Source organism: Parabacteroides sp. AM58-2XD (genome assembly GCF_003463685.1).
In the GTDB taxonomy this organism is placed as follows: domain Bacteria; phylum Bacteroidota; class Bacteroidia; order Bacteroidales; family Tannerellaceae; genus Parabacteroides; species Parabacteroides segnis.
The window spans coordinates 1-57671 of the sequence record NZ_QSDP01000014.1 but is presented as its reverse complement, the minus strand read 5'-3'; the positions used below and the strand labels follow the sequence as shown (position 1 = coordinate 57671).

The following is a 57671-nucleotide window of genomic DNA, read 5'->3' as shown; positions in this document are numbered from 1 at the left end:
TGATTTCTTTATCATTGTCAATATCAATAATGGCGGAGAGACCGGCATAAGGAAGCCCGAAGAAATACAGGAACGTGGAATCCTGGCGGAAGTGATAGGTGTTGTCTGCATAATTCATTCCCGACTCATCGTTTCCGAGGAAAAGCAACAGGCCTGAACCTATTGTCTGTTTTAGTTTGGCCCGGCGGCCCATATAGGTTTCTTTACTAAACATAAGAATAGAATTTTATTTATTGCTACCAAAGATAATGCAAGCCGAGAACAGAATAAAATGAACGAGTTCATTTTTTATGTCGAGGCGCAGCTTATCTTCGTTTTGGAACAAAGATAGTAATTAATATAGACTAACAGACATCTATTAAAAAATATTTCTTACATTGGCATCACGAAATTAAACCTTGCATGCGATTATGAAGATTCAGCAAATACAAGAACTTACCGATGCGACCGTGGCGTGTGGAAACGATAAGCTGGGCCATGAAGTACAATGTGCTTTTGCCAGCGACCTGATGAGCGACGTTCTGACATTGTGCTGTGATGAAATGATTCTCATTACCGGACTTTGCAATCTGCAAACGATCCGTACAGCTGAAATGGCCGATGTCGATTGTATCCTTTTCGTCCGTGGCAAGAAAGCTACGCCGGAGATGTTGCAACTTGCGTCCGAGAACAATATGATCTTGCTTGAAACCTGTCATTCCATGTATCATGTGGCTGGCGAGTTGTATTGCAGCGGTCTTGTGCCGGTCTATTAAAGAAAGGAGAGGATATGCAGCTAACGTTTGAATTGGAAGGAGGAAACTTCTCGAAGGCCGGATATGCTTCCAGCCAGATAAAGAAGATACTGAAACAGTTATCGATCGATTCCCGTGTCATCAAGAGAGTGGTCGTGGCGCTCTATGAAGCGGAAGTGAACGTTGTTGCCCATGCCTGGCGCGGGAAAGTGGCGGCAGAACTGGATGCGGATAAGATTACGCTGACATTGAAAGATGAAGGTCCCGGTATTCCGGATATTCCGCAAGCCATGCAGGAAGGCTTTTCCACGGCTTCGCCGGCTGTGCGTGAAATGGGGTTTGGGGCAGGAATGGGATTGCCCAATATGAAAAAGAATGTAGACGAATTAACTATAGAGAGCGAGGTAGGCGTAGGAACAATCGTACGCATGGTTACCTGGTTCAGAAAGAAGGAGTAGAAGACCATGGAAGATACTAAATTTTATCATGCCCTGAAAATCGACAAGGAGCGCTGCATCGGTTGTACACATTGTATGACGAAATGCCCGACTCGTGCTGTCCGTATCCGGGATGGGAAAGCCGTGATTCGCAAAGACTGGTGCGTCGATTGCGGGGAATGTCTGAAAGCATGTCCGACAGAAGCCATTTATGTGGAGCAGGACGACTTCCAGAAGATATTCGACTACGAATGCCGCGTGGCGCTTGTTCCCACCGTTTTCATCGGACAGTTTTCCAAATATACGACGGAAGAAGAAATATTCAGCGCCTTGTATGAGTTGGGATTCACCCATGTCTACCAGGTTGAGTTTACGGCCGATATGATTCATCGCGAGATGCTCCGGCAGATGGAACAGGCCGAAGAAAAGCCGGTGATCAGTTCTTTTTGTCCGGCTATTGTGCGACTGATACAAATTCGCTTCCCTGCTTTGGTCGATAATATCCTGCTGGTGAAAAGTCCGGTGAATGCAACTGCTACCTATTACCATCAGGTATTGACGGAGGAAGGTCATTCCCCGGATCAGATCGGCCTCTTTTATGTCACTCCCTGTGCCGCCAAGATTGCGGCCTTGAAGAGTGCTGACGGATATTCGTCCACCATTAACGGCGTGATCAATATGGATACCCTATATAATAAGGTATACCATATCCTGCAAAACCGACCGAAAGGGTATAAGCCGGATTGCGTGCTTCCGCCCGCCTTGACAAAGAAAGAAATGCGATGGAGCCAGACGGGAGGGGAGGCCAAACACTTCTCCGGCCGTTGCCTGGCCATCGACGAAATACATAATGTGATCGATTTCCTGGAACGTATGGAAACGACAACGGAGGTCCGTAATGTGGACTTCCTGGAACTCCGTGCCTGTGACCGCAGTTGTGCCGGAGGCGTATTGGCCGTTGCGAACCGCTTCCTTACGGCCGAACGGATCATGAAGCGTTCGATGAAACGTGACAAGGCGCCGCTCATTTATGCCTCCGAACGATTGGGAGCATTGGCTTATTTGAAGCAGCACATCACGATCCGTCCGCTCCAGCCTAACCCGAAGCTGCTCTATGACGGTTCTATCGAAGAAGTCCTGAAAAAGATGGAACAGGTGCGCCGTCTGATGTGTTATCTGCCGGGAATCGACTGTGGCGCTTGCGGAAACCCTAATTGCCAAAGTCTGGCAGAAGATATCGTCCGTCACGAAGCACAGTTCAGCGACTGCATTTTCATGCAGCGTAATATGGAGAAGCATGGCAAACTGGATCAGGAACATGCCTTCCGCCTCGTCGAAAAGACCTGGGGAAAAGATCGTTTAAATAAAGACTGTTATAAGAAAGGAGCTAAATATGAAGGTCAGTGATCTTGTAAAAGAATTGAATCTTACCGTTTTTTGCGGAGAAGAGAATCTGGATACGGTAATCAAAGGTGGCTATACCAGCGACTTGTTGAGTGATGTAATGGGACATATGGAAGAGGGTATGTTGTGGATCACCATGCAAACCCATCAGAACATTGTTGCCGTTTCAACCCTGAAGGATGCTGCCGCCGTCTTGATTGTCAATGGTGCTTCGCCGGATGAAGAAACATTGCAAAAGGGGAAGGACGAGGATATTCCTTTGTTGGGAACATCTCTTTCTGCTTTTGTTATCAGTGGAAAAGTGTATCAACTGTTACAGAACGGATGAACCTCTACCGGGCCGATCTGCATATTCATACCTGTCTTTCGCCTTGTGGAAGTCTGGATATGAGTCCCACGGTCATTGTCGAAACGGCACTTGCCCGCGGATTGGATATCATTGCCATAACCGATCATAACACGACCCTGCAATGTCCTGAAATACAATCGTTGGGAGCCGAAGCCGGATTGACTGTCCTTGCCGGAGCCGAAGTCTGTACCCGTGAGGAAGCACATTGCATTGCCCTTTTCGGAAGTGATGAAGCCCGTGCCGCTTTCCAGCAATATCTGGAGAAACATCTACCGCCTGTTCCCAATGATCCCGACCGTTTCGGCGACCAGGTCTGGGTAAACCGTAAAGATGAGATAATGGGAGAGGCCCCGTACTTGTTGCTTTCCGCACTCGATCAGAACGTCAATCAGGTGGCTGCATTTGTAAAGGAACTGGGCGGCCTTTTTGTTGCTGCACATGTGGAACGGCCTTCTTTCAGCCTGATCAGCCAGTTGGGATTTATTGATCCGTCATTATCGCTGGATGCAATAGAATATACGGATGCTTCCCGTTTCGCCCGGCTTTTGGCGGAGCAGAAGTATTTATCGAACTACACATCCTATCCGGCTTCCGATGCCCATTATCCGGAACAAATCGGGACTAAGCCCTGTTTGATACGGGCTGCTGCACCTTTATTCGAAAACATCAGGATGGCTTACGCCAAAAGTCAGGAACATTTAGTCTTTTCCTCCGCATAATTAAAATAGGAAGATATACTATACATAAATGTAAGGTATATTCTACATATAAGTAAGGCTATACTTGCCAATATGTAAGGCATACCTTCCTTTTATAAAATAAAGGAGAAAAAAGTTTAATATTCAGCATATCAGGAAATAAATATCAGGATGAATACACTTACATTTCATATTACGGATATAGCATCAAACAGTGTTCGTGCCGGTGCGACTCGTATCTTATTGGATATTGCTATAAATGAGGAGAATACAATCATCCGTATTGCAGACAACGGTTGTGGAATGGATGCAGAGACGATTGCCCGGGTAACGGATCCGTTCTATACGACCCGTACGACCCGAAAGGTAGGCCTGGGAATCCCTTTCCTGATACAAAATGCGGAACAGACCGGAGGTTTTGTCAAGATAAGTTCCCAACCGGGAGCGGGGACGGAGGTTACAGCTTGTTTTATAACCGCTAATATTGATTGTCCTCCCTGGGGAGACCTTCCCGGAACAGTCGCCATGTTGATAAGCGGCAATCCGGAAATCAATGTCTGTTTTTCATATAAAAAGGGAGAACAGCTTTTTGAAGTGAGTACGGAAGAGTTGCTGGCTGTCTTTGAAGACATACCGCTAAGTCATCCGAAGGTAATACTTGCCATAAAGGAGATGATTGCAGAGAATCTGGCGTGATTCAACTATGCTTAGTCTTGCTCTTGTAGTAATTGTAACGCTCCATCACTTCACGCACATAATTGAATGTCTCCGAACCGCGGAGATATCCATGTTTGCAGACAGGGTCGTTATAATATTCGGGATCGCTTTTCAGGCGGATATACTCGGCAACGTTATCTTCCCAGACGTTCGGGTTCTTTCCATACTTCTCGGCCAGGCGTTGAGCGTCATAGACATGTCCGATGCCGGCATTGTAAGAGGCTAATGTAAACTTTATCTTTTCCAGCGGGTCGGTAATCTCGGAAAAGCCCTGGCGGAATTTACGCAGGCAATCTACACCTGTACGGATCCCGATATCCGGGTCTTTCAGTTCGTGGGGAGTAACACCAAGCGCTTTTGCCGTGTTCGGCATAATGCCCATCAGACCTTCGGCTCCTGCCCAGGATACGACAGAAGGGTTGAAATGGGATTCCTGATAGGAAATGGAGGCTAGCAGTTGCCAATCCCATCCGATGTTTTTGGCATGCGACGGAACAAATCGTCATAAGGAGAGATATGTCCGTTCTTTACCGGGGGAAGATCTGCTGTTAACGGTTGCTTGCCTAGTTCGAAATAACGTTTCACTACTGCTCGATAGACGTGCGAGCCTGATTTATCCGATGCCCATGCATTAATAGCTTCGGCCAGCTTCGGACTGCTCTTACGCACCAACCAGGAAGAACGCTGCATGAAGCTGATTTTCAGTGAGACATTGATATTCCAGAAATAGGTCTTGTTCAGACGGGCAATATTATCGTCACTGATGGTATAGGGGATTTCACCTTGCGAGACCATCGCTATCAGGTCTTCGGTTGTTACCGTATCTTTCTTTATATCTTTTATATGGATGCCGCCGCCTAATTCTTTATCCAGGTTTTTAAGGCGTTCGTAATACTTAGTATCGGGTTTCACATATACGTCTTTCCCGATTAGTTGGGTGACATCTTTAAGAATCGTATCGCCTTTGTTGGCACGCTGAACCAATACCTGGCTGGTAAGCTCTTCCCGCCCGCAGTAGAGATAATTTTCTTTCAGGTTATTGCTTACCTGGATGGGATAGGCAATAACGTCGGCTTCTCCGGCTTCGAGCATTTCAATCAGGCGGGTGGCATTTTCGGCCACTTTGATATTCAGCTTCAGTCCTTCGGAACGGGCAAAGTCTTTTATCAGGTCGTATTCGTAACCCATCGGCTCCATCTTATACTGGAAATAAGACGTGGAACTGTAGAGTGTGACAGCTGTGATTTCGCCCTGTGCCTTCAACTGGGGGAGGTCCATAGACACAAAATCGTCTTCCTTCTGCTCTTGCTTCTTGCCGGAACAGCTACTCAAAAGCAAAGTGATACACAAAAGGGAGACGATTTTCCTATACATTATTATATATATTACTTTTTCTTCTCTAATAAAACGACATTCTCCACATGATGTGTATGTGGGAACATATCGACCGGACGAACCTTCTTCACGTCGTACTTCACGCTAAGCAGGCTCAAATCGCGGGCCTGTGTTGCCGGATTACAACTTACATAAACGATACGCTCCGGTTCGGCGAAAAGGATGGTGTTGATTACATCATCGTGCATGCCGGCACGTGGAGGATCAGTAATAATAACATCCGGACGGCCATGTTGGTTTATGAAATCTGCTGTCAGGATATCTTTCATGTCTCCGGCGTAGAACAACGTATTGTCAATCTTATTCAAAGCCGAATTAACTTTAGCATCTTCGATTGCTTCCGGTACATATTCGATGCCGATTACTTTCTTAGCCTGGCGGGAAACGAAGTTGGCAATCGTTCCGGTACCGGTATAAAGGTCGTAAACCATTTCATTACCGGTCAGTCCGGCAAACTCGCGGGCAATCTTATATAAGTTATAAGCCTGTTCGCTGTTCGTCTGATAGAACGATTTCGGACCAACCTTGAACTGAAGGCCTTCCATCTCTTCAATGATATGATCTTTACCACGGAACACCAGGACTTCCTGGTCGGTGATCGTGTCGTTGCACTTTTCGTTTATGACATATAATAAGGAAGTGATTTCCGGGAATTGTTCTGCCACATGAGACAGCAGGGCTTCGCGGCGTTCCTTATCTTCATGGTAGAATACGACAACCACCATCAGGTCGCCCGTCGATGCCGTACGTATCATTAATGTACGGATAAAACCTTCCTGATTCCGCAGGTCGAAGAAAGGATATCCTTCGTGTGACAGGCAATATTCCTTGATGCAAAGGCGGATGCGGTTGGAAAGATTATTCTGCAACCAACATTTGTGTATATCCAGCACTTTGTCGAACATACCGGGAATATGGAAACCGACCCCGTTCATGCAATCGAAAGTAGCTCCGGATTTTACTTCTTCTTCCGTCAGCCATTTCTTGTTGGAGAATGTGAATTCGAGTTTATTCCGGTAGAAGGAGGTGCGTTCGGAACCCAATATAGGCAAAATCTCTTCCATTTCTATCTTTCCGATACGGGTGAGATTGTCTATGACCTGCTTGTGCTTGTATTTCAACTGCGCTTCGTAGGGCAGATGTTGCCATTTACAACCGCCGCAAACACCGAAATGTTCGCAAAAAGGAACGGCACGTTCCGGAGAATATTCGTGGAAGTACACTGCTTTACCTTCGGCATAACTGTTCTTTTTACGGGTGAGCTGGATGTCTACTACGTCGCCGGGAGCAACAAAAGGAACAAACACTACTTTCTCATTTACTCGTGCAATCGCTTTACCTTCAGCGGCTACGTCTGTAATTGTTACCTTTTCCAACAAGGGTAACTGCTTCTTATTTCTTGCCAATTTTATCTGAGTTTTAAATTTTTCCCACGCAAATGTACATATTTAGGTAATACGAATAATAAGGAATAGCTATAAAACACATAAAATTATTTAACTTTCCATATCCTTCATACTCTGAAATAGCATATATTTGCAGCATTGCAAAGTAGAGATAGCAAAACTGAAATCTAATAAACATAATACTGTCTGACATATGGAAAGAAAAAGAGTCTACACATTCGGAAATGGAAAAGCCGAAGGAAAAGCAGATATGAGAAATCTGCTGGGTGGTAAAGGTGCAAACCTTGCCGAAATGAATTTGATTGGAGTTCCGGTTCCTCCGGGATTCACTATCACAACAGAAGTTTGCTCGGAATATTATGAACTGGGCCAGGACAAAGTCGTAGAACTACTGAAGTCGGACGTTGAAAAAGCTATTGCTAATGTAGAAACGTTGATGAACTCCAAGTTCGGAGATGTAGAAAACCCGTTGTTGGTTTCTGTCCGTTCCGGAGCACGCGCTTCTATGCCGGGTATGATGGATACTATCCTGAACCTGGGATTGAACGACGAAGTAGTAGAAGGGTTGACACGTAAAACCGGTAACGCTCGTTTTGCATGGGACTCTTATCGCCGTTTTGTACAAATGTACGGTGATGTGGTTTTGGGTATGAAACCGACCAGCAAGGAAGACATCGACCCGTTCGAAGCAATCATCGAAGAGGTGAAAGAAGCCAAAGGGGTGAAGCTGGACAACGAACTGACTGTCGACGACTTGAAGACATTGGTTACAAAGTTCAAAGCCGCAGTAAAGAAACAAACAGGAAGCGACTTTCCGACTTGTGCTTACGAACAGTTGTGGGGTGCTGTCTGTGCCGTATTTAACTCATGGATGAACGAACGTGCTATCCTGTACCGCCAGATGGAAGGTATTCCGGCAGAGTGGGGAACAGCCGTAACTGTTCAGGCTATGGTATTCGGTAATATGGGTGAAACTTCCGCTACCGGTGTATGTTTCTCTCGTGACGCCGGTAACGGTGAAGACTTGTTCAACGGTGAATACCTGATTAATGCACAGGGTGAAGACGTTGTGGCCGGTATCCGTACTCCGCAGCAGATTACTAAAATCGGTTCACAACGCTGGCTGAACGCGCCGGTATTCCTGAAGAAGAAAGAGCTGCCAACTATCCTTCAATGGAAGAGGCTATGCCTGAGATCTATAAGGAACTGGATGCTTTGCAGACGAAACTGGAAAATCATTACCGCGACATGCAGGATATGGAATTTACCGTACAGGAAGGTAAACTGTGGTTCCTTCAGACTCGTAACGGTAAACGTACTGGTGCTGCTATGGTAAAGATTGCCATGGATCTGTTGCATCAGGGAATGATTGACGAAAAGACTGCTCTGGCACGTATCGAACCGAATAAACTGGATGAACTGCTTCACCCGGTATTCGATAAAGCTGCGTTGAAGAAAGCAAAAGTATTGGTAAAAGGTCTGCCTGCATCTCCGGGTGCTGCTACCGGCCAGATCGTATTCTTTGCTGACGATGCTGCCGAATGGCACGCTGCCGGTAAGCGGATCGTTTTGGTTCGTATCGAAACATCTCCGGAAGACTTGGCCGGTATGGCTGTTGCTGAAGGTATCCTGACAGCTCGTGGAGGTATGACTTCTCATGCTGCCGTTGTTGCCCGTGGTATGGGTAAATGCTGTGTATCGGGAGCCGGTGGTTTGAATATCGATTACAAGAAAAAAACAATCGAAGTAGGAGGTATCACGCTGAAAGAAGGTGACTTCCTGTCTATCAATGGTTCTACCGGAGAAATCTTTGAAGGACAAATCGAAACGCAGGCTGCTGAATTGTCAGATGATTTCGCTGAATTAATGAAGCTGGCCGATAAATATACCAAACTTCAGGTTCGCACAAATGCAGATACTCCTCATGATGCGGAGATTGCCCGTGCATTCGGAGCAAGCGGTATCGGATTATGCCGTACGGAACACATGTTCTTCGAAGGCGAAAAGATCAAAGCAATGCGTGAAATGATTCTGGCGGAAGATGCCGAAGGACGCAAGAATGCATTGAAGAAGATTCTGCCTTATCAGCAAGCAGACTTCAAGGGTATCTTCAAGGCTATGCATGATCTGCCTGTTACCGTTCGTCTGCTCGATCCTCCTTTGCACGAATTTGTTCCTCACGATCAGAAAGGTCAGGAAGAAATGGCTGAAGCAATGGGTATCTCCGTAAAAGAAATTCAGCAGCGTGTTGAATCGCTTTGCGAACATAACCCGATGTTGGGCCACCGTGGTTGCCGTTTGGGTAATACATATCCTGAAATCACTGAAATGCAGACACGCGCTATTTTAGGTGCTGCGTTGGAATTGAAGAAAGAAGGTATTGTGGCTAAACCGGAAATTATGGTTCCGCTGACCGGTATTCTGTATGAATTTAAAGAACAGGAAAAGGTAATCCGTGCTGCTGCTGAAAAGTTATTTGCCGAAGTAGGAGACCGTATCGACTTTAAAGTAGGTACAATGATCGAAATTCCTCGTGCAGCCTTAACAGCCGACCGTATCGCTTCTTCTGCCGAGTTCTTCTCATTCGGAACAAACGACTTGACTCAGATGACATTCGGTTATTCCCGTGACGACATCGCTTCCTTCCTGCCGATTTATCTGGAAAAGAAGATCCTGAAGGTAGACCCGTTCCAGGTATTAGACCAGAATGGAGTAGGTCAGCTGGTAAGAATGGCTACGGAAAAAGGACGTGCTATCCGTCCGGATCTGAAATGTGGTATCTGTGGTGAACATGGCGGCGAACCGTCTTCAGTTAAGTTCTGCCACAAAGTAGGTTTGAATTATGTATCATGTTCTCCGTTCCGTGTGCCTATTGCTCGTGTTGCCGCGGCACAGGCTGCTATTGAGGATTGATCTGAAAAAATAATAAATAATGCGATTAAGAAGGGTATTTTCTTTGAATATCCTTCTTAATTCGTTTTAAAATGTACGTATTATTGGTTATTTATTTCTTTATTTTCAAATAATAATTACTTTTGTACTAATGATTTTATATTATCCATTAATGTATAAAGAATTATATGGCACGTACAGTAAATTATTCAAAGAAGATTGGGAAAATTAAAGCTCAGTTGGATGAGCTAGTTAAGGACATTGAAAATGGTTCTAAGAAAGGAGAAGAAGTTGTAGAACAGAAAACAAAGACTAAGATTTCTGATATCGATTTCGAAACTGAGGACCTGGCTGCCTTAATGAAGATTCAGACGCGTTTAGTGCGCGCAATTAATGCAAAAATGAAGAATTAAATCGAATGTAGGTTTTATACCTTCGATAAAAGAGGGATATTCCATCCAATGGAGTATCTCTCTTTTTTTATTAAATAAGATCATATCCGCCACTCATTTGAACCAAAACAGGTTTTAAAATGTATTATATAGACGAATAATTATAAAATGGCTGGTTATGAAAACTAAATTACTCAAAACAACACAATTGCTGGTATTAATCTATGTGATCTTCTTCTTTGCCGGATGCTCCAAAAACACAATAATCCTGGAGGTCGGTGATGAGAATAAACCTTCGGGAGGGAATAATACGGAAGGAACTAATCTGGTGACTTTCAATGCTTCAATTGAAGGTCGTAATTTGATGACACGTGCAATGTCACCCATGAATCAGGGAATAAAAAGCAAAGTATTAGTATTTGAACCCTCTACCCAAAACGGGACAAAAGGAACTCCTTCGGCACAGGGATTATACATCACTTCTGCTCCCGGAGTATTAACCGGAGTGGATGGATATAAAATGTATCTGGGAAACGGTATTTTTGATTTTTATGCAGTATCGGATAATTTTTCTACTATACCGTCTAAATTTTCAGCAGGAAAATCAGAACCTTTATTCAATGGGATCGATTACCTTTGGTGGCATAATCCGAATCTGGATGTGGCAAGTTCACAGATCAATATACCGATTGTTTATTTGCATGCAGCGACACAAGTGGTTATTGAAATATCGGAAGGAGAAAGCATTCAGTTAAACAAATTAATTTCAGCAACGATCACTCCGCCAGAACCGGGAGCAAGCATGGATTTGGCAACGGGAACCATACCTCCGGCAACTACATTCGACAGACCGGACAAAATGGGTATAAATGGTTTTCTGGCTCAGTATATCATGCTCCCGCTGGAAACATCCGAACCGATGTCTTTGACATTGGAGATAATGGCAAACGGAGAAAGTGCATCACGAATTTACACCGTTGATGTTCCTGTTCCCGACGGTGCATTAAAAGCCGGTAATTCATATTTATTTAGTGCAATAATCGATGGAAACACCGTTACATTTTCAAGTGTGAATGTAAAAAACTGGACTGAAGTTGATGAAACAGGCAATCCTCTTTATCCTACTTTGGAGTGAGATTAGTTTCCTGTTTAAAACTATATCTGCAAAGCAGTTGAAATTTAACAGATAACTTATTTTCATCAAAATGCTTAGTATTCAGGAATGAAAGAGGAATATTTTCCGCAAATATTCCTCTTCCCATTTATATTTCTTTATAAAATATAGCCGGGGTAAAGATAAAATGCCGTATATTTGTTACTTGATGAAAATTAAAAAAACAATATCAACGTATGGAGCGGTATTTAATAATTAAGACGAGGGATGAGTTGTTACGGATAAAGATAGGGCAGATACTCTACTTTGAAGCTGATAGAAATTATACTAAATTACTATTATCCAATGGAATCCAGTTTACGTTTGCGATTAATATCGGTAAGATAGAAGAGATACTGGAGAAGCAGGTAGAGGGATGCAACAAGATATTAATGAGAGTTGGAAAAAGTCACATCATCAATAAAAATCATATCCTGCAAATCAATTTACCCAAGCAAAAACTGTTATTATTGACAGAAGAAGGCAAGCCAGGGAACTTATAATATCCAAAGATCCTTTAAAAGTACTAAAAGAATCGCTGGAAAAGGAAATGGGTAAACCGGAAGAACCAAAGGAAGTGAAATATGAAGATTAAAATCGGTAAAGCTGAAGATAATGATTTTATAGTGAATGATCCTCATGTTAGCAGACATCATGCTTGTCTGGTTCGTGAGGATCATGGCTGTTGGTTGTTGGAAGATCTCGGCTCTACAAACGGAACTTTCGTCAATGGTTCACAGATCGTCAAGAAACGTATTACACCAACGGACAAGATTATTCTTGGGACCGGGTATGTGCTGAACTTGACTGAAGCGCTTAAATATAATAATGATTATAGTGAAGAGTTTGCAGCACTGAAGAAAGTGTATGACGATTATGTTCAAGAAAAAGTTAAGATACAGTCGGCTAACCAGTTTAAAACCAGACTATTTCAGTCTCTTCCTTTTGCGCTGCCCGGTGTGATAGGCGTTGTGATCGGATTTCTGGGCAAAGGAAGTCCGGAGTTCTTGGCTATAAGTTTGTTTATAACTATCTGTGCCCCGACGATAGGCATTTACTTGGGGGCAAAGCAGGCTTCCAAGACTCCTCAACAGCTTCAGGACATTGCAAACCGGTTTAAAATAGACTACGTATGTCCTAAATGCGGTACTTTTCTGGGTGAAATTCCCTGGGAATCTCTGAGGAACAGGAAACAATGTCCTGTTTCTTCCTGTAAAGCAAAGTGGGTCAGTGAATAAGTTGTTTCGTATCTCAAAAGCGGACAGTTTGTACATAAAACCCAAACCTTTGATTATAAGAGAATATTAGATGTTAATTTAATCCGTTACTTTTCCTACTTTTGTTTCCAGAAAGAATAATTTTAATTCAAACCAGTATGCAAGAGGAGGAATACACATTTGTTACACTAGACAGTGACGACTCCGTATTTAGTGATGCGGTAGTTGTAGATGTGGATGGGGAAAACGATTTATCTGGTATCGTAATGATTGATGACGATAATATGGATGTTTCAGATTTTATTACATTATCTGACGACACAATATTCTTGTCGGATGCAGACGTACATGATACTTTCTCAACTGATATCGACGGAGCAGATTTATCATTTATGCTATGATTTCAGTTAAATGTCCACATTGTCACGTAGGATTAAAGGTAGACGAGGGGAAACTTCCCCTCGATCTGACCTCCTTTAAATGTCCGAAGTGTAAACAACCGATTCCTGTCTCTTTGCTTCAACTGGGAAAACAAGGACTTGATGCGGATCAGGATACAATTCTTGTCAATCCGGTTTCGAATGGTACGGGACAGCTTACAGTTGTTGGAGATTCGGCTACACCGGAACAAATTTTCCCTCTCAATGAAGGTATTGCAATCATTGGTCGTAAATCTAACGCTTCGAACGCTACAATAGGAATTGCAACGGCTGATAAGTCGATGAGCAGGGAACATATACGAATAGAAGTTAAAAAAGACCCGAAAGGAGGGTATAAACATTTTCTTTCTGACAATAATAGTAAAAACCATACGTTATATAATAGTAATTACCTTGAAAATGGAGAGGTCGTAGTGCTTAAGAACAATGACGAGATCATTATCGGCCATACGGTTCTCCGCTTTAATGAATAAAATCTGTTCGTGCTATGAATATAACGATTGGCAAGCCTTGGGCCGTTTGTGAAAAAGGCGGTAGACAAAACAACGAGGATTCTATTTACCCCTTACCGGAAAGGGTAAACTCCAATCAGAAATTATTTCTGGTCTGCGATGGTGTCGGCGGCTCAGAAAAAGGGGAGATTGCAAGCTCATTAGCTTGTGAATCTTTTCAGACATTCTTTTCCACCTTCTTAGAGGATGAACCTACCGAAGAGTTTGTTAATAAAGCTGTCGGTTATACGGAGGCACGCTTTGACGATTATGTGAAAAATCATCCGGAAGCAAAGGGTATGGCTACCACATTAACGATGGTTTCAGTCGGAGCTTCGGGAATAACACTGGCACATATTGGGGATAGCCGTATTTACCAGTTCCGCCAGGGAGAAATTATTTATCAGACAGAAGACCATTCGCTGGTTAATTCGCTTGTCAAACTGGGGAAAATAAGCAAAGAAGAAGCATTGACCCATCCGCGAAAAAACGTAATAATTCGTGCCATACAGGGATCGGAGCATCCGACAGAAGCCGATGTAGTCCTTTTAAAGGATATACAAGCGGGCGATTATTTCTTTATGTGTACCGATGGTGTGTTGGAAAGACTTAAAAACGAAGATCTTTCTTCTATTTTCTCCACTTATAACAATCCGGAAGACATCAAAGACGGTATTATGGCTGCCTGTTGCGGAAAAACCAGAGATAACTTTTCTTTTTACATTTTACCTGTTCAAAATGTAGGTGAATCTATCGGAATAAAACAAAATATTCTCTCTTTCCTTTATTCTTTTATATAAATAACGTAATTTTGGCAGATTAAAAAGAATAGCGCGAGAAAGTTATGAATTTGCCAAACGGATATCCTCTTCAAAACGGAAAGTATCGACTTACTCATGTAGTTGGTCAGGGCGGCTTTGGTATAACTTACAAAGGCGTTTGGTATACAGAAGTTAAGGGACCGCTAGGAACGATCAAAACGGAAGTTCCTATATGTGTAAAAGAATATTTTTTTAAAGATTACTGTTACAGAGATCCTGACTCTTTCGCTGTCAAGGTCCATTCTGAAACGGGCAGGGCTCTTTTTGAGAAGTTTAAAGAGAAATTGATCAAAGAAGCTAAAATCCTGTCCGATGTTCATCATCCCCATATTGTGAATGTATTGGAAGTGTTTGAAGAAAATGACACGGCCTATATTGCTATGGAGTATATTTCAGGTAATAGTCTGAAATATAAGATGGATAAGGAGGGTATAATGCCTGAAGCGAGAGTTCTCAGATATATGCGTCAGATAGGAGAGGCCCTTCAGTTTGTTCATGAGAAGAATATTCTTCATTTGGATATCAAACCCAGCAATATATTGATTGATCAGAGCGGGAAAGCGCGTCTGATTGACTTTGGTGTGAGTAAACGGTATGATATCGAGCAGCAGGAAACGAGTACCACGATGTTAACTTTATCGAAAGGGTTTGCATCTATTGAACAATATGATAATGAAGGTACGCAAAGTTTTTCCCCTTGCCCGGATATTTATTCGTTGGGAGCAACCATGTATAATCTGTTGACGGGGAAGATTCCCACAGAATCCATTCTTCGTGCAGCACGTCCGTTGCCTTCCCCCCGGGATTTGAATCCATCCATTTCAGCAAAAACGGAAGCGGCTATTATCAAAGCGATGGAGATTGTTCCGGCTGACCGTTTCCAGTCAATGTCGGAAATGCTGGTTGCATTGGATTTTCCCGAAGTTGAAGAAGAGGAGATAAAGAAAGATATTTCTTCCCCCGAATATTTCGAAGAAGATGAGACAACGATTCTGTTTACGACCCGTTTGCCTCAATCCGGAAAGGATGAAGGGGATGAGACTGTACTGAATAACGTCGATATACCGGCAGTACCTAAAAAGAAAAAAAGAAAAGTAACGTTAATTTCTTTACTAATTATTATATTTGCAAGTATAGGTTCAGCGGTGGCTCTTTTGGTGCAGCGCAGTAAAGCTGTTCCTCCTGTTGTTGAAGTTTTGAATTCTGTTCCGGAAGGGAATAATAATCCTGTATCAGAATCGACTGTTCCTGTTGTTATTGACGAAAGCAATACTTTGGGAGTTGTTGAAGCAGAATCTGAAACTGAATCTGAATCAAAGAAAGAGAATGCCAGCGTTCGACCGGACTCACAGGAAAAGACGATTGTTAAACCGGAAACGACTCCGAAACAGACCGATCCTGTAAAGCAGAAAGTCGAACCTGTCGTTAACGATATAAAGCAGCCGGTAACAGCACCATCAGTTCCTACTGAAGCAGAGATGAATGCAGAGTTTGAAGCATTGATCGCTTCCGGCAAAAATAAAATGGCAGTAGCGGATGCATCCAGTGATGCGGCTGATTTTATAAAAGCAACAGAGGAGATTGCTGATGCCGGTACTGATTTCAGTAAGGCTGCCAGAATCAAAATGACAGATGAACTGATTAGTCTGATTGAAAAACGTAAAGTCAAAGAAGAAGAGATACTTTTGGCTGGCAGAAAAGCACTGTATGATGAAGTGAAGCCTTTTGGGGAACTCATGATCGTTCAGAAAAAGGAGACACAAAAGTTTGGAGCGATAGATGCCAATGCGAGAGAACGTATCAAATGTAAGTATTTGGCTGCCTATCAAACCCAACAAGGGTATAGGGCGTTTCTTAGAGAGGATGATCTGTTCGATATTTATAATGCAGAAGGTATAATGATTAGTGAACGTTTACCGGATTATTATTAATTGTATTTATGAAAAGACTTTGGATATTTATCTTATTTGTTGCAGTGCTGCCGGGATATATGATGGCACAGCAACAAACTGAATATAACAGAAAAGGCGACGAGGCAATGAGGCGTCAGGATTACAGGATGGCGACAATGTGGTATGAAGAGGGTGTCATACAATGTGATTCGTATAGCATTGATCAATTGACAACTATATGGAAAAACAATAAAAAGATGCGTCCTTCCATGCGTAGCCTGATGAGTCGATGTTTTGATTGCCTGAGAGACAAAGCGACAATAGAGAGCGATACAACAGCAATATCGCAATTGATACATTATTATACGGAAGGCATCGGGACGCAGGCTAATGAGGAACGTGCCAGAAGTTGGAGTAATCGTCTGGAAGAACTTCGCCGGCCGATGGAGCTGATTTCTTATATACCCCAAAAAGAAAAAAAGCCGAGAGAACCCATGAAGTTCTTTGTCGGTTATGCTTTTTCAATAGAGGCTCCTTATGGGTTAACCGTTGGAGGTGTCGGGGAAAGGTTCGGTTGGTATGCTCGTTTTAAAACCAATATGTCATTTGATAACTACACCTATGAATGCCGGGGAACGGATGAATTTGTAAGTTATCCGGATAATACATCCTTGAGATTTACAAACGAAAAGAAAGTGAACAGTTTAGCTGCCTCTGCCGGTCTTGTCGTTAAATGTACTCCCTGGCTATATACTTCTGTCGGTTTGGGGTATGGCAAGCGGGAATTGTTGTGTGAATATCAAACGACCAGTTGGGATGATGTTAGTATACAGAAAAACGACTGGGCTAAAAATACAGATTACTCTCACGAAGGAGTTGTTGTAGACTTGGACTTTATGGTAAAATTCGGTTCTGTGTTTGTTAGTGCCGGGTGTAATACTTTGAACTTTAAATATGTAGATTTGAATGCAGGTGTTGGTGTATTCTTTTAATTGATAGGCTTATGAAACAATTATACTTTTTAATAACTATATTATCTTTACTATTATTTGGTTGTTTGGAGGATCCGGAGATGAATACCGGATTGCAAAATGCATTGAAACCAGAGTTTGAAAAGTTTAGTGGAGATGACATTACAAAGACGGCGACGACGATTCTTGCTAAAGCTACCATAAAGAAGGAAAATGGCTCTCCGGTTACTGAACGCGGATTTCAGTATTGGGAAGAAAAAAGTTCCAGCACCCGAAAAGTTACTGATGAAGAAAAAGAGGGTAAAGGAACATATAGCTTAACGATAAGTCAACTGACGGATGGTGAAACTTACATGATATGTCCTTATGCGATTAATGGAGTTGGCACCAGCTATGGAGATACAATTAAAGTCAATACAAATCCCGGTACCGGTAGGGTCAAGACATCGGTTATTGATGATGATGCGGTTGATGCTACTTCGGTAGATGTAAAAGGTATCATTGCGGAGAAAGGGGAAGGTGATTATGAAGACTATGGTTTCCGTTTGTTTAATGCGGAAAAAGATACGACATTCAATAGGAAGAGAGGTGTAGAACTTCGGGATGACAGTGTTTTAGTATATACTATTAAAGGATTGGAACCCAATACGGAGTATTTTGTAGAAGCCTATGTGAAGAACAAATTTGGAACATTCAGTTCTGATGGTAAAGTGAAATTTGCAACAAAAGACGGTCTCCCTAAATTAGGCAGTATCAGTATCAAGGGAGAAGCTGCATATGATTATGTAGATTTAAGAGCAGAACTGATTAGTGAAGGAGATTCTGCTGTTAAAGAGTTTGGTTTCTGCTGGGGGACAGATATTAAAACACCGGGAAGACCGAATATAGAGGAAGACAGTACAGTTCAAGCCCTTTCCTTGGGGGATGATAACTTCTTTGAAGCTCGGATAGATAACTTAAAAGCGGCAACAAATTACTATGTTATTGCTTATGCAACAAATGCTTTCGGAACGCGATACAGTAATGATACGATCAGAGTTGTAACGAAGAGAGATCTCCCGACTATATTTCTCAATGATCCTTCGACTTATGTCATGGATGCAGGAGTTGTTACTATTGGTGGAGAATTACAAAGTGAAGGGAAAACTCCTGTAACTAAATTAGCTATTTATTATTCTTCTACCTCTGCCCCTAGTCCGAAAAATTATGAAGGGAAAAAAGAGTTTACCACTGCTGATCTTGATGAAGATAAGAAATTTAATATTTCTATTGAGGGAATGAAGGGGGGTAAGACTTATTCTGTCAGGGCTTATGCAACCAATGAATCAGGTGATACTCCAAGTAATGAGGTCAAGTCTTTTACGACTCCTTCAATATTCGGAAATGACCTGGCCACTTTCCCTGGAACCGGACGTGTTGAGTTTGCTACATTCTGTGCGAATAATCAGATATATGTTTTGGGAGGATCTTCTGGTACCGGGTATGTTAAAGATCTTTACGGTTATAGTCCGAGTGAAAATAAATGGGCCGCTTTGGCTTCTTATAAAGAGAATGCGTATGGTATTTCCGTCTGTACACAGGATGATAATGTTTACTCTGTTGCCGGAATTACAAGTGCTAGATGGTATACTGAATTGTATACTTATAGTAGTAATACTTGGACTCAGTTTGCTTCATTGGAAACTGATAAGAAGATGGAATGTATCTTTCCGACAAGTTTTGTTTATAAAGATTCAATCATCTTAATCGGAGGAGAAAGTCTTGGTGAAGGCAATCTGGCTGTGCGGGATACCATATATCGGTATGATATGGTCAATAAGGAATGGACCGGATGTGGAAATTTCCAGGTTCCTATAAAGGCTGGCGTTTCTATCACTTCTGGTGATAGTGTATTTGTCGGACTAGGAAATAAACCGGAAGATGGTCCGGATGAACGGGGATTGTGGATTAATACCTCTGGTAATTGGAGTGATTGGACTTTGTTAGCAAAGACTCCGCCTGAGATGAAAAATGTTTGTTCGGGTGTTTTGTTCAAAGATTGCTTATACTATATAGACAATGGTGGTGTTATTTGGCGTTTTAATTTGACAACGAAAGACTGGTCCAAAATGTCCAGTTTCCCTAAAAAGTTGACTAATACGCCTGTCGATTATAGGATATTCTTGTTGAATGATACCATATACATTTTCTTGATCAATTATTATTCTTCTTATTTGAAGACGTACGATCCTTTATGGGATGTACCGCAAAAATAGAATCGACATGAACAGGACTGACATCTTAAACCAGATACAAAAAAACGTAGAACGTTTGTCGGCTTCCGATTTGCCGGAGTATAAATATATTCCGCTGCATCAGAAGCCATCGCCTTCTGTTCTTTCGCTTCGGGAAGTTATGTTGTTGCTTCGGAAAGTTATCTTTCCGGGGTTCTTCGGTTCCGAGCAGGAGGCACAGGTTGATTCTATTCAATATTATACAGGGGTATATCTGGAACAAATCTATGATTTGCTCCACGAACAGATATATAATGGTTTGTGCTTTGAAGTAGACCGTTGCTGCGATTCAAAGGACCGGGCATCCCGGATTGCGATAGACTTTATAAATAAGATACCTCATATTAAATATCTGCTTTCAACAGATGTCAAAGCTATTCTGGATGGTGACCCGGCAGCAAAGAGCCTTAGCGAAATAATCTTCTGTTACCCGGCTGTACATGCTATTCTTCATCAACGGGTTGCCCATGAATTATTAAAGCTGGGCGTCCCTGTGTTGCCCCGTATTATCACGGAGATGGCCCATTCCGAGACAGGTATCGATATTCATCCAGGGGCGCAGATTGGAGAATATTTCAGTATAGACCACGGTACCGGTATCGTGGTGGGACAAACAGCTATTATAGGTAATCACGTTCGTTTGTACCAGGGAGTTACTTTGGGAGCCAAAAACTTTACACTGGATGAAGAAGGATTGCCTATCGACGTTCCCCGTCATCCGATCATTGAAGATTATGTAACTATTTACTCCAATGCATCTATCCTGGGACGTATTACGATTGGAAAAGGTTCAGTGATAGGCGGTAACATTTGGCTGACCCACAGTGTGCCGCCAAACTCCAAAGTCCTTCAAACCCGAGCGGTGGAAGACAAGTAAATCTTTTTTATTTTTAGGATAAAACACAGCCGTAATTTAAACAGAAATACGTATGTTTGCGTCATACCCATGTGGTAATAATGCCTTAAATGTGTACGATGATGAACAAAGTAAAAACGTTAGATGACCTTCGGAAGATGCGCGAATCTTTACGCGCTTCCCTCGATTTACGCGAGAAAAGTAACAATCCCGAGCAGATGGTTCAGATAAAGGTTGCCATGGCAACCTGCGGCATTGCAGCCGGAGCCAAAGAAGTTATGAGTTATTTTATTGAAGCTCTCGACCGGGAACGTGTAGATGCCCTGGTCACTCAAACCGGATGTATGGGCTATTGCTATGCGGAACCGACAGTAGAGATTACTGTTCCCGGCAAAGAACCGATCGTATTTGGTCGTGTCAACAAAGCCAAAGTTGACGAGATTATAACCTGTTACATCAAACAGGGAATTTTGCTGGATGACATCATACCGGTCAACTACAACGCGGTCGGACCTGAATAACAAACCAATACAAATACTTACATAATGGCACAATATAGCAACTATATTTTGGTGTGCGGCGGTACAGGCTGTCGTGCATCACAAAGCGAACTCATACTTCAAAATCTGAAAGAGGCTGTCAGGGAGAACGGATTACAGGAGAGTGTGCAGGTAATCCGTACCGGTTGTTTCGGCTTTTGCGAAAAAGGTCCGGTAGTGAAACTGATTCCGGATAATACATTTTATGTGGAGGTTACTCCCGAAGATGCGAACGATATTGTAAACGAACATCTGATAAAAGGACGTAAAGTAGAACGATTGCTTTATGTAAACCCCGAAACGAACGAACAGATACTCGACTCCAAGCACATCAACTTTTATAAAAAACAATTGCGTATAGCCTTGCGTAACTGTGGTTTTATCAATCCCGAAAACATTGACGAATATATTGCCCGCGACGGTTATATAGCTTTAGGAAAAGCCCTGACCGAGATGACGCCCGGTGAAGTGATTAAAGAGATTCTGGATAGCGGATTGCGGGGCCGAGGCGGCGGCGGTTTCCCTACCGGACTCAAATGGCAGATTACCCGCAAGGTGCAGGCTCCGCAGAAATATGTAGTCTGCAATGCCGATGAAGGCGATCCGGGAGCGTTCATGGACCGTTCTATCCTGGAAGGCGACCCGCATTCCATTGTGGAAGCGATGGCTATCAACGGATACTGTACCGGTGCCAGTAAAGGACTTGTCTATATCCGGGCCGAATATCCGCTAGCCGTAGAACGTTTAAAGATAGCGATACAACAAGCAAAGGAATATGGCTTTTTAGGAGAAAACATATTTGGTACAGACTTCTCTTTCGATATCCAGATACGTTATGGTGCCGGTGCTTTTGTTTGCGGAGAGGAAACAGCCCTGATACATAGTATGGAAGGGTTACGCGGTGAAGCCACAGTTAAACCGCCATTCCCCAGTGAACATGGATATAAAGGTTGTCCGACCAATGTAAATAATGTGGAGACCTACGCCAATATCCCCGTTATCCTGCTGAAAGGAGCCGGATGGTTCAGCAGTATAGGAACGGAGAAGAGCAAAGGAACCAAGGTCTTTGCCCTGGCTGGAAAAGTAAACAACGTCGGTCTGATTGAAGTCCCGATGGGAACGACGCTTCGTGAGGTGATATTCGGTATCGGCGGGGGAATAAAAGACGGAAAGAAATTTAAAGCCGTACAGACCGGAGGCCCTTCCGGCGGATGTCTTACAGAAAAGCATCTGGACTTGCCGATCGACTACGATAACCTGATAGCGGCCGGTTCCATGATGGGGTCGGGCGGTATGATTGTGATGGATGAAGACGATTGTATGGTAGCGATGGCTAAGTTCTATCTGGATTTCACCGTGGAAGAATCCTGTGGCAAATGCGCCCCTTGCCGGATTGGAAACAAACGGCTGCATGAGATACTGCAAAAGATTACATCGGGCAGAGGAACTCTCGAAGACCTCGATAAACTGCGTAACCTGGCCATGGTTATAAAGGATACCGCTCTCTGCGGACTGGGACAGACCTCTCCGAACCCTGTCCTTTCCACCATGGATAACTTCTATGACGAATACCTGGCACATGTCGATGAACAACGTTGTCCTTCCCACCAGTGCCGCGAACTTACCCAGTACTTTATCAATCCGGAGAAATGCAAAGGCTGTACGATGTGTGCCCGAATCTGTCCGGTACATGCCATTACCGGCAGCCGGAAGGTTCCCCATACTATTGACTCGGATGTTTGTATCCGTTGCGGGTCATGTATAGAGAAATGTAAGTTCGACGCTATTTACGTACATTAAATGGTTGACAGTGAATTATTGACAGTTGACAGAAAAGATATGGAAAACATAAAACTAACAATAGATAACAGAGAAGTGGAAGTCCCGAAAGGTACTACCATCCTCGACGCAGCAAAGAGCATGGGAATCCGTATCCCGACACTTTGCCACATGAAACTCGAAGATTTGCATTACGAGAACAATCCCGGCGCCTGCCGTATCTGTGTAGTGGAAATTGAAGGCCGCCGTAGCCTGGCCCCGTCTTGTAAGATGGAATGTACGGAAGGAATGGTTGTAAGGACCCATACTCCCCGGGTAATGAATGCCCGGAAGACAGTGATGGAACTGATTCTGTCCAACCATCCGGCCGGTTGCCTTACCTGTAGCAGCAACGGATATTGCGAACTGCAAACAATAGCCCACGACCTGGGTATCCGTGAAATACGGTATCAAGGAGAACAATCCACCTTTGAGATAGACCGTTCTCCTTCCATCGTCCGTAACATGAATAAATGTATCATGTGCCGCCGTTGCGAAACGATGTGTAACAATATTCAGACTGTAGGAGCATTGACGGCCGTCAACCGCGGTTTCAACGCAGCCGTCTCTACAGCCTTTGAGCGTGATATCGCCGGAAGTACCTGTTCTTATTGCGGACAATGTGTTTCCGTCTGCCCGGTAAATGCCTTGAGCGGCCGCAATACCCAGCAGCCCGTATTGGATGCATTGGCTGATCCGGCTAAGATTGTGATAGCCCAGACTGCTCCGGCTGTACGCACCGCCCTCGGACGTGACTTCGGCTGTGAGCCGGGCACATTGGTTACCGGAAAGATGGTATCGGCTCTTCGCCAGTTAGGTTTTGACTATGTCTTTGATACTGACTTTGCGGCCGACCTGACCATTATGGAAGAGGGAACGGAGCTTCTTCAGCGTCTCAGCAAATATCTTTCGGGGGATGAAGAAGTGAAAATACCGATGATGACCAGTTGCTGTCCCGGTTGGGTCAGCTTTGTCGAGCAGCACTTTCCGGAGTTGCGTGATAATCTGTCTACAGCCAAAAGCCCGCAACAGATGTTCGGAGCCATAGCCAAAAGTTATTTTGCAGAAAAGCTGGGAGTAGACCGTAAAGATATAGTTGTTGTCTCCATCATGCCTTGCCTGGCAAAGAAATATGAAGCCAGCCGTCCGGAGTTTGCCGTAGAAGGAAATCCGGATGTAGATATTTCCATCTATACCCGTGAACTGGCCCGTCTGATTCGTTATGCCAATATAAACTTCAACGAACTTCCCGACAGCGACTTCGACCATCCTCTCGGCGAATCGACCGGTGCCGGAGTTATCTTCGGAACTACCGGGGGAGTTATAGAAGCTGCCTGCCGTACAGCCTATGAACTATATACGAAGAAGCCGCTCGAACGAATCGAGTTTAAGGAATTGCGCGGACTGGAAGGTATCCGTAGCGGAACGATTAACTTTGACGGCGTTCCCGTGAAGATAGGTATCGCCCACGGTCTCGGTAATGCCCGTAAACTGGTTGAAGAAGTAAAAAGCGGAAAGTCTCCTTATCATGTTATCGAGATAATGGCCTGCCCCGGTGGCTGCATCGGAGGTGGCGGCCAACCCTTCCATCAGGGAAGGATGGATGTTTTGCGTAAACGTGCCGCCGCCCTTTACAGCGAAGACGAAAGCAAACCGCTCCGCAAAAGCCATGAGAATCCGTATATTCAGCAGTTATATAAAGAATACCTGGGCGAACCCTGCGGACCAAAGGCGCATGAATTACTGCATACTCATTACTTCGACCGCAAAGAAGTAGTCAATATGTTTTTGGAAACTGATAAAGACGAATAAGCCATGGAAAAGATACATTTGCCCCAACCGAAAGTAAACGAACTGCATGCTATCTGCAAAGAGCATGACAACGACCCCGGCGAGCTAATCAATATCCTGCACGCAGCACAGGAAATCTTCGGTTACCTTCCCCGCGAAGTGCAGGAAATGGTAGCGGCCGAACTGCATATTCCCGTATCCCGTGTGTATGGTGTAGTCACCTTTTATTCGTTCTTTACCATGACTCCGAAAGGGAAATACCCTATTTCCGTCTGTCTGGGAACCGCCTGTTATGTGCGGGGAGCCGAGAAAGTACTGGACGAATTTCAGCGTCAACTGGAAATCAAGATAGGAGAGACCACCCCCGACGGTCTGTTTTCTCTGGACTGCCTGCGTTGTGTCGGGGCTTGCGGACTGGCTCCCGTAGTGACGATAGGAGGTAAAGTCTACGGAAGAATTACACCGGAAAAGGTACGGGATATCCTGTCGGAATACTATATCCGTGAAGAATAAGAGTTTTTCGTTTAAAAGCCTTTGCAGGTTCACTTGTATGCATGAGCGCTTTATAATCAACAGATGGCAAGGCAGAAGTAGTTGTAGGAATAAGCCTTCACCGGATGACAGATGACAGACGATATTGCAAATAGAACTTTTATTTGCAATGCTGTAAGTGATTTGTAGACAGTTATATACGAGTGAATATGACAGATGGCAGATAAAATCCGGAAACTTTTGTGTAGAGAGAAATATTTACTTATATAAAAGGGAAATGAGTAGTTAACAACTAGCTCGTTTCCCTTTATTTTTTATCTCAAAGAAGCATAGAAACTAATTGAAAAGTAGTAACAACGTAAAATTACCCTGTACACCTTACTCCGGTAGGCTGTACAGGGTAGTTAGCCAAGGTGTACACCATAATTGATTATCCTGTACACCCTGGTATTAGTGAGTCCTGACCTTTGTGTTAGTTTGTCTGGACCTGTACTTTAGAAGTCAGGGACCTGGCGTTTAGAAACGGCTGATGGAACCGCCGCCTCCCGAGCGTCCTCCGCCAAAGCCACCGAAACCACCTCCGAAGCCTCCGCCTCGTCCGCTGCCACCAATGATGATAGGGCCTGTGCTACGTCTTAGCCGGCTGATGTTCCGGTTTTTCTTTTCGGTATAACCGCAATTCTTGCAACGGTACGTATCTTCTGCCAGTCCTTCCGACTGGTAAGTAGCCCTCTGTATAACTTGCTGACCGACATATACCAGCGTCTTCTGTCCGCAACGGGGACAGATACGGGGACGATATTTGAGGAAGGATACAAGAATAAAGATTCCGGCAGGAAATACAATCATCATAATCATGAATAACCACAGGGAAAGATTATCACCTTCCGACTGCCTGTTTGTGTTTCCTCCCGTCATGGCGGCACGCTCATAATCGCTTGCCATCAGGTATTGCTTTACGGCGGCTACGCCTTTCAGCATACCGGCACTATAATCACCCGCTTTCAGGTCCGGAATCATATATCTCTGTTGCAGACGATAGCAGATTGCATCCGGGAGGACTCCTTCTATGCCGTAACCCGTCTCGAAAACGACGGAGCGTTGCGTAGGTTCGGTAACAAGCTGTATCAGAAGTCCGTTGTCTTTGTCCTTTTTCCCCAATCCCCAGTGTTGGAACAGGTCGGTGGCAAACATGCGGGCATCGTTATCGCCGATACTTTCAACGGCAACGACGGCAACTTCTATTCCCAGGCTGTCTTCTACAATCTGCAACAGGCGGTTGATGCGGTCGACATCCTGAGGCCGTATGATTCCGTCGGGGTTGCTTACGTGATTACTCCGGTCGGAAAGGCGTACGTTAGGTATCGTTTCGACTGTGTAATCCTTTGCCGCAGAGAGATGTAACGGGAAAAGGGATACGAGCAGTAAGACTGCCAACCATAGAGTCGGCAGATGTTTACCCGTTAGTATTCTATTCAGATTTCTCATCCTTTACCTGAACTTATCGGATTAGAATTCAACTTTCGGAGCTTTCTCCGCACCGCTCTCCGCACTGAAATAGGCTTTCGGCTGGAAACCGAACATACCGGCCAGGATATTGGTCGGGAAACTGCGGATATAGGTATTATAAGACTGCGCCGTTTCGTTGAAACGCTTGCGTTCTACCGAGATACGGTTTTCTGTGCCTTCCAGCTGTGCCTGCAATTCGGAGAAGTTCTGATTGGCTTTCAGGTCCGGATAACGTTCCAGTACGACCATCAGGCGGGAGAGGGCACTGCTCAGTTCCCCTTGCGCAGCCTGGAATTTCTTCATCGACTCTTCGTTCAGGTTGGATGGGTCGATGGTTGTTTTGGTCGCCTCGGCGCGGGCGCTTACCACACCTTCCAGGGTTTCCTTTTCATGCGTTGCATATCCCTTGACTGTATTTACCAGGTTAGGAATAAGGTCCATACGGCGCTGGTATTGGTTCTCCACCTGGCTCCAGGCATTTTTTACTCCTTCATCTTGTGTAACCATTGTGTTGTAAGTGCCTTTTACCCAGGAGTAACCGGCAAATAAAAGTACCACGATAATGGCAATTGTAATCCACAAAGCTTTGTTCTTAAACATTTTCTTTTTGCTTTAATTGTTATACATAGTGTTGCAAAGCTATATAAAAAACAGGACAGGAGAAGAAACTGTTTTGCACAATTATCGTTTGGGACGAAATTTATCAGTATTGTACCAATGGGAGAATCATTGCGGACGAAGTAATATAGACGCAGCCTATCTTGCCATAAATAAAACCTATCACCCTTGTGAAGATATCTTAATAAATATAACTACTTTTGCATAAACAAATCTCAAACAACCAATAATTATGCGTAACACTAGTTTTAGTAAGATGGCGGTACTTCCTGCCGGACTGCTTACGTTGGCTTTGACAATGCCTTCGTGCTCATCCAATGAGTACAAGAAACATGAGGGCGACAAGGCAAAACAGGTAGCTTCGATTATCCGCAACAACGGATGTATGGAATGTCACTCGGCTACCGCAAATGTTCCTTTTTATGGAAAGTTGCCGGTTATCGGTCCGGTTGTACAGGCTGATATGAAAGAAGGTACACATTATCTGGACCTTACAGCGATGTTAACAGCACTGGATAACGGACAGCCTGTGTCGGAAGTCGATTTGGCGAAAGTGGAGAACACTGCCCTGAGCGGTTCGATGCCCCCAGCCAAATATTACACAGTGCACTGGGGAACCAGCCTGAATGACGACGAAAAAGCGGTCATTATCGCCTGGGCGAAAGATGTCCGTAAGAACAATTATGTATCGCCTACCGTAGCAGAAGAGTTTGCCAACGAACCGGTTCAACCGTTGATGGCTGCTATCCCGACCGATTCGGCTAAGGTTGCTTTAGGATTTGATTTGTATCACGACACACGCCTGTCGGGTGATAACACGGTTTCGTGTGCCACCTGTCACGGATTGAATACGGCCGGAGTAGACCGCAAGCAGTTCTCGGAAGGTATCCACGGCCAGTTCGGCGGAGTGAATGCACCGACTGTTTATAATGCGGCACTCAACTTCGTGCAGTTTTGGGACGGACGCGCTGCCGACCTGAAAGAGCAGGCTGCCGGACCTCCTTTGAACCCGGTGGAAATGGGTAGCGCTTCATTCGACGAAATCTGTGCCAAGTTGGCTGAAGACAAGGAGTTGAGCAAACGCTTCCTTGAAGTATTCCCCGAAGGATTTACGCAGTCGACGGTAACGGAGGCTATCGCTGAGTTTGAAAAGACGTTGCTTACACCGAGCCGTTTCGACAAATACCTGCAAGGAGACAAGAATGCCCTTACAGCCGAGGAACTGGAAGGTTACCAGTTGTTTAAAGACAATAAGTGCGCGACTTGCCACGTCGGTATGAACCTAGGCGGACAGTCGTATGAATATATGGGTATCAAGGATAATTATTTCGATTACCGCGGCACTGGCTTGACGGATGGTGACAACGGACGCTGGGCAGTGACCAAGAACGAGGCTGAGCGCCATAAATTCAAGACACCTACACTGCGTAATGTAATGCTAACAACGCCTTATATGCACGACGGTCGATAACCACAATAGAGGATGCTATCCAGGTGATGCATGAGTTCCAGATTGGAAAACGTATCTCGGATGCCGAAACGGCGAAGATTGTGGCGTTCCTCGGTACGTTGACCGGAGAGTATAACGGAGAGTTGCTTCAATAATACAAATTAGTTATATAATGCACATGCCCTTCCGCTTGTTCCATATCGTTCTTCTGCTGATTGCTTTGCAAAGCACAGGGGGCGTATGGGGACAGGAGGAGGGGTTTGCTTCTTATTACCATGAACGTTTTCACGGTCGGAAATCATCGAGCGGCCGTATCCATGACAAAGACGAGATGGTTGCCGCCCACCGCACTTATCCTTTCGGTACTTATCTGCGTGTCACCAACCTTGAGAATATGAAAAGCGTGATAGTCTGCGTCACCGACCGCGGTCCACACCGCAAGGGACGGATTATTGACGTATCCTCGGCGCTGCGAAGCTGCTCGGGTTCAAGAAGAAGGGGATTGCCCGTGTACGAGTGGAAGAGGTCCCTGGCCCTATAGATTTGCGCTGGCTGGAACTTATCTATCCTAAATTTCCTCCGACACTTACCACAGAGGATATGATGCCTAAACCTCCGTACCGCATGATAATGAATGATTGAAGCGGTTCTAATCAAATTCTAATTTCAACTAAGAGGATTCTAATCGGATACGTAGGGACGTAAAACGCTCCGCCTTATACCTTTGCGCTCAAAAAAGAGATGCACATGGGTAAACGATTCATTCTTTTATTACTTGTCTTACCGGCATTCTGCTATGTCACCAGGGCAGAGTGCCAATCCGTCAAACTTACTTTACAGGAAGCCGGGCAGCGTTTCGCTGCCTGCAATCTCGAACTGATTGCGGAGCGTTATAATATCGACATAGCCGAGGCTGGAGTTATCCAAGCCAAACTGTTTGAAAACCCGGTCATTTCGCTGGAACAGAATGTCTACAACCGTCTGAACGGGAAGTATTTTGACGTCGGGAAGGAAGGCGAAGCCGTGGTAGAGATTGAACAGCTAATCTATATTGCAGGACAACGCAACAAGCGGGTGCGGGTGGAGAAGCTAAACAAGGAGATGGCGGTCTACCAGTTTGAAGAGGTGTTGCGCACGTTGCGCAGCGAGTTGAACAGCAAATTCATTGAGATTTATTATACCCGGAAATCACTTTCAGTCTACGACAAGGAAACCGGATACCTGGAACGACTCCTGGAAGCAATGAAGGAGCAGAATGAGAAAGGAAATATCTCCCTGCTCGAAAAGTCGAGGATACAGGCACTTTTGCTTTCTCTGCAACAGGAGAGGAATGATGCGTTGAACCGGCTTATCGCCTTGCAAGGGGATATGCGATTGCTGCTGGGGTTGGAGGCAGACGAGGCGTTTGAGCCGGTCTTCGATGCGTCGGTACTGAAACAGATGGATACCGGGGCAGTTTCTTTTGCGGAACTGGCGGAACGGCTTGCCGGACGACCGGATATGAAGATGGCGCGAACGAATATACAGGTGTCACGTGCCAATGTGAACTTGCAAAAGTCGCTGGCCTTTCCCGAAGTAAGCCTGAAAGGGTCTTACGACAGGGCGGGTAACTTCTGTGATAATTACTTTGCCGTAGGACTGAGCATCTCGGTTCCTGTCTTCAACCGCAATCAGGGGAATATCAAATCTGCCCGCCTTACCGTACTGCAAAACACGAATCGGGAAGAACTTGCCCGCCGGCAGGCAGAAACAGAGCTTTTCACCAGCTATGCACGACTGGAGAAGGCGGTCAAACTGTATCGTTCTTCCAACTTTGAACTGGAACGCGACTTCGGGACTATCATCGAGGGGGTAAACAGCAACTACCAAAAACGTAATATCAGCCTGCTGGAGTTTATCGACTATTATCAGGCGTATAAAGAAACCTGCCTGCAACTTTACCAGACGGAGAAAGATGTGTTCCTCGCCATGGAGGAGGTCAACACCGTGACGGGTAGCGACGTGTTCAGCTATTAATGACTAATGAATATTGAATATAAGGATATGAGAAATAGAATGAAAAAGAATTGTATTGTATGGACGCTGTTGCTGCCGTTACTGATAGGGTGCGGTAGGAAAACTGGCGGGCAGGAGGAAGCACCGGTACCTTTGATGTTGACCGACAGTTTGCAGAAAGTGGTTTCGGTCGAGACTGTGCATGAGATGCCCTTGAGCAATGAGTTGCTGTTGAATGGGCGTGTCGGTTTCAATCCGGAACAACTGGCACGTGTCTATCCCATCTTCGGAGGAAATATCACAGAGGTGAATGTCGAGATGGGCGACTATGTAAAGAAAGGAGATATACTTGCCATTATCCATAGCAGCGAAGTGGCTGATTACGAGAAGCAGCGTAAGGAGGCGAGGCAGCAGATTATACTTGCCGACCGCAATCTGGAAGCTACACGGGATATGTTCAACAGCGGAATGGCTTCCGAACGTGATGTCCTTCAGGCAGAGCAGGAAGCGGCAAATGCCCGGGCCGAACAGAAGCGGATTGACGAAGTGTATGCCATCTACCATATTACGGGTAATTCTACTTACGAGATACAATCGCCTGTCTCCGGTTTCGTTATCGGGAAGAATGTAAGCCGCAATATGCAGATACGTTCAGACCAGACGGAGGAGTTGTTCACGATTTCGGGATTGGATAACGTTTGGGTGATAGCCGATGTTTACGAGAGCGATATCAGCAGGGTTGGCGAAGGAGCGGCAGTCCGCATAACGACACTGGCTTACCGGGACAGGGAGTTTACCGGAACGGTTGACAAGGTCTATAATATGCTCGATAGCGAGAGCAAGACAATGAGCATACGGGTCAAGTTGAAGAATGAAGGTTACCTGCTGAAACCGGGCATGTTCACCAATGTCTATGTGCAGACTGATGCAGATGGGAAGGTGATGCCCCGTGTGGAGGCCCGTGCCGTCATATTCGAGAACGGTCGTCATTTTGTTGTGGGGATAGACAGCGACAATGTGTTGCAGCCCCGTGAAGTGACGGTATTCAAACAGACCGATAAGTACTGTTTCCTGGAAACCGGGCTGAAAGAGGGCGACCGGATTATCGACCGGAATGCTCTTTTGGTTTATAACGCTTTAAAGTAAACGAGGAACGATGCATACATTTATAGATAACATAATAGCTTTCTCGCTGAAGAATAAGTTCTTTATCTTCTTCTGTACCGCCATAGCCGTGATAGCGGGAGCGGTGAGCTTTATCCATACGCCTGTCGACGCCTTTCCTGATGTGACGAACACGAAGGTGACAATCATTACCCAATGGCCGGGACGCAGTGCGGAAGAGATAGAGAAGTTTATCACTATCCCCATCGAAATAGCGATGAATCCGGTGCAGAAGAAGACAGATATCCGCAGCACGACGCTGTTCGGCCTTTCGGTCATCAATGTGATGTTCGACGATGACGTGGATGACTTCTATGCCCGCCAGCAAGTATATAACTTGTTGAATGATGCCGACCTGCCGGAAGGTGCCACGCCGGAGGTACAGCCTCAGTACGGACCGACAGGGGAGATTTTCCGTTATACGCTGCGGAGTGATAAACGGACAGTGCGCGAACTGAAGACATTTCAGGACTGGGTAATCGAGCGTAAGCTGCGGGCGGTGCCGGGAGTGGCGGATATCGTCAGCTTCGGTGGCGAGGTGAAAACGTTTGAAGTGAGTGTTAACCCGAACCAGCTAATCAACTATAACGTGACGTCTCTGGAACTGTTCGACGCGATTGCAAAGAGTAATATTAATGTAGGGGGAGATGTGATTACCAAAAGTTCGCAGGCTTATGTGGTACGCGGTATCGGACTGATTAACGATACGAAGGAGATTGAGAATATCGTAGTCAAGAACATCAACGGCACACCTATCCTGGTGAAACATCTGGCAAACGTTCACGAATCGAGCTTGCCCCGGCTGGGACAGGTGGGACGCATGGAAGAAGACGATGTCGTGCAGGGGATTGTCGTCATGCGGAAAGGAGAGAATCCGGGCGAAGTGATTGCCGCCCTGAAAGAAAAGATAGCGGACATACAGGAAAATGCGTTGCCGGAAGATGTGCGGATTGTGTCATTCTACGATCGCGAGGACCTGGTGGACCTGGCGGTGCGGACGGTGACGCATAACCTGGCCGAAGGTATTTTGCTGGTAACTTTCATTGTGTTGATTTTTATGGCAGACTGGCGTACAACGGTGATTGTATCCATTATTATCCCGTTGGCGCTGCTCTTCGCTTTTATCTGTCTCCGGGCGATGGGAATGAGTGCAAACCTGCTTTCGATGGGGGCAATCGACTTCGGTATTATTATCGACGGGGCGGTCGTGATGGTGGAAGGGTTGTTTGTGGCTCTCGACCGGAAGGCGCGTGAGGTGGGAATGCCTGCCTTCAATGTGATGAGTAAGATGGGACTGATTCGCCAAACAGCGAAAGACAGGGCGAAGGCGGTGTTCTTCTCCAAGCTAATTATTATTACGGCACTGGTTCCGATATTCGCTTTTCAGAAGGTGGAAGGGAAGATGTTCAGTCCGCTGGCATATACGCTCGGGTTTGCCTTGCTGGGGGCTTTGATATTTACGTTGACATTAGTCCCGGTGCTTTCTTCGATGCTGTTGAAAAGGAATGTGCGTGAAAGGCATAATCCGTTTCTGGCGTGGATAAACCGGGTATCCGTTTCTATATTTGACCGTTGCCATGCACATAAGAAGACAACTATTGGTATCGCTTCGCTGGTGGCTGCCGTTGGTTTATGGTGTTTTACTTTGCTGGGGACTGAGTTTCTTCCGCAGCTGAACGAAGGTTCTATTTATATCCGTGCCACGTTGCCGCAGAGTATTTCCCTGGATGAGTCCGTTAAGCTGGCAAACCGGATGCGTCGCGAACTGGCGTCGTATCCTGAAGTGCGGCAGGTGCTTTCACAAACGGGCCGTCCCAACGACGGAACGGATGCGACAGGCTTCTACAATATCGAGTTTCATGTAGACATTTATCCTGAAAAGGAGTGGACCAGCAAATTGACTAAGGCGGGATTGATTGAGAAGATGGAAGACGACCTCGCTATCTATCTGGGCGTAGACTTCAACTTCTCCCAACCTATCACCGATAATGTGGAAGAAGCTGCCAGTGGCGTGAAAGGTTCGATCGCTGTAAAAGTGTTCGGTAAAGACTTGTACGAGTCGGAAAAGAAAGCCGTCGAAGTCTTTAAAGTCCTGGAAACCGTCGAAGGCATCGAAGACCTGGGAGTCATACGTAATATCGGACAACCGGAACTGCGTATCGAACTCGACGAATCGCGCCTGGCCCGTTACGGAGTGGCAAAAGAAGATGTGCAGTCCATTATCGAGATGGCGATAGGGGGTAAGAGCGCCTCGTTGCTTTACGAAGACGAACGGAAGTTCAATATCATGGTACGCTACGAATCAGCCTTCCGCCGCAGTGAGGACGAGATAGGAAAGATATTGGTTCCGGCCCGCGACGGGACGATGGTACCCATCAAAGAGTTAGCCGATATCCATACGATAACCGGCCCGCTGATTATCTATCGCGATAACCATGCCCGTTTCTGTGCCGTTAAATTCTCCGTCCGTGGCCGTGATATGGGTACGGCAGTAGCCGAAGCACAGCAAAAAGTCGACCGGCAGGTGAAGTTGCCGGAAGGCTATACCTTGAAATGGACGGGTGATTTTGAAAACCAGCAGCGTGCTACGAAACGACTGGCACAGGTGGTTCCGGTGAGTATTGCCATCATCTTCGTCATCTTGTTCGTGCTGTTTGGCAATGCCCGCGATGCCGGATTAGTGCTGTTGAATGTACCCTATGCGGCGGTGGGAGGGATTGTCGCCCTTCTGCTTACCCGCTTCAACTTTTCGATTTCGGCAGGTATCGGTTTTATCGCGCTGTTTGGTATCTGTATCCAGAACGGGGTTATCATGATTTCCGATATAAAAGGTAATTTGAAAAACCGCACACCTTTGCCGCTGGCTGTAAAACAAAGTGTGAAAGACCGTGTCCGCTCCGTGCTCATGACGGCTTCGATGGCAGCTATCGGACTGATGCCTGCCGCCCTCAGCCACGGTATCGGATCGGAAAGTCAACGCCCGTTAGCTATCGTCATCATCGGCGGACTGATAGGGGCTACTTTCTTCACGCTCTTTGTCTTCCCGCTTATGGTGGAAGCCTTTTACAGCCGGATGCTGTATGATAAAGATGGAAAGTTATTACAGCGTAGATTGTAAATCGTATATTTGTAATCTGAACGACATAAATAGCAAATCAGATGGCTAAGATATTATTGGTAGAAGATGAAGTGAATATCGCCTCTTTCATAGAGAGGGGGTTGCAGGAGTTCGGTCATGAAGTAAGCGTGGCTTATGACGGTATGGCGGGTTGGGAGTTGTTGCAGAAAGAGAACTTCCAGCTTTTGATACTGGATATAATCATGCCCCGGATGAACGGGTTGCAATTGTGCCGCCAATACCGTCAGTTGTACGGATACCAGTCGCCTGTGGTTATGTTAACGGCGCTGGGTACGACAGACGATATCGTTAACGGTCTCGATGCCGGTGCAGACGATTACCTGGTCAAACCTTTCAGTTTTCAGGAACTGGAAGCACGTATCAAAGCTCTTCTGCGGCGGATTGGAGCGGAGACAGCCACGGCTTCCTTGCGTTGTGGCGACCTAAGTCTCGACCCGACCAGTCACCGGGCATTTCGTAACGGTACGCCGATAGACCTCACGGTCAAGGAATACCGCCTGCTGGAATATTTCATCCTGAATCAGGGTACGGCCTTGAATCGCCTCACCCTGCTAAAGCATGTATGGGATAAAGATTTCGATACTAATACAAATGTAGTCGATGTCTATGTGAATTACCTTCGCAGTAAGATAGACAAGGACTTCGACCATAAGCTGATTCGTACCGTTGTCGGTATCGGTTATATGATGGAAGCATGAAAACAGGGAATAAGATAGCCTTCTTCTATACGGCGATGACGGTGGGTATCATTGCCCTTGTCACGATTGCCTTTTACTTTATTGCGACAAACTATATCAGCCGCCTCTATTATTCTTATTTGACGGAAAAGGCCTATGCAACAGCCGAAAAGCATTGGGAGAAGGATGAAGTGGACGAAGAAAGTTATGCCCGGATACAAAAACGGTATGAAGAGACTTTACCCGTTGCCACCGAGATATTACTGAATGCGGACAGTGTGGCAGAGACGCATGTAACGTTGGTCCGTTATATGACGGAAAAAGAGATTGAACGGTTATATAGGGGCGAGGTAATCACTTTCCATGAAAAGGAAAAGGTCGGAGCAGCACTTTATTATCCGGATAACGAGGGTAATTTTATTGTCCTTGTTATCTCCAACAACCAGTATGGCGGGGATATCCAGCAGCGTATCGGTTGGTTGCTGCTGGCTTTGATTGTTATAAGTGCGGTACTGATTTATTTTGTCGGAAAGCTCTATGCAATCCGTATGGTCGACCGTATTGACGCTGCTTATCAAAGTGAGAAGGCGTTTATCAGTAATGCCTCACATGAACTGAACAATCCGCTTACAGCCATACAGGGAGAGTGTGAGATTAGTTTGCTGAAAGAACGTACTCCGGCAGAATACCAGTCCGCATTAAAACGCATTGCTTCGGAAAACAAGCGCATCATACAGCTGATGAAGCATTTACTTTTCCTGTCGCACGGGGATAAAGAGATACTTAAAAATGCGACCGAGACTATTATGCTGGCCGATTTCCTGATGCAGTTTGTCGGTAACCGTATCAAGTTCACGACAGATACTTTTGCCTTCTGCCTGACGGCAAACCCTCATTTATTAAAGATAGCCATCAGTAATATACTGAATAATGCCTGTAAATATTCAGGGGAAGAACCGATCGAGATGCGTTTGATGGGGTCGGTCCTCGAAATAAAAGATACGGGAATTGGCATTCCGATGGAAGAATTGGAGCGTGTCTACCAGCCTTTCTACCGTGCCTCCAATACCCGAGAGTTTTCCGGACATGGTATCGGACTTAGTTTGTCATTGCGCATACTGACGACCTATGGGGCTAAAGTTACGATTGATTCGGAGCTGAATAAAGGGACAAATGTTATCATAGACTTTGGATAATAATAGTTCTCCTCTCATTTGTTTATTGGAAAAGAATCTTTATCTTTGACGCAATGTTTAACAACTAAAAACTTCGTAACTATGAAAATGAAAGAAAGGACAGGAAACTATTTCCTTGATATCTCTAAATTAATATTTGGAGGTATTATTCTCAGTGGCATTGTGAGTGAACCTATAAACAGATGGGTAATGTATACTCTGGCTACTTTTTTCTCATTATTTTTAATGACAATGGGATTTGTTATACTTAGTAATTCGGATAATAAAGAAAAGGAGAATTAATTATGAATATATATGTATATATCACAGCATTAGGGATGGTTCTCATTGGCCTGTATTTTGTTTGGCGGGAGAATAAAAGAGAGCGCAAAGCCGAACAAAAAAAGCAAGAGTGTAATAAGCAACAACCTGAAGATTAAGAAACGCGAAGAAAACAAAGACATTAAGAAGGCTATAGAGGCTTTTCATCCGGTCCGGCTAAGTAATATTTAGCCGGACCAGTTATTTTCAGGTCTTCGGGACGTACTCCTTCCGCTTCTTCGGGAGTTATCAGTCCGCGGTCGATGAGACGATTTATAATTACATTATAAAATTCAGTATAATATGGTTTTAACTGTAATCCGTCAAAGCAATACCGGACATGTTTCGGTTTGGGGATTATGCTGGCAAGGAAGATACATTCTCCCAAAGTCAAAGCCGAAGGTTCTTTGGCAAAGTAGAAATGCGAGGCTTCGGCGGCACCATAGATAAGCGGTCCCCATTCAACGATATTCAAATAGACTTCAAACATACGTTCTTTGGTGGTAAGACGGTTACTTTCTATCAACCAGACAATCAGCATCTCTTCCAGCTTACGGGCAATCGTCTTATTGCGGCTCAGGAAAACGTTTTTCACCAGTTGCATACTCAGCGTACTTCCGCCACGGGCAAAACGCCGTTCTTTCAGGTCGAGAATCAGGGATTCACGTATCGCGCTCGGAATAAATCCGTTGTGATGAAAGAAACCGGCATCTTCGCTCTGCATAATAGCTAAAGGCAGATAACGGGATACGGCCTGGAAAGGACGGAAAGAGGGATTGCTTTCGCCAATCTTAAATGTACGGACTGGCTCTCCGTTTTCATAAGCCGTATATTCAAACGGCTCATTCATCTTCCTCAGGTCGGTGTTTCCGTATTGGACAATCCGGAAGTTACGGGCAGTAAGCGATGACTCCAGTTGCAGGCTGTCCAACAGGGCTAAATCCATGTCTAATAGGAAATGATACGACAAAGTACCGTCAGCCCTCAATCCTTCCAGGTTGTAGAACAGACCTCGGGGTAAGGAAGCGAACAAATCATTGGCAGGAAAATCCTGTTTATTTACGGAAGCTATAATATGCCAGTCCTGATTTTTCTCAGTCTTCAGATAGGGATGGAAATCCAGCCGGTTGAAGTTGATTAGAGAAGCGCTGTCCAGCTCCAGATAATTCTTTCCGATATTCACCAGGCAGTCGAGCGTGGCCCGGTCCAGTAGAACCGTATCGGGAGAGATACGTTGTTGATGAAGTGTCAGGCCGCTGATATGTGCCTGTCCCCGAACGGTATGCAGGTCACTCTTTTTCTGTATCTGCTCCAGTTTAAAAGCCAGCGTGTCAAACTGTATCTGTGCTCCCCAGCGGTAATTCAGGAAGGGAGGGTAATCTTTGTATTCTCCCGGGCATGCAGTCGGGCCTCTATTTTCTTTTCTTTGTCCTGTAATGAACCTTCGCAAACCCACTCGCTTTGGATACCGTTTTCCGTACTTCGTATTCCGGTGGTGAAATTATTGTCTTTTATCATCAGGGAAGGAATCTCAATAAGAAGTTCGTCTCCTTTATTCTGATAAGAGACGCTCAGGTTTCGTAAAGTAGCGTTATCGGGAAGCAGTTTGAAGAGCAGGCCAAATATTTTGCCTGTTCTCTGTGCAAAATTCCGTTCAGCCCCGGATTGAACAGGAGCTTCCGGAGCTGTTGCTCCATGATACAGAAATTCAAAATTTGAAGTATTGTTATTCTTTATGAAAGAGACATTCAAACCCTCCGCCTCAATGCTTTTTACCGATATCTTAAAAAGGAAAAGTTCGGAAAGTTCCAGTTTAATCCGGAAAGAACGGCTTTGCAGGAAAGTATCTGCATCCAGCGGGATTACAGATACTCCATCGATTTGTATACCGCTCAGGCCGAGCATATGTATATCGTCATAATGAATGGATAACCGGCGTGCTTCCTCTATCTTATCCAGTTTACGGTCTATATATTTCCGTACGAACAGATTCCGTGCGGAAAACAAAAGAAGTACCAGAACAGTTAAAAGAATGACACCTGTTGCAATTCTTTTCCTAACAGGTTGATGCATAATTTCTTTTCGTTTAAAACGGGGTAAAAGTAATGCTTTTTCTCAACATTCGATATGTTTAATCTGTTTTAATAAAAAACAAATAATATGTCATACAAGATTGCATTTTTTGGAGCTAAACCATACGATATAGCTTCTTTCGATAAAGTAAATGAAAAGTATAATTACGATATCAAGTACTTTAAGGGTCACCTTAATCCGAACAACGTTGTCCTGACGCAGGATGCCGATGCTGTCTGCATCTTTGTGAATGATACGGCCGATGCGGCTGTTATAGATGCGATGGCCGATAACGGGGTCAAACTGTTGGCTTTACGGTGTGCCGGTTTTAATAATGTAGACCTGGAAGCGGCTAAAGGTAAACTTCCGGTTGTCCGTGTGCCGGCTTATTCTCCTTACGCCGTAGCCGAATATTCCCTGGCTCTGATGCTTTCGTTAAACAGGAAAATCCATCGTGCTTATTGGCGGACACGTGACGGCAATTTCTCGCTGAATGGCTTGATGGGATTCGACATGCACGGAAAGACCGTCGGTATTATCGGTACCGGAAAGATTGCCAAGATATTGATACGGATATTAAAGGGACTGGGTATGCATATTCTTGCTTACGATGTTTATCCGGATTATAAATTCGCGGAAGAGGAAGGAATTACTTATACGACGCTGGATGAATTATACAAAAATTCGGACATTATCTCGCTTCACTGCCCGCTGACGGAGCAGACCCGTTATATCATTAACGATGATTCAATCGCTAAGATGAAAGACGGCGTAATGATTATCAATACCGGCCGTGGACAGTTAATTCATACGAATGCCCTGATTGAAGGACTGAAAGAAAAGAAGATTTCGGCAGCCGGATTGGATGTGTACGAAGAGGAAGGGGGGTACTTCTATGAGGATAAATCCGACAAAATTATTGACGACGATGTGCTGGCGCGTCTATTGTCTTTCAATAATGTAATTGTCACCTCTCATCAGCCTTCTTTACCAAGGAGGCAATGCATAATATTGCGGAAACGACCTTGCAGAACATCGAAGATATCCGTCAAAACCGTCCTCTAGTGAACGAAGTTATTCTGTAAACAGACTATTTTTTATCGCTGATTTATTATATTTTGTGGCCATTGTCCGGTGTGAGCCAGGCAATGGCTTTTTAAATTTAATAATTATGATAATAGATAATCAGACAGGACTTGTATTGGAAGGCGGAGGGATGCGTGCCACTTTTACGGTCGGAGTATTGGACTGTTTTATGGACCACAATCTCTGGTTCCCTTATACGATAGGGGTATCGGCAGGAGCCAGTAACGGCATATCCTATGCGTCCCGGCAGAGAGGACGTTCGCGTTTCGGCAATATAGATTTATTGAAAAAGTATAATTATATCGGTCTCCGCCATTTTCTGCGCGGCAAGGGATATATCGATATGGAATATTTATTCTATGTCTATCCTGATAAATACTATCCGTTGGATTACGATACTTATTTCAAATCGAAAGAACGTTTCGTGATGGTTACCAGCAACTGTCTGACCGGGAAGGCGGAATATTTCGAAGAGAAGAAAGATAAAAACAGGCTGGTAGATATTTGTTGTGCCTCCTGCACATTGCCGGTTCTTTGTCCGGTTGCCTATGTGGACGGCGTCCCGATGGTCGATGGCGGAGTTTGTGATGCTATTCCTATCCGAAGAGCTATTGATGACGGTTTCCGGAAAAATGTGATAATCCTCACAAGAAATAAAGGATACCGATAAAGGATAAGAACTTTTATCTGCCGGGATTCATTTATAAAAAATATCCGGCCATACGGGAACAGCTCAAACTGAGGTATAAACGTTATAATGAAGTACTCGATTATATCGACCAACTGGAAGCCGAAGGTAAAGCATTCGTGATTCGTCCTGAAAACAAAATAGAGGTAAGCCGGACCGAAAGTAATCCGGAAAAGCTGGAGGCGTTATATAACGAAGGGTATACATTGGCGGCAAGGTTGTTTTCAGAAAAAAAGTAGCAGTCCGGTAGCCGGACAATCGTTTTTAAAGAAAAAAGTAACTGTCCGGAAACCGGACAATCATTTCTGAAGAAAAAAATAGCTGTCCGGAAGGCGGACAACCATTTCTGTGACAAAAAGTAATCGTCCGGAGGGCGGACAGTTATTTTTGTCAAAAAAATGATCGGCCGCCCTCCGGACGATTGTTTTTTTATCTAAATGATATTTTCCGGAGTGTCATTTCGATTGATTCCATTCATAGGTTTTTTTATTCCTTGCACTCTTTATGCAGGTCTTTACTTAAACGCATGGCGCAGAAGTTCGGACCGCACATCGTACAATATTCCCCGTCGGTAACAGCGCTTTCCTTATAATATTGCAAAGCCCGTTCCGGGTCGAGTGACAGGTTGAACTGGTCTTTCCAACGGAAATCAAAACGTGCCTTACTTAAAGCGTTGTCACGGACCTGTGCTCCGGGATGGCCTTTTGCCAGGTCGGCGGCATGGGCAGCTATCTTATAAGCAACCACTCCGTTGCGTACATCTTCTTTGTTTGGCAATCCCAGGTGTTCTTTCGGTGTTACATAGCAAATCATAGCTGTGCCATACCAGGCAATTTGCGCGGCACCGATAGCCGATGTAATATGGTCGTATCCCGGGGCGATATCCGTTGTCAACGGGCCTAATGTATAGAACGGAGCACCGTGGCAGGCATATTGCTGTTCTTTCATATTCTCATGAATCTTGTTCATCGGGACATGGCCCGGACCTTCGATAATAACCTGAACGAATTTCTCCCAGGCAATCTTTGTCAATACGCCCATCGCATGCAGTTCGGCAAACTGCGCTGCATCGTTGGCATCATAGATGGAACCGGGACGAAGACCGTCGCCGATAGACACAGCAACGTCATATCTGCTCAGAATATCGCATATTTCTGCAAAATGGGTATACAGGAAGTTCTCTTCATTATGCAGCTGCATCCATTTAGCCATAATGGAACCACCACGCGAAACAATACCTGATAAGCGGTTCGCTGTCAAATCGATATGTTTTTTCAATAGTCCGGCATGAATGGTGAAATAGTCCACACCCTGTTCAGCCTGTTCAATCAATGTATCGCGATATACTTCCCAGTTCAGATCTTCTACATTTCCGTTCACTTTCTCCAAAGCTTGGTAAATAGGAACTGTTCCCATCGGAACCGGACAGTTGCGGATAATCCATTCACGTGTCTCGTGAATATTGTCACCCGTCGAAAGGTCCATCAGGGTATCGCCACCCCATTTACAACTCCACACCGCTTTTTCAATCTCTTCACTGATACCGGAAGACAATGCCGAATTACCGATATTGGTATTTATTTTCACCAAAAACTTCTTACCGATAATCATCGGTTCCGCTTCCGGATGGTTGATGTTGGACGGTATGATGGCACGTCCGGCAGCAATTTCTTTACGGACAAAGTCGGGAGTGATATAAGATTTCAGTCCCAATGCTTCGATTTGCTGGTTTTCACGTATGGCCACATATTCCATTTCCGGAGTGATGATACGCCGTTTGGCATAATACATCTGGGTGATATTCTTACCTTCTTTGGCCCGGTAGGGAAGGTGACGTTTCGGAAAACGTATCTCATCCAGACTTTTATCTTCCAGACGGGCACGGCCATACTCGGAAGACAACTCGCTCAGTTGTTCGATATCCTTACGTTTCGAACACCATTCTTCGCGGATACGGGGAATACCGGCATTTATATCTATATTTATTTTAGGGTCGGAAAAAGGACCGCTTGTGTCATAGACAATCACCGGATTGTTTTTCTTAAAAACTTGCTCTCCGTTTTCGTCGATAGTGACGGTATCCAGAAGTTTGATTTTACGCATACCCACTTTTATCTTGTTGATTTCGCCCGGGATATATATCTTTTCCGATGCGGGATAGGTAATACGCATGTTTTTCTTGCTTGCCATTACAGTATATTTAATATTTATTTATCTCATTAATAAAACGACGGGTCTCTTCTACGGGGTCTTCTGCATGGATGATGGCTCCCGATACGGCTATTCCGGTAATTCCGGTCTCCATTAACGGGGCAACATCTTCCAGGCAGATTCCTCCGATTGCAAATATCGGAATTTTATAGCCAGCCTCCTTACATTGCTGCACTATTTTTCTGTATCCTTCCAGACCGAGAACGGGACTGAGTTTCTTTTTCGTTTCCGTATAACGGAATGGCCCAAGGCCGATATAGGAAGCTCCTTGTCCGACAGCACGCTCGATATCTTCAAAGGTATTGGCGGTGGCGCCGATATAGAAGACTTCGTCCGGAAATAACTGCTCTTTTGCCATTTCCCATGCGGCGGATACTGATATATCTTCTTTCCCCAGGTGAACAGCATTCGCCCCGCATCTCAAAGCAATCCGTGCATTATCGTTTATACAATAGATACATTTGTTTGTATGCTCATTGATTAGTTGCCCGATTTCCCTGGCTGCAAAGATATTCATGTTCCCTTTCATCCGTAGCTGTACCCATGAACAACCGCCGTCAAGAACCATTTTGACTTCTTCCCGTTCTGTGTATTTAGAAGTACCGTGGGTTATAAACATCAGGCGTTCACCACTGCCTTGTGGAATAAATTGTCCTTTATCTTCGTGCTTGCGCAAATGATATTCTATTGCCATATATCCAATTGTTTGTATCGTTTTATTATAGATGTTTCGTTTGTTACAGAAGGGTCTTTGCCCCATAAAGCTCCCAGAATAGCGGCTCCTCCGAAATGTAAGGAAGCAATCAGCGGAATGTTCTTTTCTTCTATTCCGCCCAGGGCGATTACCTTTTCGTTGATTATGCCCGAAGCTGCCGCCTCCCGTAATGTCTCTATCGGAAAGCCGTTTCCGTATCCCTCTTTGGATATACTTTGAAAGATGGGACTCAGAAATACATAATCCAACTGTTTGTTATCCTGTACTTCCTGCAAGGAATGGCATGAACGGCTTATGCTTCCGGTAAAACCTTCCGGCAGGATATTATTCCGGCTGTTCAAATGGATGCCAGCCAACCGGTATCCGGCTGTGAGTTCAAAATGTTCGTGCAATACAATCCGTGAATGATATTCGGCAGGGATAGCGTCCAGTAAGAGACGAAACCTGTCGATGTCACTCTGGGGTTTGCGCAGATGCAAGCGCTGCATTCCCTCCCTGAACAAATGGGTTATTATCCGGCTTTCCCCTTCAAAAAAGAAAGGAGTTGTGATTACGAACAGTTTCATACGATCCTTTTATCTCTTTATCTCTGTTTTTACTAAAGGAACCGGAGCGAAGAAATGGTTCAAGGGACCATGCCCGTGTCCTGTCCGTACATCTTTCCCTTCTGTAATTGCTTTTGTTATATATTCTTTAGCCAGTCTGACGGCATCAGGCAGGCTTTTACCTAAAGCCTGGTAAGCGGCAATAGCGGAAGACAACGTACAACCGGTGCCGTGGCCGTTGAGCGTAATTACAGTTTCCGCCGAAAGCCGGAGAGGGGACGCTTCCGATACATATAATATATCAGTCATCTCTTTTCCTTTTAAATGTCCTCCCTTCATTAATACGGCATGGCAGCCTAAAGACAGCAACTTCTCTGCCGCCAGGCACATCTCTTTTTCGGAAGTTATCTTCATTCCGGACAGAAATTCAGCTTCGTCGATGTTGGGAGTGACCAGCGATGTCCGTTTGAACAGTTCCCGGACAATGATGTCTATGGCATCATCCTGCAATAATTTGTTACCGCTGGTCGAAATCATTACCGGGTCCAGAATAATACGCGACGGAGAATAAGTATCGATTGCATTTACGACGATTTCTGCCGCTGTTTTATTATGCAACATTCCGATTTTGACTGCATCGATGGTAATATCTTCAAAAACCGCATCCAACTGGCCTTTCAAGACTTCCGGAGAGACGGCTTGTATGCCTCTGACACCTTGTGTGTTTTGGGCCGTAATGGAGGTGATTACGGAAGCTCCGTAAACTCCCAATGCCGAGAATGTTTTAATATCTGCCTGTATCCCAGCTCCGCCACCGCTGTCGGAACCGGCAATGGTTAACGCAGTCGGATAACGATAAAATGTATCTGTTTTCATATTCACATACCAAAGGAGGGAAAAGCCTTGTCTGTCTTTCCTACGGCGGCATTACCCGCATCAGGTTCACAGGTATAATCTCAGCCCGTTTACAGTATGGCACCCCTTTTCGTGCACAAAGGTAGAAATATTGACAAGAGAAAACAAAAGTGAATTGTTAAATTTAAGAGTGAATTGATAGGTTTAAAGAAATAATCCAGTATATTTGCACGTACAATTCCGGTTATAACAGCTTTTCATCCGGGTTGTATTTCCTTTTGCCATAATAGTCATAAATAAACAAATCATGTTGACAAAAACAGGCTTGTATGTTATTACTGGTGGACCTGGAACGGGTAAAACATCATTAATTGAAGAACTTAAAACTGTTGGATATCAAACAGTAAAAGAAGTAGCACGGGATATTATCAAAGAACAGCAGCTACAGGGTGGGAACGCATTACCCTGGAAAGATACCGGTTTATATACCAGTATGATGCTGGAACGTTCCGTTGAATCATATCTGGCTCATAAAGAAAATGAAGGCATATTATTTTTTGACAGAGGAATCCCTGATACACTGGCATATGCAAGGTTGATTGGGTTAACCGACCGGAAGGAAATAGAACTGGCCGTCGATAAATACAGGTATAGCAGGCAGGTATTCATACTTCCTCCCTGGGAAAATATATACCATACGGATAAAGAACGTAAACAATCATTTAATGAAGCGATAGATACATATAATGTAATGAAAGATGTCTATAAAGATGCAGGATATACGTTGATTGAAGTCCCGAAACTTCCCGTTACGGAAAGAAGGAATTTTGTTATTAGTAGTATAAATTCATTTTAAAACATCTATTTTGGGTCTTTTAAATGTGATTTGTTGTCAATTGGAATATAATCGGTTCAATTTGGAACATTCATAAAAAAGAATCTGTTATAATTTTGCGGAGTTTAACGAGGGAGTTAATAATAATGGGGAAAAAGATTGTTTTTATTCTGGCACTTGTTTTGGTTGCATTTGCATCAAAAGCCCAGAACACTATAATAAGCGGAATAGTAACGGACTCTATCACGGGAGAAACGTTACCATATGTTTCAGTCATACTGAAGGGTACAACTATCGGAACGACAACCGATGATGACGGTAATTTTTCATTAACCACATCATCTAATGCACGGACTCTGTCTGTCTCATATCTGGGATATGCCGAAAAAGAATTGAAAGTGGCTATAGGTAAGAAGAATTATTTTAAAATTCCTTTGGCCCCTTCCAGTATTGATTTGGGGGAAGTCATTGTAAAGCCGAAAAAAGAGAAGTACAGCAAGAAGGAAAATCCGGCCGTGACTTTTGTTAAAAATGTGATTGACTCCCGGGAGAGTAATGATCCTCGCAATCATGACTATTTCAGTTATAGTCAATATGAAAAGATGATTTTTGCGATGAATGATTACCAGCCGAAGCCTAAGAAAGAGAATGGAAAAGGCGGGAAATTCGACTTCCTGATCGATTATATCGATACGCTGGATATCGGAAAGACTATTCTACCCGTTTCTGAAAAGGAAAAGGTGGAAGGCATCTTTTACCGTAAAGATCCTAAAGTTGAGAAAAGGGTTGTGCTGGGAGCAAAGGCTGCCGGTGTAGATGAGATATTTTCTCGTGATGGTATGCAACAATTCCTGGGGGAAGTATTCCGGGAAGTCGATATCTTTAAGAATGATATTCCACTGTTCCTGCAACGTTTTGTGAGTCCGCTGTCCACAATAGGACCTAATTTCTATAAATATTATTTGCTCGACACATTGGAGGTGAACGGACAGCAGTGTGTAGACTTGGGGTTTGTGCCCTTCGTATCGGAAGGATTTGGTTTTACCGGACATCTGTTCGTTACACTCGATTCTACCTTCTTCGTACAGAAAGCTATTTTAAATGTACCGAAGAATATCAACCTGAACTTTGTCAGCGGAATGACGATCGAACAGACATTCAAAAGGACAGAAGATGGTACACGTATTATTACTAAAGATGATATATCCGTAGACTTTAAACTAACGGAAAAATCCAAGGGTATGTATGCCCGAAGATTGAACATATACAGCGATCATTCTTTCCTTCCTCCTGAAAATCAGGAGATATTCAAAGAGAGTGCCCCTGTGATAACTTTACAGAACGCTTATAAGCAACCTGAAGATTTCTGGGATTTGAACCGTCCGGAAGAAGCCGGAACACGAAAACAGAACACGGTTGAAAAGCTGATGGCCAAACTACGTGCCGTCCCCGTTTTCTATGTTACGGAGAAAATCATTACGATCCTTACTTCCGGTTATATAGGGACTAGCACGGACCCTGTAAAGAATAAGTTTGAGTTCGGACCGGCTAATACCTTTATCAGTGGTAATGCAATAGAAGGTGCCCGTTTTCGTGTTGGGGGAACAACAACTACTGCTTTCAGTAAACATCTTTTCCTGGAAGGTTATGCTGCCTACGGAACCACTGACAGAAAGCTGAAATATGACGGATTAATTGAATACTCTTTTAATGACAAGAAAGAATACCGTAAAGAATTTCCGGTTAATTCTATCCGGTTGCAATACACTTACGATATCAACCAGTTGGGACAGCAGTATATGTACACCAATAAGGATAACCTTTTCCTTGTCTGGAAGCGACAGAGAGATACCCGGGCTACTTATCTGAGGAATGCTGAACTGGCTTATTACCGGGAACATTATAACGGAATCGCTTATGGTGCGACTCTTCGTAACAAAAAAGAGATTGCAACGGATTATGCGGTTTTTGACAGGATCGAAGCAGATGGGCATATTACGCCGGTCAAGTCTTATTCGATGACGGAAATGGAATTCAAATTCCGTTATGCTCCGAACGAGAAATTCTATCAGACCCGTAATTATCGTTATCCGATCTCCTTTGATGCTCCGATAATTACATTGAACCATATCACAGCCCGGAAAGGTGTGTTAGGGGCCGATTATACATATAACCGTACCGATTTGGGTATTCAGAAACGTTTCTGGTTCTCAGCCTTCGGATATGTCGATATTATCGGTAAAGCAGGTAAGGTGTGGGACAAAGTTCCTTATCCGTTATTGATATTGCCGAACGCGAACTTATCCTATACAATCCAGCCTGAATCATACACCAATATGAATGCGATGGAGTTTATCAGTGACGAGTATGCATCCTGGGACATTACTTATTTTATGAACGGGCTTCTTTTGAACCGTCTTCCCCTGATAAAGAAACTGAAATGGAGAGAGGTTCTTTCATTCCGTGGAATGTATGGTCATCTGACCGATAAGAATAATCCTTATTATGGCGGCAAAGATTTGTATTTGTTCCCGGAAGGTTCTTATACATTGGGTAATACGCCTTATATGGAAGCCGGAGTAGGTATTGAGAATATCTTTAAGTTCCTTCGTCTCGATTATGTCTGGCGTTTGACCTACCGCGATAATCCGGGTATTCAGACAAAAGGTGTACGCTTCTCGATGAAGCTATCGTTCTAACGAACACACTTGCGAACCGAAATAAAAAACATCCGTCGTCATTTACTCTAACTAATGACGGCGGATGTTTTTTTATGCAGTTACCTCAGAATTTCCTAAGCAGGAAACGCTGGTTTCCTAGTAGGGGAACTACAGTTTCCCAGGCAGGAAATTACAGTTCCCTAGGGAGGAAACTGGAGTTTCCAAATGAGGGAATTACGAGAAAATTGTAATCGATTGACAAATAGCTTACTAAGGCTAAAATGAGGATTCGGTTAAAATGCCTCTGTCATGTTCATATAAACCTGAACTCCATCCAGTCCCGGCTCTTTACCGATGTCGAGTCTGAAGTTCTTGCCCGGCTGCATTTGCACACGTAATCCGGCACCGAAATTCAACTTCCATTTATCCCAGTCGAACGGAGTGTTACCGATTGTTCCGGTTCCCATCCAGGCAACAAAACCGCATTTAGCCCAGAAGTTTCCGCTTTTGTATTTTGCCGGCGAACCGAACATATGGCGGTATTCCAGTATACCATAGGCCATGGATTTATCCCGGTATTTACCCCAGTAATATCCGCGCAGGTCGAAGGGCGAACCGAAAGAGGGTAATTCGGAGTAGGGGACATCTCCCATACCTATCTGGCTTTTAGCGATCCATGCCAGGGTACTTCTCGGGCGGAATACATTCACAAAATGCCGGTATTCAAGTTCCAGTATTTCGTAGTTATAGGCACCTCCGAGATATTTTCCGAATGCTTTCATATTCCCGCTTAACAAGACGCCTTTTGTGGGGGTGGCGACATCGTCTCTTGTGTCGTATTGAATCAAACCTCCGATTCCCACGTTCAGATATTTCCGTTTGAACTGATTGAAATAGTAGTCTTGCTCTATCACCGGATTTATATCCGATGCATTTGTAAAGTTGATATCGAACAGTCCTCCCAGGTAAAAATGCGGACGGATTTCCCAGACAAAACGGGGATATATCTGGAAATAACTTCTATGGTAACGGGTTGTCGAGTCGCTTCTGTCTACATGTTCTATAGTTTCATAGCCTTTGCCGTAATAATGGACCGGTTCGTTCCTGTATCCGTAGCTGGCATAAATACGGAACTTATTCTGGTTAAAGAAGAAAGTTCCGGCTCCCGCCACCACGATCGTACCGTTTATTGAGAGGTTGATTCCTGCCGGAAGGAAAGAACGTTGCGAAATCGTGTCGTTTTTGTTCATCCTGAAACTGGCCAGTACGGCACCTCCGACACCTAGCGAGGCTTCCGGAGTATAGGACGGACCACCCAGGACAGACCACCAGATCTTTTTATGGGTCCTGATGGAATCTTTACGTAACTGACGGTAATAACGTTGCAATTGCTTTTCGTTAAGCTGTTGCCCATCAACAATAACAACCTCTTTTGAGACAGTGTCGTTCGGCGTTAAGTTCTGTGCCTTTCCCGGCAAAACAGAGACAAACAGGAATACTCCTGTGAAAGCGATTAAATGTTTAAACATTGACTGTTCTTTATTTTAGGTTGCAAAAGTATGAAAAAGAAAACATACCAACACCTTTTTTGTTCACAGCCTTTGGAATACTTTAGGTTTCTTCAGATTCTTTCATTGGAATGCTTAACCAGAACAGAGAACCTTTGCCTTCTTCTGATTCCACTCCGATGCTTCCTCCGAACTTTTCGGCAATCATGGCGCAGATAGGAAGCCCTAGACCTGTTCCCTGGGCGAATGTATTCAGTTTGACAAAGCGGTCGAAAATCTTATCTTTCTTATCCTGAGGTATACCTATTCCAGTATCTTTTACATAGAAACGAATGGCTTTACCTAATTCTTCGATCGTATACCCAAAAGAAACAGACCCTTTAGGTGTAAACTTCAAAGCATTTGTCAGGAAGTTAATCATGACTTGCATCAGCCGGTTGCGGTCTGTGTAAATCAGGCATTGGGGTAATTTCTCGTCAAATGAAATGCTGACAGCTTCGGATTTGTTCTTTAAAATCATCTGGCTGCAAATTTCTTCCATTAATTCATTTATATCAATCCGAGAATAGGTAAAATCCAGGGAACCGGATTCGATCTTCGCCATATCGATGATATCGTTGATCAATTGAAGCAAGAGTTCGTTGTTTGTCGATATGATATGAATAAACTCTTGTTTCTCTACAGGATCATCCGTCTCTGCCAGTAAGTTGGAAAAGCCGACGATTGCATTGAGGGGAGTCCGGATTTCATGGCTCATATTTGCCAGGAAAGCCGATTTCAAACGGTTGGCTTCATCTGCTCTTTTCACCTCATACATCAAATGTTCTATCCTTTTTTATCGGATATATCTTCGACCTTCATTAGTCCGCCAACAATGTTGGTATCTGTATGGTCAAAAAGAGGGATGGCACTGATCTCTACCGTTGTGTCTCCTTCGGTAAATTCGTGGCGGACCGATTCCCCTTTTGTTATAGCTTCACTGAGAGCGCAACGGGGACAAGGCTCCGTTCTTCCTCTGACTGTTTCATAGCAGATTTTTCCCGGAGTATAACGCCGACCTTTGGCTATTTTATGCAAGTTTGTGGTAGATTCCCATTGAACCCGGTATTCTTTATCTATATAGATGAGTCCGAAATTAATGCTGCTGAGCACCATGTTCTGGGTTTTGGCTGCATTTTCCAGTTTTTCTTTTGCCTCGATAAGTTCCCTTTCATATTCTTTCATCTGGGTAATATCCCAACGGGATACCAGGAGCAGGTGATTCTGACCGTGAGTCAGGATAGACTTATTTACAATCGTATTGTGAAAAACACCGTCCGGGGTTACATAATCTTCTTCAGCCCTGTAGTTCTTTCCTTCTTTGACCAGTTGTTCATCTATTTTCCGGTATCGCATTCCTCGTTCAGGACCAAAAATATCAAAATCAGAAAGTCCTACTATCTCTTCCCGGGGAGTACCGGATTGTAACTCTGCTTCTTTATTCCAGAATATATATTTATAGTCATCGTCGATATTTTTTACGAAAAGGGGAAAAGGCAGATTCTCTAAGATATCGAGGCTGAACAGCGCTTCTTTTTCTTTGTTGTTCTCCTGCATATCGTCCAATAGATCTTTATACTGTTTCTTTTCACAAACAAGTTTCCTGTTTTTGATTGCCAGTAAAACAACCAGGAGAGAGAGAACCAATATGAGTATCAGGTATCCTGCTGTTCCCGTGGGCAGCATTAATACTACTGAATTCATCAATACAAGTATGTTCATAGAGTGATATTTATTTGTCTTACCCTTTCTTTTTCGGCAAATTTATCATTTATATTTTAATTAATCTCTGAATACTGCTGAATTTCATAATATTTTCGCTATTGCAGCGCTAAATCTTAACACAATAAGCCTGCAACACACCTTGTAGTCTGAGAAAATAATTTTACATTTGAAGTTGTAAACTGAGAGAAAGTAAAGTATGAAGAAAGTAGCTGTTCTGGTAACCTTTTTGCTGATCGTCCTGCAAGCGGCCGATGCACAAAAGGTGGGACTGGTATTAAGTGGTGGAGGAGCTAAAGGTGCTGCGCATATCGGAGTCATTAAAGCCTTAGAGGAGAATGATATACCTATTGACTATATAACCGGTACATCTATAGGCTCCATTATAGGTAGTTTATATGCTATGGGATATTCTCCTGATAAGATGCTGGAATTAATGTTATCAGAAGAATTTAGTTACTGGCAGACCGGTACCGTAGAAAATGAATATAAATATTATTTTAAAAGACCGGACCCGACTCCTGAGTTCGGTCATTTCTCTATTGATATGACTGATTCATTACAGATCAAGGCCAACTTTTTACCGCAAAGCCTTATCAATCCGATCCAGATGAATCAGGCGTTTATGGCATTGTTTTCGCAGGCTACCGCTAAAGCCGGATGGAATTTTGACAATTTGTTTGTCCCGTTCCGTTGTGTCGGTTCTGACATCTATAATAAAAAGGCTATCATATTCAAGAACGGAGATCTGGGAGATGCTGTCCGTGCTTCTATGACATTCCCTTTCTTTTTCCAGCCGATCTGGAAAGACAGCATTCCTCTGTTTGATGGCGGTATTTACGATAATTTTCCTGTCGGACCGATGAAAGAGGCTTTTCATCCTGATTTTATTTTCGGATCGACTGTTGCCGGAGGAAATAACAAGCCTTCCAATAATGCTTATAATCAATTGGAAACGATGATTATGCAGAAAACGGATTATGATGTTCCGGAAGAAGATGGCATGATGGTAAAATTCCGTTTCCCGACTGTTTCATTACTGGACTTTCAAAAAGCAAAGGAATTGATGGATATCGGTTATAAACGTACGATGAGTATGATCGACTCGATCAAGCAAAGAGTGCCCCGCAGGGTTCCGCTTACGGAAGTTAATATGCGCAGGGTTGCTTATAAGGAAAGTTTGCCGCCGCTGATCTTTCAGAATATATATGTAACCGGCGTTTCCGAATCGCAGCGTAAGTATATCGAGGCACAACTGCATCGTGATATGAATCATGAATTTTCGATGGAAGAATTTAAGCGGGCTTATTTCAAGATGCTCACTTCTTCGAAGATACGGGAAATTATGCCCCATGCTGTTTACAATCGCAGGGAGAAAAAGTTTGACCTCTATCTGGACGTAAAGATGAAAGAAGAAATAACGGTCGGTTTCGGAGGTAATATTTCATCGCATCAGGCAAACCAATTGTTTTTAGGATTGGGTTATCAATATTTAGGCCGTTTTGCCGCCGATGTTAATTCTAATTTTCAGGTAGGTAATTCTTTTAGTGGAGTTATGCTGAACGGACGAATCTATTTGCAGACTAGGATTCCGACCTATCTTAACTGGCAGGGGGTATATTCCGATAAAAGATATCAGGAAAGTCAGTCGCTGTTTTACGAAGATGTGTTACCGGCCTTCATCAAACAAAAAGAATTGTATATGAAGCTAAAGCTGGGATTCCCGTTCTTGAACAGGGCAAAATCAGAAATCGGTTTTGCATACGGGCAATTGAATGATTACTATTTTCAGAGTAATAATATGTTGTTTCCTAATTCTAAATTCGATCATAGCTGGTACAATCTGTTCAGTGGTTCGCTGAGTATAGAACGGAATTCACTGGATGCTAAACAATACCCTATAGCCGGGCGGAAACAGTTCCTGATTGCTCAATATGTCACAGGTACTGAGAATTATGATCCGTCTCCAACATCTCAAAGTCAATCAATCAGAAAAAAGGTTTACAGCTGGTTACAGTTGAAAGGGGAGTGGCAGCACTATGAAACATTAAGTAACCGTTTCAATCTGGGATTCCAGGGAGAATTGGTCATATCCAGCAAAAACCTGATGAATAACTATACGGCATCGGTATTGCAAGCTCCGGCTTTTACGCCCACGCCGCATAGCCAGATTGTTTTCAATGAGGCTTTCCGGGCCAATCAGTATTTTGCAGCAGGCATTTCGCCAATCTATAAGTTTAGCAAATTACTTCATTTCCGTCTAGACTTGTATGGCTTTGCCCCTTTATATGAAATAAAGAAAGAAACTAATGCGGACAATCCTTATATGGCAGTTCCTTATTATGGCAAGTTTCTTCATTCATTTAAGTACATGGGGGAGGCTGCCCTGGTGTTACAGTTACCTTTTGCCTCTATCAGCCTGTATGCCAACGGATATAGTTATCCGGCAAAGAATTTCAACTTCGGACTGAATATCGGTTACTTGATCTTTAATCCAAAAATGTTAGATTAAATTGAAAAAAAGATGTACTAAAGTCTTGCAAGTTTAAAAGAAAACACTACCTTTGCACTCGCAATTACGAAACAATGGCCGCGTAGCTCAACTGAATAGAGTAGCTGACTACGGATCAGCCGGTTACAGGTTTGAATCCTGTCGCGGTCACGTAAAAATAAAAAGCGTTGAGATACTATCATCTCGACGCTTTTTATTTTACCTATCTTCTTATCATTTCAGTTTTTCCTTTTGCAGTGCATTTTTTAATATAAGTTTATCCAGAGATTGATTTTTCTGATTTACTGTTGCTAATGCACACCGTCTGACTACGTTGGCTATAGAACCTCCCGAAAGTTCTGTTTTGGCAGCCATGGTAATCAGGTCTTCGTCTACATCCTCCGGCCAACCTTTCAGCATCTTCCGCCATATTTCAGCGCGTAGTTCTTCAGTCGGCATTGGAAAGTAAATCACTGATTGGAAACGGCGGGAAAATGCTTCGTCGATGTTCGAACGTAAGTTTGTTGCCAGAATGACCATGCCGGGGAAGTCTTCTATACGCTGTAAGAGATAAGCCACTTCCTGATTGGCATGGCGGTCATTGGAGGTGTTGGTGGAAGTACGTTTGCCAAACAGGGCGTCTGCTTCATCAAAGAAGAGAATCCAGTTCCTGTTTTCAGCAAGATCGAACACTTTAGCCAGGTTCTTTTCCGTTTCCCCGATATATTTGGAAACGATCATGGATAGGTCTATCCGGTATACATCCATATTATTCTTCTTACCCAGCAATGTCGCTGCAAGTGTCTTCCCTGTACCCGGAGGACCGTAAAACAGCGAACGATATCCGGCTTTCAGGATACGCGACAACCCCCAGTCTTCCATGATGGTCTTGCCGGAAGAAATCCATGTATTGATCTCTTCCAGTTCAGTTGTCACCTGGTAGTCCAGCACCATGTCTTCCCAGTTCAGTTCCGTGGTGATACGTTTGGCAGGGAAGCCGGTGGTATAATCGGGTTTATATTCCACATCAAGTTGTACGCGGCTCAGAAATTCCTCAGATACACGGAGTTGGCTGCTGAGCAGCGGCTCTCCTTCGCCTGCACCTTCCAACCGCAGGATATTTTTTCCGTAAAACCAGTGGCTTTTTGAGAACATATGGATGACCTCCTTGCGTTTCTCCACGTCCTCCCCGGCAAGGATGAACGAAGCGGTTTCACCCGTAGGAAGGAATCCTCCGTGCGACAAACCTTTCCAACCGCCGAACTCGGTGTACTGGCGGTCAAAGTTCTTGTTCTGCACAAAGAAGATGTCCAGTATTTGCGGACAGATATGGGGCATCAAGGCGAGCATGATAACGATTCGTTCTTCAAAATTGGTGTCCGTTTGTCCCGTCACCGCCTCCATCCAGCCGTTTCGGGGCGGATACACATCCTTTAGCTGCTTGTACTCGGACTCCTGATGGAAGTAAAGCTGGATGGCGACAGTTAATACTTGGTTGAACCATTCAATATACTCACGCATAATTCTTCATTAAAGACTGTTCGCTTTTGCGCCCATCACGTCGGCTTCGTGTTCCAGTGCGATATTGTCATTCACCGGCATTCCGCCTACTTCGGTGGTAGGTTCCACACGACCGGCCATCTGCTGGGCCACGTGCCATGCCTCATGGGGCAAGTGTTGTTCTTGTCCCGGAGCTACATGGATGTCTGTACCTTGTGTATAGGCGAGCGCCTGTACTGTAGCCGGCTTGTCCGAATTATAATGTACCTTTACATCATCCATCGCGAGGCCGGAAAGTTCTTCCACGCCAACTTTCAAGTGGTCGGGCATGCCGGTTTCACTCTTTTTCTGAACGGGAGCTTCAAACCGGCCTTGCAGGGCGGTTTCGTCTTCATCTACTTCGCGCTGGACTGGCTGTTCAAATTTACCTTGAAGCATGTCTTCTTCATCCTCTTCCCGCTGGAGAGCTTGATTGAACTTGCCTTGCAGGGTATCTTCTTCGTCTTCTCCCATCTGTTGCAAGACCGGGTTCATCGGACGGTTATCCACGAATTGCAATGTGCCGCCACCATCCAGTTTCTGCTGGATGGTGCGGGCCGTCTTTTCTTGATATACTTTTTCAGTTGCCATTTTATATATTTTATTCTTCGTCAATTTATTGGAATTTTTGTTTCCCGTGCCATATGACCTGCACATACTTCTTCAACCACGGAAGACGTATCTGCCTGAAACTCCACGGAACGGATTCAAGCAGAATGTCATGCGTCTTTTCTACCATCGTTAGCAGCCACCGTTCCTCCTGCTGTTCCAATGTACCGCTGCGAGCGATGAAGCTCTGGCGGAAGCCCTTACCGATGTGCCGTCCATACTTGGCCAGTTAGCCTTTATGCCTGCCACCATGGAGTCGACGGTCTGCTTTTCTTCACTGGTAAGAGGCAGCTGTTTCGGGATCGGTATATGTTGGAGCAATCCGACAAGAAGCCGGTTGAAGGCCAGTTCTGTTTCTCGGTATTCCCGTTCTTCCCCGTAGACGATATATTGCAGTAGGAATACGGCGCGGATTTTCAAAGCCGTATTCTTGAGCGATTTCTGTTCATCATCCAGATAGCCGAGCATGGCGAATAGTCGGCTGAGCCAGGGGGCGAGCAGGCAAAGGCCGGCATTTTCCACCAGAAGGAACTCCGGAGCTTCTGTCGCTTCGTCCGTTCCGACTCTCCCGTCCATTGACAGTTGCAACGTCTCACATAGTTGCAGCAATAATTTCTCCTTCACGACTTCCTTCTTTTCCGGCAGTAACTGCACCCATGAACGGACCGTTTCTTCGGGACTTCCATATGTAACAAAGGAACAAAAGAAAGTCATCCGGGAAAAGAAGAAACAGGTCCGGGAACTAGAGCAGCACCGTGACAAGTTGATGGAATACGACAACCATCTTGACACTCTTGGAGAACGCAACTCCTATTCCAAGACCGATCCTGAAGCCACCTTCATGCGCATGAAAGAAGACGCCATGAGAA

Annotated in this window: 44 protein-coding genes, 1 tRNA gene, 10 pseudogenes and 1 riboswitch (1 of these 56 running past the window's edge); of the genes and pseudogenes, 38 read left to right on the top strand and 17 right to left on the bottom strand. The window is 44.4% G+C overall.

Translation table 11 applies throughout. The features are described from left to right. A pseudogene (locus DXA15_RS05355) lies at window positions 1-214 on the bottom strand (aminopeptidase P family protein); it reaches 1159 nt to the left of the window's first position. Between the two features lie 196 nt (window positions 215-410). Here DXA15_RS05355 and DXA15_RS05350 point away from each other — a divergent pair. From DXA15_RS05350 to DXA15_RS05325, 6 genes are all read left to right on the top strand, one after another. Next, window positions 411-755 carry a hypothetical protein gene (locus DXA15_RS05350; RefSeq protein WP_007656807.1) on the top strand — a complete coding sequence of 115 codons (345 nt, stop codon included), beginning with the start codon at window positions 411-413 and terminating at the stop codon, window positions 753-755. A 14-nt stretch (window positions 756-769) separates the two neighbouring features. Further along, a complete protein-coding gene (locus DXA15_RS05345; RefSeq protein ID WP_007656804.1) occupies window positions 770-1192 on the top strand; it encodes an anti-sigma regulatory factor in 423 nt (140 codons plus the stop codon). 6 nt (window positions 1193-1198) lie between these two features. Continuing rightward, window positions 1199-2578, top strand: coding sequence for a [Fe-Fe] hydrogenase large subunit C-terminal domain-containing protein (locus DXA15_RS05340; protein WP_048315698.1), 1380 nt, complete (start codon window positions 1199-1201; stop codon window positions 2576-2578). Continuing rightward, window positions 2565-2903 carry a DRTGG domain-containing protein gene (locus DXA15_RS05335; protein WP_007656800.1) on the top strand — a complete coding sequence of 113 codons (339 nt, stop codon included), beginning with the start codon at window positions 2565-2567 and terminating at the stop codon, window positions 2901-2903. The genes DXA15_RS05340 and DXA15_RS05335 overlap by 14 nt, the downstream gene beginning before the upstream one ends. Then, window positions 2900-3643, top strand: a complete 744-nt coding sequence (locus DXA15_RS05330; protein WP_128133360.1) for a PHP domain-containing protein — start codon at window positions 2900-2902, stop codon at window positions 3641-3643. Before DXA15_RS05335 ends, DXA15_RS05330 begins: the two co-directional genes overlap by 4 nt. Before the next feature lie 150 nt (window positions 3644-3793). Next, window positions 3794-4318: a HAMP domain-containing sensor histidine kinase gene (locus DXA15_RS05325; protein WP_128133359.1), complete on the top strand. Its 525-nt coding sequence runs from the start codon at window positions 3794-3796 to the stop codon at window positions 4316-4318. A gap of 1 nt (window position 4319) precedes the next feature. Here the strand turns inward: DXA15_RS05325 and DXA15_RS05320 are convergent. Then, window positions 4320-5713, bottom strand: a pseudogene (locus tag DXA15_RS05320) (transglycosylase SLT domain-containing protein). An 11-nt stretch (window positions 5714-5724) separates the two neighbouring features. Next, on the bottom strand, window positions 5725-7140 hold the full coding sequence (gene rlmD, locus DXA15_RS05315) for a 23S rRNA (uracil(1939)-C(5))-methyltransferase RlmD (RefSeq protein WP_128133358.1): 1416 nt from the start codon (window positions 7138-7140) through the stop codon (window positions 5725-5727). Between the two features lie 193 nt (window positions 7141-7333). Between rlmD and ppdK the strand changes: the two are divergent. The 16 genes and pseudogenes from ppdK (at window position 7334) to DXA15_RS05235 (ending at window position 25199) form a co-directional block, all read left to right on the top strand. Then, a pseudogene (ppdK, locus tag DXA15_RS05310) lies at window positions 7334-10053 on the top strand (pyruvate, phosphate dikinase). Window positions 10054-10220: 167 nt separating this feature from the next. Beyond that, entirely contained in the window at window positions 10221-10445 is a 225-nt protein-coding gene (locus DXA15_RS05305; RefSeq protein ID WP_128133357.1) for a hypothetical protein, read from the top strand. Between the two features lie 157 nt (window positions 10446-10602). After that, complete coding sequence (locus tag DXA15_RS05300) at window positions 10603-11559, top strand: fimbrillin family protein (RefSeq protein WP_128133356.1); 957 nt, start codon at window positions 10603-10605, stop codon at window positions 11557-11559. A gap of 215 nt (window positions 11560-11774) precedes the next feature. Then, window positions 11775-12172, top strand: a pseudogene (locus DXA15_RS05295) (LytTR family transcriptional regulator DNA-binding domain-containing protein). Continuing rightward, complete coding sequence (locus DXA15_RS05290) at window positions 12162-12815, top strand: FHA domain-containing protein (RefSeq protein WP_007656786.1); 654 nt, start codon at window positions 12162-12164, stop codon at window positions 12813-12815. The pseudogene DXA15_RS05295 and the gene DXA15_RS05290 overlap by 11 nt, the downstream one beginning before the upstream one ends. Before the next feature lie 137 nt (window positions 12816-12952). After that, window positions 12953-13195 carry a hypothetical protein gene (locus DXA15_RS05285; RefSeq protein ID WP_007656785.1) on the top strand — a complete coding sequence of 81 codons (243 nt, stop codon included), beginning with the start codon at window positions 12953-12955 and terminating at the stop codon, window positions 13193-13195. After that, the gene (locus DXA15_RS05280; protein ID WP_010803097.1) at window positions 13192-13707 is read left to right on the top strand and encodes an FHA domain-containing protein; all 516 of its coding nucleotides are present in this window, start codon (window positions 13192-13194) and stop codon (window positions 13705-13707) included. Before DXA15_RS05285 ends, DXA15_RS05280 begins: the two co-directional genes overlap by 4 nt. 14 nt (window positions 13708-13721) lie before the next feature. Next, window positions 13722-14525 (top strand): PP2C family serine/threonine-protein phosphatase, encoded by an 804-nt coding sequence (locus tag DXA15_RS05275; RefSeq protein ID WP_128133355.1) that lies wholly within the window; start codon window positions 13722-13724, stop codon window positions 14523-14525. A gap of 44 nt (window positions 14526-14569) precedes the next feature. Next, entirely contained in the window at window positions 14570-16477 is a 1908-nt protein-coding gene (locus DXA15_RS05270) for a serine/threonine-protein kinase (RefSeq protein ID WP_128133354.1), read from the top strand. A gap of 8 nt (window positions 16478-16485) precedes the next feature. Next, a complete protein-coding gene (locus tag DXA15_RS05265; RefSeq protein ID WP_128133353.1) occupies window positions 16486-17430 on the top strand; it encodes a hypothetical protein in 945 nt (314 codons plus the stop codon). An 11-nt stretch (window positions 17431-17441) separates the two neighbouring features. Continuing rightward, the gene (locus DXA15_RS05260) at window positions 17442-19664 is read left to right on the top strand and encodes a hypothetical protein (RefSeq protein WP_128133352.1); all 2223 of its coding nucleotides are present in this window, start codon (window positions 17442-17444) and stop codon (window positions 19662-19664) included. A 7-nt stretch (window positions 19665-19671) separates the two neighbouring features. Continuing rightward, the gene (locus tag DXA15_RS05255) at window positions 19672-20559 is read left to right on the top strand and encodes a serine O-acetyltransferase (protein ID WP_010803101.1); all 888 of its coding nucleotides are present in this window, start codon (window positions 19672-19674) and stop codon (window positions 20557-20559) included. Window positions 20560-20660: 101 nt separating this feature from the next. Next, window positions 20661-21059, top strand: coding sequence for a ferredoxin (locus tag DXA15_RS05250; protein ID WP_007656771.1), 399 nt, complete (start codon window positions 20661-20663; stop codon window positions 21057-21059). Window positions 21060-21083: 24 nt separating this feature from the next. Continuing rightward, window positions 21084-22877: an NADH-ubiquinone oxidoreductase-F iron-sulfur binding region domain-containing protein gene (locus DXA15_RS05245; protein WP_128133351.1), complete on the top strand. Its 1794-nt coding sequence runs from the start codon at window positions 21084-21086 to the stop codon at window positions 22875-22877. Window positions 22878-22916: 39 nt separating this feature from the next. Next, on the top strand, window positions 22917-24707 hold the full coding sequence (locus DXA15_RS05240) for an NADH-dependent [FeFe] hydrogenase, group A6 (RefSeq protein ID WP_128133350.1): 1791 nt from the start codon (window positions 22917-22919) through the stop codon (window positions 24705-24707). Between the two features lie 3 nt (window positions 24708-24710). Next, the gene (locus DXA15_RS05235) at window positions 24711-25199 is read left to right on the top strand and encodes an NAD(P)H-dependent oxidoreductase subunit E (protein WP_007656762.1); all 489 of its coding nucleotides are present in this window, start codon (window positions 24711-24713) and stop codon (window positions 25197-25199) included. Between the two features lie 495 nt (window positions 25200-25694). Here the strand turns inward: DXA15_RS05235 and DXA15_RS05230 are convergent, their stop codons facing one another. Together DXA15_RS05230 and DXA15_RS05225 are read right to left on the bottom strand one after the other, a co-directional pair. Beyond that, window positions 25695-26666, bottom strand: coding sequence for a YgcG family protein (locus tag DXA15_RS05230; RefSeq protein WP_128133349.1), 972 nt, complete (start codon window positions 26664-26666; stop codon window positions 25695-25697). 21 nt (window positions 26667-26687) lie between these two features. Then, complete coding sequence (locus tag DXA15_RS05225; RefSeq protein ID WP_128133348.1) at window positions 26688-27287, bottom strand: LemA family protein; 600 nt, start codon at window positions 27285-27287, stop codon at window positions 26688-26690. A 250-nt stretch (window positions 27288-27537) separates the two neighbouring features. On the opposite strand from DXA15_RS05225, the pseudogene DXA15_RS05220 reads away from it, so the two are divergent. The 9 genes and pseudogenes from DXA15_RS05220 to DXA15_RS27535 all read left to right on the top strand — a co-directional run bounded on the left by DXA15_RS05220 (window position 27538) and on the right by DXA15_RS27535 (window position 37345). Then, window positions 27538-28910: pseudogene (locus DXA15_RS05220) on the top strand (cytochrome c peroxidase). Between the two features lie 23 nt (window positions 28911-28933). Then, window positions 28934-29397, top strand: a pseudogene (locus DXA15_RS05215) (septal ring lytic transglycosylase RlpA family protein). A gap of 105 nt (window positions 29398-29502) precedes the next feature. After that, entirely contained in the window at window positions 29503-30771 is a 1269-nt protein-coding gene (locus DXA15_RS05210) for a TolC family protein (RefSeq protein WP_128133347.1), read from the top strand. Window positions 30772-30810: 39 nt separating this feature from the next. Beyond that, window positions 30811-31896, top strand: coding sequence for an efflux RND transporter periplasmic adaptor subunit (locus tag DXA15_RS05205; protein WP_233566860.1), 1086 nt, complete (start codon window positions 30811-30813; stop codon window positions 31894-31896). 10 nt (window positions 31897-31906) lie between these two features. Continuing rightward, complete coding sequence (locus DXA15_RS05200; protein ID WP_128133345.1) at window positions 31907-35032, top strand: efflux RND transporter permease subunit; 3126 nt, start codon at window positions 31907-31909, stop codon at window positions 35030-35032. Between the two features lie 41 nt (window positions 35033-35073). Beyond that, complete coding sequence (locus DXA15_RS05195) at window positions 35074-35751, top strand: response regulator transcription factor (protein WP_128133344.1); 678 nt, start codon at window positions 35074-35076, stop codon at window positions 35749-35751. Further along, entirely contained in the window at window positions 35748-36926 is a 1179-nt protein-coding gene (locus DXA15_RS05190) for a HAMP domain-containing sensor histidine kinase (protein WP_128133343.1), read from the top strand. The genes DXA15_RS05195 and DXA15_RS05190 overlap by 4 nt, the downstream gene beginning before the upstream one ends. Before the next feature lie 81 nt (window positions 36927-37007). After that, entirely contained in the window at window positions 37008-37208 is a 201-nt protein-coding gene (locus DXA15_RS05185; protein WP_128133342.1) for a DUF6722 family protein, read from the top strand. Window positions 37209-37210: 2 nt separating this feature from the next. After that, window positions 37211-37345, top strand: coding sequence for a hypothetical protein (locus tag DXA15_RS27535; protein WP_255419922.1), 135 nt, complete (start codon window positions 37211-37213; stop codon window positions 37343-37345). Between the two features lie 32 nt (window positions 37346-37377). On the opposite strand, the gene DXA15_RS05180 is transcribed toward DXA15_RS27535, so the two are convergent. Continuing rightward, window positions 37378-38676: a biosynthetic peptidoglycan transglycosylase gene (locus tag DXA15_RS05180; RefSeq protein ID WP_233566858.1), complete on the bottom strand. Its 1299-nt coding sequence runs from the start codon at window positions 38674-38676 to the stop codon at window positions 37378-37380. Continuing rightward, entirely contained in the window at window positions 38589-39299 is a 711-nt protein-coding gene (locus DXA15_RS26025) for a hypothetical protein (protein ID WP_233566856.1), read from the bottom strand. Before DXA15_RS26025 ends, DXA15_RS05180 begins: the two co-directional genes overlap by 88 nt. 87 nt (window positions 39300-39386) lie before the next feature. Between DXA15_RS26025 and DXA15_RS05175 the strand changes: the two are divergent. Together DXA15_RS05175 and DXA15_RS05170 are read left to right on the top strand one after the other, a co-directional pair. Next, window positions 39387-40384 (top strand): annotated as a pseudogene (locus tag DXA15_RS05175) (2-hydroxyacid dehydrogenase). Window positions 40385-40470: 86 nt separating this feature from the next. Beyond that, window positions 40471-41312: pseudogene (locus tag DXA15_RS05170) on the top strand (patatin family protein). A 247-nt stretch (window positions 41313-41559) separates the two neighbouring features. On the opposite strand, the gene thiC reads toward DXA15_RS05170, so the two are convergent. The 4 genes from thiC to thiD all read right to left on the bottom strand — a co-directional run bounded on the left by thiC (window position 41560) and on the right by thiD (window position 45420). Beyond that, window positions 41560-43263 (bottom strand): phosphomethylpyrimidine synthase ThiC, encoded by a 1704-nt coding sequence (thiC, locus tag DXA15_RS05165; protein WP_128133341.1) that lies wholly within the window; start codon window positions 43261-43263, stop codon window positions 41560-41562. A 10-nt stretch (window positions 43264-43273) separates the two neighbouring features. After that, window positions 43274-43903 carry a thiamine phosphate synthase gene (locus tag DXA15_RS05160; RefSeq protein WP_233566867.1) on the bottom strand — a complete coding sequence of 210 codons (630 nt, stop codon included), beginning with the start codon at window positions 43901-43903 and terminating at the stop codon, window positions 43274-43276. Window positions 43904-43968: 65 nt separating this feature from the next. Continuing rightward, window positions 43969-44565: a thiamine phosphate synthase gene (locus DXA15_RS05155; protein ID WP_128133339.1), complete on the bottom strand. Its 597-nt coding sequence runs from the start codon at window positions 44563-44565 to the stop codon at window positions 43969-43971. A gap of 9 nt (window positions 44566-44574) precedes the next feature. Then, window positions 44575-45420, bottom strand: coding sequence for a bifunctional hydroxymethylpyrimidine kinase/phosphomethylpyrimidine kinase (gene thiD / locus DXA15_RS05150; RefSeq protein ID WP_128133338.1), 846 nt, complete (start codon window positions 45418-45420; stop codon window positions 44575-44577). A gap of 20 nt (window positions 45421-45440) precedes the next feature. After that, a riboswitch (TPP riboswitch) is annotated at window positions 45441-45537 on the bottom strand. 169 nt (window positions 45538-45706) lie between these two features. Here thiD and DXA15_RS05145 point away from each other — a divergent pair. Together DXA15_RS05145 and DXA15_RS05140 are read left to right on the top strand one after the other, a co-directional pair. After that, window positions 45707-46255: an AAA family ATPase gene (locus DXA15_RS05145; RefSeq protein ID WP_128133337.1), complete on the top strand. Its 549-nt coding sequence runs from the start codon at window positions 45707-45709 to the stop codon at window positions 46253-46255. Window positions 46256-46380: 125 nt separating this feature from the next. Further along, window positions 46381-48933 (top strand): DUF5686 family protein, encoded by a 2553-nt coding sequence (locus DXA15_RS05140; protein WP_128133336.1) that lies wholly within the window; start codon window positions 46381-46383, stop codon window positions 48931-48933. 254 nt (window positions 48934-49187) lie between these two features. Here the strand turns inward: DXA15_RS05140 and DXA15_RS05135 are convergent, their stop codons facing one another. The 3 genes from DXA15_RS05135 to DXA15_RS26015 all read right to left on the bottom strand — a co-directional run bounded on the left by DXA15_RS05135 (window position 49188) and on the right by DXA15_RS26015 (window position 52163). Further along, entirely contained in the window at window positions 49188-50423 is a 1236-nt protein-coding gene (locus tag DXA15_RS05135) for a BamA/TamA family outer membrane protein (protein ID WP_128133335.1), read from the bottom strand. Between the two features lie 82 nt (window positions 50424-50505). Further along, window positions 50506-51210: an ATP-binding protein gene (locus DXA15_RS26020; protein WP_233566854.1), complete on the bottom strand. Its 705-nt coding sequence runs from the start codon at window positions 51208-51210 to the stop codon at window positions 50506-50508. 17 nt (window positions 51211-51227) lie between these two features. Next, a complete protein-coding gene (locus DXA15_RS26015) occupies window positions 51228-52163 on the bottom strand; it encodes a PAS domain-containing protein (protein ID WP_233566852.1) in 936 nt (311 codons plus the stop codon). Window positions 52164-52362: 199 nt separating this feature from the next. On the opposite strand from DXA15_RS26015, the gene DXA15_RS05125 reads away from it, so the two are divergent. Then, the gene (locus tag DXA15_RS05125) at window positions 52363-54675 is read left to right on the top strand and encodes a patatin-like phospholipase family protein (RefSeq protein WP_128133334.1); all 2313 of its coding nucleotides are present in this window, start codon (window positions 52363-52365) and stop codon (window positions 54673-54675) included. A gap of 76 nt (window positions 54676-54751) precedes the next feature. Further along, window positions 54752-54825 (top strand) — tRNA-Arg (locus DXA15_RS05120). Window positions 54826-54888: 63 nt separating this feature from the next. On the opposite strand, the gene DXA15_RS05115 is transcribed toward DXA15_RS05120, so the two are convergent. The 3 genes and pseudogenes from DXA15_RS05115 to DXA15_RS05105 form a co-directional block, all read right to left on the bottom strand. After that, window positions 54889-56175: an ATP-binding protein gene (locus DXA15_RS05115; protein WP_128133333.1), complete on the bottom strand. Its 1287-nt coding sequence runs from the start codon at window positions 56173-56175 to the stop codon at window positions 54889-54891. 9 nt (window positions 56176-56184) lie between these two features. Further along, window positions 56185-56784 (bottom strand): DUF4157 domain-containing protein, encoded by a 600-nt coding sequence (locus tag DXA15_RS05110; RefSeq protein ID WP_128133332.1) that lies wholly within the window; start codon window positions 56782-56784, stop codon window positions 56185-56187. 25 nt (window positions 56785-56809) lie between these two features. Continuing rightward, window positions 56810-57378 (bottom strand): annotated as a pseudogene (locus tag DXA15_RS05105) (contractile injection system tape measure protein). A gap of 118 nt (window positions 57379-57496) precedes the next feature. On the opposite strand from DXA15_RS05105, the pseudogene DXA15_RS05100 reads away from it, so the two are divergent. Beyond that, window positions 57497-57671: pseudogene (locus DXA15_RS05100) on the top strand (IS5/IS1182 family transposase); the annotation flags it as partial.

What these genes read in the sequence shown, in the direction of transcription:
- DXA15_RS05350 (WP_007656807.1), top strand. Translation starts at nt 411, where the DNA reads ATGAAGATTCAGCAAATACAAGAACTTACCGATGCGACCGTGGCGTGT.
- DXA15_RS05345 (WP_007656804.1), top strand. Translation starts at nt 770, where the DNA reads ATGCAGCTAACGTTTGAATTGGAAGGAGGAAACTTCTCGAAGGCCGGA.
- DXA15_RS05340 (WP_048315698.1), top strand. Translation starts at nt 1,199, where the DNA reads ATGGAAGATACTAAATTTTATCATGCCCTGAAAATCGACAAGGAGCGC.
- DXA15_RS05335 (WP_007656800.1), top strand. Translation starts at nt 2,565, where the DNA reads ATGAAGGTCAGTGATCTTGTAAAAGAATTGAATCTTACCGTTTTTTGC.
- DXA15_RS05330 (WP_128133360.1), top strand. Translation starts at nt 2,900, where the DNA reads ATGAACCTCTACCGGGCCGATCTGCATATTCATACCTGTCTTTCGCCT.
- DXA15_RS05325 (WP_128133359.1), top strand. Translation starts at nt 3,794, where the DNA reads ATGAATACACTTACATTTCATATTACGGATATAGCATCAAACAGTGTT.
- DXA15_RS05305 (WP_128133357.1), top strand. Translation starts at nt 10,221, where the DNA reads ATGGCACGTACAGTAAATTATTCAAAGAAGATTGGGAAAATTAAAGCT.
- DXA15_RS05300 (WP_128133356.1), top strand. Translation starts at nt 10,603, where the DNA reads ATGAAAACTAAATTACTCAAAACAACACAATTGCTGGTATTAATCTAT.
- DXA15_RS05290 (WP_007656786.1), top strand. Translation starts at nt 12,162, where the DNA reads ATGAAGATTAAAATCGGTAAAGCTGAAGATAATGATTTTATAGTGAAT.
- DXA15_RS05285 (WP_007656785.1), top strand. Translation starts at nt 12,953, where the DNA reads ATGCAAGAGGAGGAATACACATTTGTTACACTAGACAGTGACGACTCC.
- DXA15_RS05280 (WP_010803097.1), top strand. Translation starts at nt 13,192, where the DNA reads ATGATTTCAGTTAAATGTCCACATTGTCACGTAGGATTAAAGGTAGAC.
- DXA15_RS05275 (WP_128133355.1), top strand. Translation starts at nt 13,722, where the DNA reads ATGAATATAACGATTGGCAAGCCTTGGGCCGTTTGTGAAAAAGGCGGT.
- DXA15_RS05270 (WP_128133354.1), top strand. Translation starts at nt 14,570, where the DNA reads ATGAATTTGCCAAACGGATATCCTCTTCAAAACGGAAAGTATCGACTT.
- DXA15_RS05265 (WP_128133353.1), top strand. Translation starts at nt 16,486, where the DNA reads ATGAAAAGACTTTGGATATTTATCTTATTTGTTGCAGTGCTGCCGGGA.
- DXA15_RS05260 (WP_128133352.1), top strand. Translation starts at nt 17,442, where the DNA reads ATGAAACAATTATACTTTTTAATAACTATATTATCTTTACTATTATTT.
- DXA15_RS05255 (WP_010803101.1), top strand. Translation starts at nt 19,672, where the DNA reads ATGAACAGGACTGACATCTTAAACCAGATACAAAAAAACGTAGAACGT.
- DXA15_RS05250 (WP_007656771.1), top strand. Translation starts at nt 20,661, where the DNA reads ATGAACAAAGTAAAAACGTTAGATGACCTTCGGAAGATGCGCGAATCT.
- DXA15_RS05245 (WP_128133351.1), top strand. Translation starts at nt 21,084, where the DNA reads ATGGCACAATATAGCAACTATATTTTGGTGTGCGGCGGTACAGGCTGT.
- DXA15_RS05240 (WP_128133350.1), top strand. Translation starts at nt 22,917, where the DNA reads ATGGAAAACATAAAACTAACAATAGATAACAGAGAAGTGGAAGTCCCG.
- DXA15_RS05235 (WP_007656762.1), top strand. Translation starts at nt 24,711, where the DNA reads ATGGAAAAGATACATTTGCCCCAACCGAAAGTAAACGAACTGCATGCT.
- DXA15_RS05230 (WP_128133349.1), bottom strand. Translation starts at nt 26,666, where the DNA reads ATGAGAAATCTGAATAGAATACTAACGGGTAAACATCTGCCGACTCTA.
- DXA15_RS05225 (WP_128133348.1), bottom strand. Translation starts at nt 27,287, where the DNA reads ATGTTTAAGAACAAAGCTTTGTGGATTACAATTGCCATTATCGTGGTA.
- DXA15_RS05210 (WP_128133347.1), top strand. Translation starts at nt 29,503, where the DNA reads ATGGGTAAACGATTCATTCTTTTATTACTTGTCTTACCGGCATTCTGC.
- DXA15_RS05205 (WP_233566860.1), top strand. Translation starts at nt 30,811, where the DNA reads ATGAAAAAGAATTGTATTGTATGGACGCTGTTGCTGCCGTTACTGATA.
- DXA15_RS05200 (WP_128133345.1), top strand. Translation starts at nt 31,907, where the DNA reads ATGCATACATTTATAGATAACATAATAGCTTTCTCGCTGAAGAATAAG.
- DXA15_RS05195 (WP_128133344.1), top strand. Translation starts at nt 35,074, where the DNA reads ATGGCTAAGATATTATTGGTAGAAGATGAAGTGAATATCGCCTCTTTC.
- DXA15_RS05190 (WP_128133343.1), top strand. Translation starts at nt 35,748, where the DNA reads ATGAAAACAGGGAATAAGATAGCCTTCTTCTATACGGCGATGACGGTG.
- DXA15_RS05185 (WP_128133342.1), top strand. Translation starts at nt 37,008, where the DNA reads ATGAAAATGAAAGAAAGGACAGGAAACTATTTCCTTGATATCTCTAAA.
- DXA15_RS27535 (WP_255419922.1), top strand. Translation starts at nt 37,211, where the DNA reads ATGAATATATATGTATATATCACAGCATTAGGGATGGTTCTCATTGGC.
- DXA15_RS26025 (WP_233566856.1), bottom strand. Translation starts at nt 39,299, where the DNA reads ATGCATCAACCTGTTAGGAAAAGAATTGCAACAGGTGTCATTCTTTTA.
- thiC (WP_128133341.1), bottom strand. Translation starts at nt 43,263, where the DNA reads ATGGCAAGCAAGAAAAACATGCGTATTACCTATCCCGCATCGGAAAAG.
- DXA15_RS05160 (WP_233566867.1), bottom strand. Translation starts at nt 43,903, where the DNA reads ATGTTTATAACCCACGGTACTTCTAAATACACAGAACGGGAAGAAGTC.
- DXA15_RS05155 (WP_128133339.1), bottom strand. Translation starts at nt 44,565, where the DNA reads ATGAAACTGTTCGTAATCACAACTCCTTTCTTTTTTGAAGGGGAAAGC.
- thiD (WP_128133338.1), bottom strand. Translation starts at nt 45,420, where the DNA reads ATGAAAACAGATACATTTTATCGTTATCCGACTGCGTTAACCATTGCC.
- DXA15_RS05145 (WP_128133337.1), top strand. Translation starts at nt 45,707, where the DNA reads ATGTTGACAAAAACAGGCTTGTATGTTATTACTGGTGGACCTGGAACG.
- DXA15_RS05140 (WP_128133336.1), top strand. Translation starts at nt 46,381, where the DNA reads ATGGGGAAAAAGATTGTTTTTATTCTGGCACTTGTTTTGGTTGCATTT.
- DXA15_RS05135 (WP_128133335.1), bottom strand. Translation starts at nt 50,423, where the DNA reads ATGTTTAAACATTTAATCGCTTTCACAGGAGTATTCCTGTTTGTCTCT.
- DXA15_RS26015 (WP_233566852.1), bottom strand. Translation starts at nt 52,163, where the DNA reads ATGAACATACTTGTATTGATGAATTCAGTAGTATTAATGCTGCCCACG.
- DXA15_RS05125 (WP_128133334.1), top strand. Translation starts at nt 52,363, where the DNA reads ATGAAGAAAGTAGCTGTTCTGGTAACCTTTTTGCTGATCGTCCTGCAA.
- DXA15_RS05115 (WP_128133333.1), bottom strand. Translation starts at nt 56,175, where the DNA reads ATGCGTGAGTATATTGAATGGTTCAACCAAGTATTAACTGTCGCCATC.
- DXA15_RS05110 (WP_128133332.1), bottom strand. Translation starts at nt 56,784, where the DNA reads ATGGCAACTGAAAAAGTATATCAAGAAAAGACGGCCCGCACCATCCAG.